Origin of the sequence: Methylobacterium sp. J-070 (assembly GCF_022829385.1) — a bacterium.
GTDB lineage: Bacteria > Pseudomonadota > Alphaproteobacteria > Rhizobiales > Beijerinckiaceae > Methylobacterium.
The window spans coordinates 1-44,840 of sequence record NZ_JAKSXX010000114.1; the positions used below are offsets into that span (position 1 = coordinate 1).

At 65.3% G+C, this 44,840-nt stretch carries 43 protein-coding genes and 4 pseudogenes; 23 read left to right on the forward strand and 24 right to left on the reverse strand.

The window, feature by feature from the left end:
- The 3 genes and pseudogenes from MKL01_RS08880 to MKL01_RS36155 form a co-directional block, all read left to right on the forward strand.
- Positions 1-132 (forward strand): annotated as a pseudogene (locus MKL01_RS08880) (catalase); the annotation flags it as partial.
- A 490-nt stretch (positions 133-622) separates the two neighbouring features.
- Positions 623-805, forward strand: a complete 183-nt coding sequence (locus tag MKL01_RS08890) for a hypothetical protein (protein WP_243904854.1) — start codon at positions 623-625, stop codon at positions 803-805.
- A 5-nt stretch (positions 806-810) separates the two neighbouring features.
- A complete protein-coding gene (locus MKL01_RS36155) occupies positions 811-1,062 on the forward strand; it encodes a PsiF family protein (RefSeq protein WP_409566227.1) in 252 nt (83 codons plus the stop codon).
- 275 nt (positions 1,063-1,337) lie between these two features.
- Here the strand turns inward: MKL01_RS36155 and MKL01_RS08895 are convergent, their stop codons facing one another.
- The 4 genes and pseudogenes from MKL01_RS08895 to MKL01_RS08910 form a co-directional block, all read right to left on the reverse strand.
- Positions 1,338-1,589 (reverse strand): hypothetical protein, encoded by a 252-nt coding sequence (locus MKL01_RS08895; protein WP_243904855.1) that lies wholly within the window; start codon positions 1,587-1,589, stop codon positions 1,338-1,340.
- Between the two features lie 38 nt (positions 1,590-1,627).
- On the reverse strand, positions 1,628-2,524 hold the full coding sequence (locus MKL01_RS08900; RefSeq protein WP_243904856.1) for a tyrosine-type recombinase/integrase: 897 nt from the start codon (positions 2,522-2,524) through the stop codon (positions 1,628-1,630).
- 44 nt (positions 2,525-2,568) lie between these two features.
- Entirely contained in the window at positions 2,569-2,733 is a 165-nt protein-coding gene (locus tag MKL01_RS08905; RefSeq protein WP_243904857.1) for a hypothetical protein, read from the reverse strand.
- A gap of 295 nt (positions 2,734-3,028) precedes the next feature.
- Positions 3,029-3,932, reverse strand: a pseudogene (locus MKL01_RS08910) (IS3 family transposase); the annotation flags it as partial.
- A 75-nt stretch (positions 3,933-4,007) separates the two neighbouring features.
- Here MKL01_RS08910 and MKL01_RS08915 point away from each other — a divergent pair.
- The 4 genes from MKL01_RS08915 (at position 4,008) to MKL01_RS08930 (ending at position 7,450) form a co-directional block, all read left to right on the forward strand.
- Positions 4,008-5,051 carry an IS110 family transposase gene (locus tag MKL01_RS08915; RefSeq protein WP_243904858.1) on the forward strand — a complete coding sequence of 348 codons (1,044 nt, stop codon included), beginning with the start codon at positions 4,008-4,010 and terminating at the stop codon, positions 5,049-5,051.
- Positions 5,052-5,291: 240 nt separating this feature from the next.
- A complete protein-coding gene (locus tag MKL01_RS36160; protein WP_409566224.1) occupies positions 5,292-5,621 on the forward strand; it encodes a substrate-binding domain-containing protein in 330 nt (109 codons plus the stop codon).
- Entirely contained in the window at positions 5,525-6,169 is a 645-nt protein-coding gene (terL, locus tag MKL01_RS08925; protein WP_243904859.1) for a phage terminase large subunit, read from the forward strand. The genes MKL01_RS36160 and terL overlap by 97 nt, the downstream gene beginning before the upstream one ends.
- Positions 6,170-6,289: 120 nt before the next feature.
- Positions 6,290-7,450 carry a serine hydrolase domain-containing protein gene (locus tag MKL01_RS08930; protein WP_243904860.1) on the forward strand — a complete coding sequence of 387 codons (1,161 nt, stop codon included), beginning with the start codon at positions 6,290-6,292 and terminating at the stop codon, positions 7,448-7,450.
- Between the two features lie 253 nt (positions 7,451-7,703).
- On the opposite strand, the gene MKL01_RS08935 is transcribed toward MKL01_RS08930, so the two are convergent.
- Positions 7,704-10,622: a PAS domain-containing protein gene (locus tag MKL01_RS08935; RefSeq protein ID WP_243904861.1), complete on the reverse strand. Its 2,919-nt coding sequence runs from the start codon at positions 10,620-10,622 to the stop codon at positions 7,704-7,706.
- A gap of 1,605 nt (positions 10,623-12,227) precedes the next feature.
- On the opposite strand from MKL01_RS08935, the gene MKL01_RS08940 reads away from it, so the two are divergent.
- The 3 genes from MKL01_RS08940 (at position 12,228) to MKL01_RS36170 (ending at position 13,737) form a co-directional block, all read left to right on the forward strand.
- Positions 12,228-12,977, forward strand: coding sequence for a Crp/Fnr family transcriptional regulator (locus MKL01_RS08940; protein ID WP_243904862.1), 750 nt, complete (start codon positions 12,228-12,230; stop codon positions 12,975-12,977).
- A gap of 176 nt (positions 12,978-13,153) precedes the next feature.
- Positions 13,154-13,396 (forward strand): DUF6894 family protein, encoded by a 243-nt coding sequence (locus tag MKL01_RS36165; protein WP_409566225.1) that lies wholly within the window; start codon positions 13,154-13,156, stop codon positions 13,394-13,396.
- Between the two features lie 119 nt (positions 13,397-13,515).
- Complete coding sequence (locus MKL01_RS36170; protein ID WP_409566228.1) at positions 13,516-13,737, forward strand: DUF6894 family protein; 222 nt, start codon at positions 13,516-13,518, stop codon at positions 13,735-13,737.
- A gap of 65 nt (positions 13,738-13,802) precedes the next feature.
- Here the strand turns inward: MKL01_RS36170 and MKL01_RS08950 are convergent, their stop codons facing one another.
- Positions 13,803-14,276, reverse strand: coding sequence for a DUF6894 family protein (locus MKL01_RS08950; protein WP_243904864.1), 474 nt, complete (start codon positions 14,274-14,276; stop codon positions 13,803-13,805).
- A 207-nt stretch (positions 14,277-14,483) separates the two neighbouring features.
- Positions 14,484-14,747, reverse strand: coding sequence for a nucleotidyltransferase domain-containing protein (locus MKL01_RS36175; protein ID WP_409566226.1), 264 nt, complete (start codon positions 14,745-14,747; stop codon positions 14,484-14,486).
- Positions 14,748-14,891: 144 nt separating this feature from the next.
- Here MKL01_RS36175 and MKL01_RS08955 point away from each other — a divergent pair, with 144 nt between their 5' ends.
- Complete coding sequence (locus MKL01_RS08955) at positions 14,892-15,167, forward strand: hypothetical protein (protein ID WP_243904865.1); 276 nt, start codon at positions 14,892-14,894, stop codon at positions 15,165-15,167.
- 136 nt (positions 15,168-15,303) lie between these two features.
- Here MKL01_RS08955 and MKL01_RS08960 read toward each other — a convergent pair whose 3' ends face one another.
- The gene (locus MKL01_RS08960; RefSeq protein WP_243904866.1) at positions 15,304-15,651 is read right to left on the reverse strand and encodes a hypothetical protein; all 348 of its coding nucleotides are present in this window, start codon (positions 15,649-15,651) and stop codon (positions 15,304-15,306) included.
- Between the two features lie 101 nt (positions 15,652-15,752).
- Between MKL01_RS08960 and MKL01_RS08965 the strand changes: the two genes are divergently transcribed.
- Positions 15,753-16,088 carry a hypothetical protein gene (locus MKL01_RS08965; protein WP_243904867.1) on the forward strand — a complete coding sequence of 112 codons (336 nt, stop codon included), beginning with the start codon at positions 15,753-15,755 and terminating at the stop codon, positions 16,086-16,088.
- A 513-nt stretch (positions 16,089-16,601) separates the two neighbouring features.
- Here the strand turns inward: MKL01_RS08965 and MKL01_RS08970 are convergent.
- The gene (locus tag MKL01_RS08970; protein ID WP_243904868.1) at positions 16,602-18,164 is read right to left on the reverse strand and encodes a sensor domain-containing diguanylate cyclase; all 1,563 of its coding nucleotides are present in this window, start codon (positions 18,162-18,164) and stop codon (positions 16,602-16,604) included.
- A 214-nt stretch (positions 18,165-18,378) separates the two neighbouring features.
- Between MKL01_RS08970 and MKL01_RS08975 the strand changes: the two genes are divergently transcribed.
- Together MKL01_RS08975 and MKL01_RS08980 are read left to right on the forward strand one after the other, a co-directional pair.
- Positions 18,379-18,630, forward strand: coding sequence for a helix-turn-helix domain-containing protein (locus MKL01_RS08975; protein ID WP_243904869.1), 252 nt, complete (start codon positions 18,379-18,381; stop codon positions 18,628-18,630).
- Between the two features lie 188 nt (positions 18,631-18,818).
- Positions 18,819-19,184 carry a hypothetical protein gene (locus MKL01_RS08980; protein WP_243904870.1) on the forward strand — a complete coding sequence of 122 codons (366 nt, stop codon included), beginning with the start codon at positions 18,819-18,821 and terminating at the stop codon, positions 19,182-19,184.
- 174 nt (positions 19,185-19,358) lie between these two features.
- Here the strand turns inward: MKL01_RS08980 and MKL01_RS08985 are convergent.
- Positions 19,359-20,626 (reverse strand): annotated as a pseudogene (locus MKL01_RS08985) (IS256 family transposase).
- 627 nt (positions 20,627-21,253) lie between these two features.
- On the opposite strand from MKL01_RS08985, the gene MKL01_RS08990 reads away from it, so the two are divergent.
- Positions 21,254-22,753, forward strand: coding sequence for a DUF2252 domain-containing protein (locus MKL01_RS08990; protein ID WP_243904871.1), 1,500 nt, complete (start codon positions 21,254-21,256; stop codon positions 22,751-22,753).
- A gap of 26 nt (positions 22,754-22,779) precedes the next feature.
- Here MKL01_RS08990 and MKL01_RS08995 read toward each other — a convergent pair whose 3' ends face one another.
- Positions 22,780-25,836, reverse strand: coding sequence for a response regulator (locus tag MKL01_RS08995; protein ID WP_243904872.1), 3,057 nt, complete (start codon positions 25,834-25,836; stop codon positions 22,780-22,782).
- Positions 25,837-26,275: 439 nt separating this feature from the next.
- Entirely contained in the window at positions 26,276-27,178 is a 903-nt protein-coding gene (locus MKL01_RS09000; protein WP_243904873.1) for a LysR family transcriptional regulator, read from the reverse strand.
- Between the two features lie 145 nt (positions 27,179-27,323).
- Between MKL01_RS09000 and MKL01_RS09005 the strand changes: the two genes are divergently transcribed.
- From MKL01_RS09005 to MKL01_RS09030, 6 genes are read left to right on the forward strand one after another with little or no spacing between them, the layout of a single operon-like run.
- A complete protein-coding gene (locus MKL01_RS09005) occupies positions 27,324-28,535 on the forward strand; it encodes an ABC transporter substrate-binding protein (protein WP_243904874.1) in 1,212 nt (403 codons plus the stop codon).
- A 10-nt stretch (positions 28,536-28,545) separates the two neighbouring features.
- Positions 28,546-29,475: a 3-hydroxyisobutyrate dehydrogenase gene (gene mmsB / locus MKL01_RS09010; RefSeq protein WP_313901446.1), complete on the forward strand. Its 930-nt coding sequence runs from the start codon at positions 28,546-28,548 to the stop codon at positions 29,473-29,475.
- Between the two features lie 24 nt (positions 29,476-29,499).
- Positions 29,500-30,999 (forward strand): aldehyde dehydrogenase family protein, encoded by a 1,500-nt coding sequence (locus MKL01_RS09015; RefSeq protein WP_243904876.1) that lies wholly within the window; start codon positions 29,500-29,502, stop codon positions 30,997-30,999.
- Between the two features lie 19 nt (positions 31,000-31,018).
- Complete coding sequence (locus tag MKL01_RS09020) at positions 31,019-32,374, forward strand: NAD(P)H-dependent oxidoreductase (RefSeq protein ID WP_243904877.1); 1,356 nt, start codon at positions 31,019-31,021, stop codon at positions 32,372-32,374.
- A 38-nt stretch (positions 32,375-32,412) separates the two neighbouring features.
- Positions 32,413-33,432: a TRAP transporter substrate-binding protein DctP gene (dctP, locus tag MKL01_RS09025; RefSeq protein ID WP_243904878.1), complete on the forward strand. Its 1,020-nt coding sequence runs from the start codon at positions 32,413-32,415 to the stop codon at positions 33,430-33,432.
- Between the two features lie 28 nt (positions 33,433-33,460).
- Positions 33,461-34,240 (forward strand): enoyl-CoA hydratase/isomerase family protein, encoded by a 780-nt coding sequence (locus MKL01_RS09030; protein WP_243904879.1) that lies wholly within the window; start codon positions 33,461-33,463, stop codon positions 34,238-34,240.
- 447 nt (positions 34,241-34,687) lie between these two features.
- Here the strand turns inward: MKL01_RS09030 and MKL01_RS09035 are convergent, their stop codons facing one another.
- The 12 genes from MKL01_RS09035 to MKL01_RS09090 all read right to left on the reverse strand — a co-directional run bounded on the left by MKL01_RS09035 (position 34,688) and on the right by MKL01_RS09090 (position 43,196).
- A complete protein-coding gene (locus tag MKL01_RS09035; protein ID WP_243904880.1) occupies positions 34,688-35,575 on the reverse strand; it encodes a hypothetical protein in 888 nt (295 codons plus the stop codon).
- A 244-nt stretch (positions 35,576-35,819) separates the two neighbouring features.
- The gene (locus MKL01_RS09040; protein WP_243904881.1) at positions 35,820-36,014 is read right to left on the reverse strand and encodes a hypothetical protein; all 195 of its coding nucleotides are present in this window, start codon (positions 36,012-36,014) and stop codon (positions 35,820-35,822) included.
- Positions 36,015-36,321: 307 nt separating this feature from the next.
- A complete protein-coding gene (locus MKL01_RS09045) occupies positions 36,322-36,810 on the reverse strand; it encodes a YidB family protein (protein WP_243904882.1) in 489 nt (162 codons plus the stop codon).
- Positions 36,811-36,894: 84 nt separating this feature from the next.
- Entirely contained in the window at positions 36,895-37,572 is a 678-nt protein-coding gene (locus MKL01_RS09050) for a hypothetical protein (RefSeq protein ID WP_243904883.1), read from the reverse strand.
- A gap of 46 nt (positions 37,573-37,618) precedes the next feature.
- Positions 37,619-38,005, reverse strand: coding sequence for a hypothetical protein (locus MKL01_RS09055; RefSeq protein ID WP_243904884.1), 387 nt, complete (start codon positions 38,003-38,005; stop codon positions 37,619-37,621).
- Between the two features lie 112 nt (positions 38,006-38,117).
- The gene (locus tag MKL01_RS09060; RefSeq protein WP_243904885.1) at positions 38,118-39,020 is read right to left on the reverse strand and encodes a YsnF/AvaK domain-containing protein; all 903 of its coding nucleotides are present in this window, start codon (positions 39,018-39,020) and stop codon (positions 38,118-38,120) included.
- A 20-nt stretch (positions 39,021-39,040) separates the two neighbouring features.
- Positions 39,041-39,523 (reverse strand): YsnF/AvaK domain-containing protein, encoded by a 483-nt coding sequence (locus tag MKL01_RS09065; RefSeq protein WP_243904886.1) that lies wholly within the window; start codon positions 39,521-39,523, stop codon positions 39,041-39,043.
- A complete protein-coding gene (locus tag MKL01_RS09070; protein WP_409566229.1) occupies positions 39,520-40,395 on the reverse strand; it encodes a PhnA-like protein in 876 nt (291 codons plus the stop codon). The genes MKL01_RS09065 and MKL01_RS09070 overlap by 4 nt, the downstream gene beginning before the upstream one ends.
- 169 nt (positions 40,396-40,564) lie before the next feature.
- Positions 40,565-40,825 carry a GlsB/YeaQ/YmgE family stress response membrane protein gene (locus MKL01_RS09075; protein ID WP_243904888.1) on the reverse strand — a complete coding sequence of 87 codons (261 nt, stop codon included), beginning with the start codon at positions 40,823-40,825 and terminating at the stop codon, positions 40,565-40,567.
- A gap of 111 nt (positions 40,826-40,936) precedes the next feature.
- Complete coding sequence (locus tag MKL01_RS09080; protein WP_243904889.1) at positions 40,937-41,125, reverse strand: hypothetical protein; 189 nt, start codon at positions 41,123-41,125, stop codon at positions 40,937-40,939.
- A gap of 158 nt (positions 41,126-41,283) precedes the next feature.
- Positions 41,284-42,741, reverse strand: a complete 1,458-nt coding sequence (locus tag MKL01_RS09085) for a PAS domain S-box protein (RefSeq protein ID WP_243904890.1) — start codon at positions 42,739-42,741, stop codon at positions 41,284-41,286.
- Between the two features lie 140 nt (positions 42,742-42,881).
- Positions 42,882-43,196: a hypothetical protein gene (locus MKL01_RS09090; protein ID WP_243904891.1), complete on the reverse strand. Its 315-nt coding sequence runs from the start codon at positions 43,194-43,196 to the stop codon at positions 42,882-42,884.
- A gap of 468 nt (positions 43,197-43,664) precedes the next feature.
- On the opposite strand from MKL01_RS09090, the gene MKL01_RS09095 reads away from it, so the two are divergent.
- Together MKL01_RS09095 and MKL01_RS09100 are read left to right on the forward strand one after the other, a co-directional pair.
- Positions 43,665-44,015, forward strand: coding sequence for a transposase (locus tag MKL01_RS09095; protein ID WP_243904892.1), 351 nt, complete (start codon positions 43,665-43,667; stop codon positions 44,013-44,015).
- A pseudogene (locus MKL01_RS09100) lies at positions 44,003-44,812 on the forward strand (IS3 family transposase); the annotation flags it as partial. The gene MKL01_RS09095 and the pseudogene MKL01_RS09100, both read left to right, overlap by 13 nt.
- Positions 44,813-44,840 lie beyond the last annotated feature (28 nt).

A 44,840-nucleotide genomic window follows, 5' to 3' on the forward strand; every position in this document is an offset into this window, starting at 1 on the left:
GTGGCGCACCGGCCGCTCGGTTCGGTGATGCGGGCACGGCTGCAGGTCTATCGGGCGCTTTCCGACTTCCGCCACCGCGAGAACGGCGTGTCCGCCGAGGACACCGCCAGCATCGACCGCATCCCAGCGTGAGGAACTTCGCGATCAGGCTTCCGAAGTATCGCGAACCATCCTCCTCACACACGCGTTACCGGCGTTCTTCGACACGGAGGCATTGATGCGTCAGCGCACCCTTGTCACGGCTATCCCGTTTATGCTGCTCTTGTCTGGCGTAGCCTATGCTCAGGCCCCGGCGGGAGCGCTGCCCTCCACGGCTCCGGGAGCGCCTGGCGTAGCCGCACCTCAGCCGGGCTCGACGGGTGCACCTGGCACCGTCACAGGAACCCCGACTGGCCAACCTGCCGACACGGTCACGAACAATTCCTCGGCGGGTGGCAACGCGGAACAACCTTCTCGGGCCGTGCCCCAGGGCGGTGGTGGTGGCGGCAGCAAATGAGTGGGTCGCGGTTCTGATGGCTGCCGCCCAGCCCTGATTGCCAATTGCGTAGGATCTGCGACCCTGGCCGATGACGCCGGTCGGATCGTCCAGTCCGTGCGACGGCTCAGTAGAGAGGGGAGCTGCATGGCCACGTCTGAGACAGACAAGCCACCAGGTGTCAGCGTCGTGCCGCCGACGGTGGGGATCCCGAACGTCAACGTGCCGGACCCAACGACCGGTAGTGAGCCCGAGAGCAAGGACCCAGTCAAAGAGGCCGAGAGCAAGCCAGACGATCCGGACCAGGCAGCCAAGGACGGATTGGTTTGATCGTCATGCGCTGCTCGATCGTGCTCCTCTCTGCTCTAGTCAGTGTTGCCTGCCTCCCTGCTGCTGGACTTGCCCAGAGCACGTCGGAGCCGCCTCGAAGGCCAAAGTCGGGTGCTTCGTCCGCCGGGGAGGAAGCTGCATCAGCCGTTGACCCGGCGGTGCTCGATCGCTGTCGGCAGCGGGCAGACGCTAAGAAGCTCAAGGATGGGCCGGAGCGGAAGGCCTTCATGGGAAGCTGCGTGACACCAGAGGATTGAAACGGGACTTCGCCCAGCTTCCTCTCACAAGAAGCCCCTCCTCAAGTGTCCCTTGAGCGCCCGCCCGCCGGGTGTACCCGACTACTGTCCGCGGGTCACGGTGCCCGGATTGGTCCATGATCCGTGCGAGATCCGCCCCGCGCTCGGCCGGTTTCAGCACTCGCCGCCCTCACTTCGCCCAAGACATGCGCTACATAGCTTCCGCCGCTGCGGCTGATGGCCGAACGGCACAGGGCCAAACCACGTAATCTTGGGATCCGGGCCGCCTTCGCAAATCAGTTCGTCGCGTTGATCGTCACCGCGCCATCGTTGATGTTGACGTCCAGCACCAGTGGCATGAGGTTTCCTCGATCTGGCTGGATCGCCAAAACACGGTTGCATGCCTGCGCCAGCACGCGTCCGGATGTGGTCGGCATGGTGGCGAGTAGCTCGTGCATCAGTTCCGCGATGGTGCGATCGCGTCGGTCTTCGGGTTCCAGTTTTCCGCCGTAGGCTCTCTCAAGAGCCGAAATGACGTTGTCGGCCACGATGAGGGCGAACCGCCCTTGATCTGCCTCTACCATGCCTACACCCCCAGGAACCGCGCTGAACTCTCTGACGGCCGCGCGTGTAGGTATCGCCCGCTCATCGCCACCGAGGCGTGCCCGAGCGTGGCCTGCACGAGGTGGATCGGCGCACCGCGGTCGAGGCTGTGCGAGGCGTGGGCGTGTCGGATCCAGCGCGTCGAGACCCCGACCGGGAGCCCTGCCCGAGATGCCGCGGCCTTCACCACCCAATGAACTGCGCTCGGGTCAAGCGCCCCGCCCTTCCGCGACAGGAACACGGGCACGTCGGTCGACCATGTGGCAGACTTCGCAACTTGATCCACGCGCAGCGCCACCAGCACCTTCCACGTCGAGGCCGAGAGCAGCACCGCCCGCGTCTTCCCTCCCTTACCGAACACCGTCGCCTGCCCGGCCTCGTCCCGGGCCATGCGGTCCCGCCAGCGCAGCCCGCAAACCTCCGAGATGCGCAGGCCGCCGCCATAGAGCACGGTCAGCAGCACCCGGTTTCGCAAAACAGGCTCCTGCCGGATCATCAGCAGGGCGTCGGCCTCGGACATGATCCGCTCGGCCAGCGTGTTTTTGATCGGAGGTACCTTCACGGCCGCGGCGATGTTGAAGCGCAGATAGCCGACCTCCTGTGCGAAGGCGAACAGACTCTTGAGCGCCGCGGCGGTGAGCGCCACCGTCGCCGAGGACCCGGGCCGGGCCGCGATGTAGTCCTGCAGCTCGCCCATCCGCACCGAGCCGAGCGGCCTGCCGAAATAGGCCATGAATTGGCGGACTTCGCGCTCATAGTTGCGGCGGGTGTGCGGGCTCGCGGACCGGGCGAGCCACAGCCGGATCATCTGCGCGTCGTCGTCGGCCTGCGTAGGCAGCGCTTCGATCGCGTCGGGTGCGGGGACGAGTGCGGTGCCCAAAGCGTCTACTCCGAGAATGACAGCAGCCGGCCGATCGGCGCGCCCTAGCCGTTGACCAGTGTGCCGATCACGATCACGAGCACCGCCCAGAGCCACTCGGCCACCACGTCCGGCAGGATCGCCTCGACCCTGATGCGATGGCCCTCCTGTATCTCGCGGATGATGATGCCCTCCGAGTCGAGTAACGGCGTGAGGAAGGGCTGCAGCACCTGCGCCTCCGCAATCCCTCGGATGCCCGCCCGAACATAGGGTCGCGCTGCCACCGCGATCCCAAACACGACGGTCCAAGCGCCGAACGCCGACACGGCCTCGCCTCGCCCGGCATCGTCGGTGAGCGTGCCTCACTGCACATGCGCGGCAAGAACGAGCCCCCACATCACGGTGAGCGCGACGTAGCTCAGCAGGAACCAGCGCACCGCCGGGTAGGCGCGCCACCACGCCGACCCGATGGCGCGCCGGATGCGATTGACCTGACCGGTCTTTTAGACCGAGCCGAGTGAGAGGCTACTGCACGGCCGCTGCCATGGGTAGCCGGAAGGCCAGATCTGGGTAGCTGACGGGCGCTGGGGGCCGATAGCCCAGGGACGAGTGCGGCCGGACGCGGTTGTAGTGTTCTGCCAGAGGGCGATCACGGCCTGGGCTTCCTTGAGTGAGTAGAAAATCCCCTGGCGCAGACACTCGTCGCGCAGCTTGCCGTTGAAGCTTTCACAGTACCCGTTCTCCCACGGAAGCCGGGTGCGATGTACTGGATCCGTGAGCCAGCTTTGGCGACCCATTTGCGCAGTGCCTTTGAGACCATCTCGCTGCGCGGTCCTTCGGTTCAAGGCCGTTGTCGCAGCGGATGTGCTCCGGGATGCCGTGCAGGCACATGGTATCGGCCAGCGCCTCGATCACGCCGACGCTGTTGATACGCCGCGACACCTTCAGCGCCAGGCAGGCCCGGCTGTGCTCGTCGATCAGCGTCAGGATGCGTAAGCTGCGCCCGTCGTGGGTCTGGGCCTGCACGAAGTCGAAGGTCCAGACGTGATTGCGGTGGAGCGGCCGTAGTCGCACACACGAGCCGTCGTTCAGCCAGAGGCGGCTGCGGGGCCTATGTCGATTGGGGACCGTCAGCCCCTCGCGACGCCAGATGCCCTCATCCTGAGGTTCTCGAAGGATGGACCCGGTCCTTGCCCGCCCGCCAGCCAGCTGCCTGCAGCAGCGCGGTGACGCGGCGGTAGCCATAGCGCCCGTACTCGGACGCCAGGGCGACGATGGCGCGGGTCGGCCCATCCGCGTCGGCCGGCACGGTGGGCACATAGCGCTGCGTGCCCTGGTGCTGGCCGACGATCCGGCAGGCGGGACGTTCCGAGAGACCGTACTTCTCCCGAATGCCATCGACCGCCTGCCGGCGTCGCTCGGGGGCTAGATGGGGTATTCGGGGTGCCTCGCGCGGCGGAAGCGGCGGCATGATGGCGCTTCGATCTAGTCCCGGAGCCCCACCATGAGCGAGCAGCACCACGTCGGCCTCGATGTCTCCGTGAAGGAGACCGCGATCTGCATCGTCGATCCCCATGGTAAGGTCGTGCACCGCGCGACCGTCGAGAGCCATCCCGAGGCGATCAGCCGGCACCTGATCGAGCTGGGCCACAGCTATGCGCGTGTCGGTCTGGAGGCAGGGCCGTTCTCGCCGTGGCTCTACGCCGGCTTGGTCGAAGCCGGGCTCCCGGCAATCTGCGTCGAGACCCGCCACATGCACGCGGCCCTGTCGGCACGGATCAACAAGACCGACCGCAACGACGCGATGGGCATAGCTCAGATGATGCGGGTCGGCCTGTTCAAGCCGGTCCACGTCAAAACGCCGGCCAGTCAGCAACGCCGCCTGCTCCTGACCTCGCGCAAGCTGCTTCAGCGCAAGGCTTACGATATCGAGAGCGACCTGCGCGGCCAGTTGCGCAACTTCGGCCTCAAGGTGGGTATCGTGGGTGCTGCCGGGTTCGAGCAGCGCGTGCGCGACCTCGTGCTCGATCTGCCCTTCGTCGCGGCCGTGGTCCTGCCGCTACTGGAGGCGCGCTCCGCGCTGCGGACCCAACTGGCCAAGCTGCACAAGATGCTGCTGGACCAGGTCCGCACCGACCCGGTCTGCCGGCGCTTGATGACCGCGCCCGGCGTCGGGCCGGTCGTGGCGTTGACCTACCGTACCTGCGTCGACAACCCAGCCCGCTTCGGACGATCGCAGTGTGTCGGGGCGCATTACGGTCTGACCCCGCGGCTCTACCAGTCCGGCGAGACGAAGCGGGTCGGCCGGGTCTCGAAGTGCGGCGACACGATGATGCGTGCCGCGCTCTACGAGGCTGCGCTCGTGCTGCTGACTGGCCCCCGGGTTCGATGGACCTCGCTGAAGGTCTGGGGGCTGGCTGTGGCCAAGCGCAGAGGCATGCAGAAGGCCCTCGTGGCCGTCGCCCGCAAGCTGGCGATCGTGCTGCATCGGATGTGGCGCGACGAGAAGGACTTCCGCTGGTCGGCCGATGCCGCGATGGCGGCCTGAAGCTTACGGATCAGCATCACGTAACACCGAGCTCCTCCGGCGTGGAAGAGGTCCCTGTGGGGACGACGGGAGCGGGTGAGACCGAGGAAACTCGAGCGTCGGTTCTGCCGAGCGCGCGGCTTAGATGGCTCCGCCCACTCCCTCTAATCCCATCATGAGGCGGCACCGGCCGACCTCGGAGAGAAGCAAGAGCTCCACAGGACCGATCACGCGTCGAACCAGGACGCGCACGAAAGGGCATTGACCGATGAACTCCGAATAGAGAACGCCAATGTCGCGTTCGAGAAACTCGGGCTCTGGGGCAGCATCCAACCTCGTCTCGCTCAGAGCGACAACGTGCGGGCCGCGTTGGTTTTGGTCTCGCGCGGAGAGGCACCGCTCGGCGTCGTCTACGAAAGCGACGCGAAGTCGGATCCCGGCGTGAAGGTCGTGGGCGTGTTTCCGGCGGACACCCGGAGCGCGAGCCGCTGGGCGTGCTCGAGGAGCTCCAGCGCAGCCTCGGCAGCTTCACCTTCGCGGCGCAGTACCAGCAGGAGCCGGTGCCGCCCGGGGGCAACATGTTCGACCTGACGTGGTTTCGTCGCTACGGCGAAGGCCTCTCGCCGGGTGCTTACGGCGGAGACGAGATCTATCAATCCTGGGACACGGCTTCGAAGGCCGGCGAGCTCAGCGACTGCTCGGTGTGCACGACGTGGCTGGTCCGGGATCGAGCTTACTACCTACTAGACGTCTTCCGGGACCGCCTCGGCTATCCAAACCTGCGCCGCAAGGTCGTCGAGATGAACGCGCGCTGGCGACCCAACGGCGTGCTCATCGAGGACAAGGCATCCGGTGAGCATCTCATCCAGGACCTTCGCCATACCGGAGAGGTGTCCGCCATCGCGGTGCAGCCGCAGGGCGACAAGGTCGTGCGGGCATCCTCGATCGCGGCGGTCATCGAGGGCGGGCGCGTGCTGCTGCCCGAGCATGCGGCGTGGCTCGGCGAGTTCGAGAAGGAGATCCTGGCCTTCCCGCACGGCCGGCACGACGATCAGGTCGACTCGATGAGCCAGTTCCTGATCTGGGCGCGGGACGACCTCGACGCCGGCCCGCGCATCCGCTCCTTCGACGACGATTGAGGGGTCTGCCAGCGACGCTCTGAGAGCATCCAGGGTCTGTCCGGCGGGCGGGGCGTCGACGAGATCGGCGGCCCCGCCCTTTTCATTCTGCCTCGCCGCCGGGCGCCCTATACCGGATCCATGCAGAACCCTCCGGCCTTCTCGCTCCCGCTCTTCGATCGCCTCGGCGACCGGCTGGAGGCCGACGTCGCCGCGGGAGCGATCGCAGGCGCCGACTTGCTCATCGGCGGCACCGGCGGCGAGATCTGGCGGCGCACCGTCGGCTTCCGCGACATCGTCGCGGGCGATCGCCTCAAGCCTGACGCGGTGTGGCGCATCTACTCGATGACCAAGGTCATCGTCTCATTCGCCGCCCTCGTCCTCGCCGAGCGCGGCGCCCTGCGCCTCGATCAGCCGGTCGCCGACGTCATCCCGGCTTTCACGAGCCTGTCCCTGTTGAACTCCGACGGCACGCGTGTCCCCGCCGCCGCCGCGCCCACGGTCCAGGATCTGCTGCGGCACACGGCCGGGATCGCCTACGGTTATCTCGGCGACGGGCCGACGCGCCGGGCCTACGAGGCCGACGGGCTGCTCACCGAGGATCTCGACAACGCAGCCTTCGCCGAGCGGATCGCGCACCTACCGCTGGTGCACGAGCCCGGCACGGTCTGGCACTACTCGCACGCCACCGACGTGCTCGGCCGGGTGTTAGAGGTGGCCGGCGGGGCGGATCTGCAGGGCGTGCTCGACGAGACGCTCCTCGGGCCACTTAACATGGCCGACACCCGCTTCCGGATCTCGGCAGAGGCAGCAGGCCGCGTGGCACAGCCGCTGCCGCAGGCGCCCGGTCAGCGGCCGGCCTTCCACGATCCGAGCCTGTCCCGGCGTGGCCAGCGGGGCAACGGTGGCCTCGTCTCGACCGTGGCGGACTATGCGGCCTTCCTGCGCGTGATACTCGCCGGCGGCAGCCTCGACGGCGTGCGCGTCCTCGCGCCGGCGAGTGTGCAGCTCATGACCGCCGACCACCTCGGGACGACGATCGCGAAAGGCGCCTACTACCCGCCAGGGCCCGGCTACGGCTTCGGGCTTGGGGTCGCGGTGCGGCTCGCGGCGGGCGAGGCGCCGTTTCCTGGCAGCGTCGGCGACTGGTTCTGGAGCGGTGTCGGGGGCACGTACTTTTGGGTCGATCCGGCGGCGGGCTTCTTCGCGCTGCTGATGATGCAGACCTCCTCGGCCGGGCAGCGCCAGCACTATCGCACGCTGACCCGCGCCATGATCTACGCGGCGCTCGACGCTCCTTGAGCCGAGATGGTCCCGCTACGACAACTCCGTATGTCGCTTCCTGGCCGGAAGCCGGTGGTCCGCTTCGGAGATGGTCGGCCGGAAAAGCGGACGGCCTCCTATCGACCCAACCCGGCCACATAAATCGCCACAAGCGCTCCTTGTAAGCAGCCATTCGTCGGCCCTCCGGCAACTACCGCTCGGGGTAGGTAGCAGGAGTGCCCCCGCCATACGAAGGATCTCTAAAGCACGACCACTGCGGACGATCCTCCAGCTACCGCCCGTCCTCTTTGTCGGCCTCGATCAGCGACCGGATGCGTGTCGCCATCGCGTCCATCGCGAACGGTTTGGTCAGCACTACCATCCCCGGCGGAAGCGTCCCGTTGCCGAGGATCGCATTCTCCGCGTAGCCGGTGATGAACAACACTTTCAGACCGGGTCGGTGCGAGCGCGCCGCGTCGGCCATCTGCCGCCCGTTCATACCTCCGGGCAGGCCCACGTCCGTCACCAGCAGGTCGATGCGCACATCCGACTGAAGCACCTTCAGCCCCGCGGCGCTGTCGCCCGCCTCGATGGCTAGGTAACCGAGGTCTTCCAGGATGTCGGTGATGAGCATCCGTACGGACGGTTCGTCGTCCACCACCAGCACCGTCTCGCCCTGATCGGACCGATCCAGCGCAGCGAGCTTGGCGTCACCTTCCTCGTCCTCGACCTTGCCGTAGTGGCGCGGCAGGTAGATGCACACGGTGCTGCCCTCACCGACCTCGGAGTAGATGCGCACCTGCCCGCCCGACTGCTGGGCAAAGCCGTAGATCATCGACAGGCCAAGGCCGGTGCCCTCACCAATGGGCTTCGTCGTGAAGAACGGTTCGAACACCCTGGCGATAACGTCCGGTCTCATGCCGGTGCCGGTGTCAGTCACACACAGGGACAAGTACTGCCCCTCCGGCATGTCGAGCTTGCGTGAGGCCCGCTCATCGAGCCACTTGTTGTGTGTCTCGACTGTGATCCGTCCGCCATCCGGCATCGCGTCCCTGGCATTGATGCACAGATTGAGCAGCGCGTTCTCAAGCTGCGACGGGTCGACCAGAGCGGGCCATAGGCCGGAAGCCCCGACCACCTCGACCGGGATGCCTGGGCCGACCGTGCGCTGGACCATCTCCTGCATGCCGGTGACGAGCCGGTTCACGTCGGTGGGCTTGGGATCGAGCGTCTGGCGGCGGGAGAACGCCAGCAGGCGGTGGGTAAGGGCGGCGGCGCGCTTCGATGCCCCTTGCGCGACCGTCGTGTAGCGCTCGACGTCGTTGAAGCGTCCCTGCTGCAGGCGTTTCTGCATCATCTCCAGGGAGCCCGAGATCCCTGCGAGCAGGTTGTTGAAGTCGTGGGCGAGGCCACCGGTGAGCTGGCCGACCGCCTCCATCTTCTGAGACTGGCGTAGCGCCTCCTCGGCCTTTCGAAGCTCGGTGATGTCGGTCGCTTCCGGCATGATCTCGATCACACGACCGTCCTTGTCGCGCACAGGATGCATCCCGAAGTCGTAGATGCGCGTCTCACCGTTTGGCAGAACGAGAGGTAATTCGGTCCGGACGCTTTGACCGTTGCTGGCCGCCCCTACCGCTCCCTTCACGAGATCGCTCATGCCGGACGAGCCGGTGAACCAAGGGGTCAACCAGAAGGGGCGGCCAACTACATCTGTTAATTCCGCGCCGATCGCTTCCAGCGAGGCTGGGTTGGCTTCCAGAAGGGTGCCATCGAGTTCCATGATACCCATCAATTGACGGGTCAGATCGAACACGACCCGCTGACGTGCCTGGGATGTGTCTAGGAACTTCCCTTGTGCGGCAATCTCATTGACCCGTGCAGCCACTTGTTGTTCGAGGGACGCATTCAGCTCCCGCAGGGCCAAGTCGGACGCGCGCCGCTCGGTCTCGTCGCGGGCGATCTTGAGGAAGCCGAGTTCCCGCCCGGCCGCGTCAAGCAGCACCCGCAGCGAGCCGTTGAGAAAGACGAGGGTCCCATCTTTGCGCAGATGCCAACGGACGTCCGGTGCCTGCCCCTCCGCGCGCGCGTCAGCCAACTCTTCGACTGGCTGCCCCGCCTTACGATCCTCCGGCGTGAAGAGCACATCGACGCTCCGGCCGACGATCTCTTCGGCGGCGTAGCCGAAAATCGCCGACGCACCGGCAGACCAGCCCGTCACGATCCGCTCGCCGTCAGTGGTCATGATGGCGTAGTCGGTGGCTGCCTCGACGATGAGATGTAGGCGCTGCTCGCGCTCGCGCAGTTCCGCGGTCGCCGCATACATGTCGGTGACGTCGGTGCCCTCGACGAAGATGCCGACCACGGCCCCCGCATGGTCACGGATCGGCTGGTAGATGAAGTCGAGTACGCGCCGTACGCTCGGTGCACCCGGCGTGCGTTCCAGCCAGATTTCCATGCCGCGGCCGATGAACGGTTCACCCGTCGTGTAGACACCATCAAGCAAGTCGAAGAACGGCTGTCCCGCAAACTCATGAAGTGCTTCCCGGACAGGAAGGCCGATCACGTCGCGGCCGCCGATTAGCCGCTGGTAGGCGTCGTTGGTTAGCTCGAAGCGGTGGTGCGGTTCGCGCAGGACCGCCATGAAGCTCGGGGCTTGCTTGAACATGTCGCGTAGGCGGTCGCTCTCGGCTTTCAGCGACAGGTTGAGCCCACGTAGGCTGTCTTCCAGCGCCTTGCGCTTGGTGGTCTCCGTCAGGATGGAGATCACGCCGCCGATGCCGTTGGGCGCGGTATCGTCATCGATCGGGCTAAGACCGTAGGTCCAATACGCATCCTCAACGCGCCCTCGGCGCAAGATCGGGACTCGCTGGTCCTCGTACCACGTATGGCCACCGCCGTTGCGGACCTTGGCGACCTCGGAACCGATGACCGGCCAAATCTCGCCCCAACTTTCAGAAGCCGGACGGCCGAGCGCGGAGGGATGGCGCTCGGGTCCCGCCGAGGGCACGAAGCCATCGTTGTAGAAGAACGTCGCCTCCGGCCCCCAGAAGATGTGCATGGGGTGGTGGCAATTGAGCAGCAGCCGCACCGCCGTACGCAGGCCGGACGGCCAGCTCTCGGGCTCGCCGAGTGGGGTTCTGGCCCAATCGTAGGCGCGCATCAGAGTGGCCATCTCGCCCACCCCGGCGAGGAAGTCGCGGCTACCGAACATCGGGTCAGGCGCGGTTAAGAGGGATAGGAGGCTGACGCGCCATCGCTTGCTGGGAGATCGGGGTCTTACCCATCTCGCCGCACTCAAACTCGCACAGGGCAGCCCGCACGACCTCCCTGACGCTGCTATGGCGGCCGGTGGCAACGCACCCTTGTAGGAACGCTCCCCGTTCCGGAGGCACAAATATTGTGATGGGTTCGCGGACGGCCATGTTGGGCACTAGTGCAACCTTACACTGTCATGCATCTACATATCGGATTTGATCGAGTGCAGGGCAAAATTCGCGTCACCCCCGATTGCGGGTATTGCAGCATGCCAGTATTGTTCGCGCAGCAACTTAGCTTTCGTTGGGGTCGAGCTAAAATAATCAGATCCATCTTGACGGACATACAAAGTAGACTCTTTAGAGCAGCGACTGTGGGAATAGAACAAGAAAAAAAGCCACTCCTGAAGGATCAGCCCAAAGTTTAGGGAGTAAACGCTCAGTACGGGCGGCGGGATTGCGACGCCATCGATGCCCCACGCCAGTAGTCAGTATAGACTCGAAGAGCACAAAATAAAATCCCACGAAATGCGTCTTACGCACAATAAATATTATAATTTCCAAATTATAAAGACAACAAATCGCCTTTTGACTGTACGAATTTATAGACATAGCAGCAGGCTCAGCAAGACGACCTGAACACTGAGCATAAATCCAACAATGTAGCATGCGTCACGATCGAGCAGGGCCAACTTGTCCTGCTCATCCGAAGTCACCTACGTGCTGCCTTTGCAGCTGCCCCATAGGTAAACAGCATGCGCCCTCGGGCATCAGTCACGGTGGCTATCCGGGGCCGTCCAACGTTGCCGCCGTCAACCTCATAGGATGCAATCGCGAGCGCATCTGCCTCATCCCTGGCTTTATAAATGCGCGGCTGCCCAGAAGCTGTGCCATCACTTCCTATGCGGTCGATTCTAACATTGTAATCCATGACCTGCCTCTCTGTTTGAGGCGATCAGCCGAGCGATCCGAACTTTGAGCCACGGCCAATTGCAACGTAGCGACGCCTACATCCTTCGATCAGATTTATCGAAGTGCTGCAGACGGCGTCAGGGCGGTTTATTAGCGCGCCATATTGCAAGTTCTGCATGAAATTTTGGCCAAAAAACTTACAAATGTTAAAAAATATAAAGTTTCAATATAACAATTGTTGTAATTCTGCTGAGCCCGCGAAACGCTTCATGTCATCGTCACTTGACGAGGATGCGCGAATTGCAGTCCTGGTCCGAGCAGCCGACAGTGCACGCTTACTCACTTCCATAAGCGACCGGAACATGGCTTTGTTGGCCGAGTCCGCGCTGAAAGGGGTCACGCCGTCAGCCCTGCCGGTACCGGTGTGGGTCTACTGTGCCCACAAGACAACACACCGTCGCCTGACGGGCTATCTCATCGGCATTCAGAATAATCTGATGATTGGCCATCAGTCTTAAACCGTAGGTTGTGCATCGGGCCGACCGACGTCGCACTTTTCGTTCACAATTGTTATGTTTTTGACAGGGATCGGCGAGTGTTGCCTGCGCGGTATTGCAGGCGCAAAAATCTGCTCGATCTAAGTCGACGCCGTGGCTTCGTTTTTCCCTATGTTCAATGCGCTGATCCGCAAGCTCGACTGCAGCGGCTTCCTCACTGAGGTGGACCGCGTGACGTTGCAGAAGGTGACGTCGCGCCGCCGTGAGGTTGCGCCAAAGCGAGATCTGATCCTTGAAGGCGACCGGCCCGAGTATGTCCAGGTCGTGCTTTCAGGTTTCGCCTGCCGTTATAAGCTCCTGCGGGGTGGCCAGCGCCACATCATGGCACTGCTCGTTCCGGGCGACTTTTGCGACCTGCACGTGGCCATCCTCGGGCAAATGGATCACGCAATAGCCACGCTCACCACGTGCACCACCGTTGAAGTCTCGCGGTCGACAATCGAGGATCTTACCGACAATCACCCCCGCATCACTCGGGCGTTGTGGTGGGCGACGCTGATCGATGAGGGCATCCTGCGCGAATGGCTGGCCAACATGGGCCAGCGGCCTGCCGACCGGCAGATAGCGCACCTATTCTGCGAGTTGCACGTGCGATTGCTCTCGGTTGGCCTGGCCGGACCGTCCGGGTTCAGCATGCCCCTTCGGCAGGTCGACCTCGCCGACATGCTTGGGCTCACGCCCGTGCACGTGAACCGATCATTGCAGGAGCTGCGAGCAGCTGGGCTGCTGACGTTGCAACGTCGATGGTTAGAAGTCCTAGACGTCGATCGGCTCCGAACCTTCTGCGACTTCAAGACGAACTATCTGCACCTGACGCCTCGCGTGGATGGCTTGAAGACGTAGGCATGATCCCGGCAGGGCTCGCTCGGTCGGTCGGTGATTTTCATGCCGACTTGCAACAGAGGTTGTATTCTGGCATCAATTGATGTGGTAGATCGCCACCATCGTCGGCAAAGCTTCTGTGCGCTCTGACGCCTGAGAGACATTGTTGTGCTCTCGCATCAGGCAGGGAAGTCGTCGTGGCACACTACTTCTTCGACATCCACGACACACGCTTTTCCTCAGTCGATGAGGACGGGCAGGAGTGTCGTGACCGCGACGCTGTCAGTGAGCACGCATTGAGCATCCTGTGCGCCGTCGCGCGGGACAAGCCCCTCGATCACTTGCACAGTCAGCTCGGCGCAACGGTACGCGATGTAGAGAATCACGTGGTTCTCACCGCGACGGTCAGTCTATCCATCACATGGGTCGGCGAGACTTGATGAACCAATCTGCTGCGCCGAAATCTGATGCTGGACTTCGGCGGTATCTGGTCACAGGCTGATGGAGCTCGGTCATTCAGAGCTGATTACAGTTGCCGGGAAACCCGGCGCAGTTCATTGTGTTCACAGAGGCTGGTGACCTTCCGGGATTGGATGAGGGTCGCACAGAGACAGCGCGGCGCGTTGGAGCATTGCTAACCCAGCACGCGAAGCAAATCTGGGTCGACGAAGACTGGCAGATGAACGTGACTGATGGCCGTGGGCGGATCCTGTTTATTATCCATATTGCCGCGTTCACAGCTTCGGCAGTGTCGAGCAGCAAGCGACGCGACGAGCCGTAACCCTCAGTCCGCGACCTTCTGCCTTCAATTCTCGATGTCCTTGAGGAAGAAGGCGTCGATCTGCTTCAGGGCCAAGGCCAAGGATAATGGTGCTTATGCCAATCGAAGCACATCCCAAACCCAAACCCGCCAAGCTCTGCGCCGAGAAGCTGATGCCTGAGGAACCGCGCCTCCGGTTTATCTAAACTGCCCGCGCGGCTGAGTTTGGCAAAGATGAGGCCGTTTTCGATGCTGCGTTGATACGGATCGCGAAACCAAAGGCATCGAAAGATTGAGCTTGGCTGTTTTGGTTTCTCCATCGAGCTAACAGCGGATGACAGTGTAACAAAGAAATCCAACCTGAACAGTATCGGGCTCGTTCCGTCCATAACTTTCATACGCCATTCCTTGTCAAGGCTTTCCAACCTCGCGCCCTCCTCAAGAAGTACACCAGCATACCGGATAGCTTCTCGCCCCGCGAACATGGCGTCCGGCAATTCGACACCCTTTTTGTCGAGCAGAATCACGCCGCTATAGACGTTGAAATGGTAGCGCGGCACACGCATCTCCGCCGTTGAAGGCGGGAGCCATGGCTCTCGATCGCGGACATGCTTGAGTTCAGAGACCACGATTCCGCCAACTATGACACAGAGCAGCCGGCGGTTCTCACATATGGATCATGTTTTTCGACGCGCGAAGGATATGCCGCACTGTATGTGCGAACGGCATAGTCGCCTTTAGGTGCACATCGTGTTGGGTCGCGGCTGTTAGATCGGTTCCCCACCGGTCGCCGAGCGCCTGATAGTTGCCCTCCGGCAAGTCGGCCCCCGGATTGCCGTGGGGTTCCCGGCGTCAGCACCAAGTCCAAGGTCGACGTCGCTCTCCGGCACTGTCCCCTTCGCCCGGCTCCCGAATAGCCAGACCTCGGCGACGTTCTTATTGCCGGCAGCCCAGGCGCGAATGGCATCGACCCACTCGATGGGCATGTCCATTGGAGCCTTCTCCCCTTCGTCATATTGGTCTGGGCGCATGATGCTGCGGCATAGCTCAGTCAGCACGCCTACTTAGTGGAGCCAAAAGCCCGGAGTCGCCGCTGCCCGCCCCTGTGACACCGGGTTGGGGACACATCACTTGCGACGGACCGTTCCTAGTACCCAACCCTATGAAAGGCCTTCATGACCAAGCTCATCCTCGCCGTGGTTTTTGCCGCGGTGCTTACTACCCCTGTCTCTGCACAGGTCTTCGAGACCCCGACCACCACCACCGTAATCGTTCCGCCCGGTTCGCCTGGGGTCGTGACGCGTCAGCCCGGCTCGACCGGTGAGGAAGGTGTCGCAACCTACTCGCCGACGGGTCGTGCTGCCGATAGCATCTCGAACGACTCGGCTGCTTCCGGCGACGAGGGGCAGCCGTCGCGGATGGGTTCGACTGGCAGTGGTGGCGGAAAATAGGTCTTATCAACAATCTTTAGATAGGTGGTGTAATCGCCATCACTAAACCAAAGGCCGTTCTTTTTGAAAGAGAGAACGGCCCTTTGTTGGTGCTGCAGGCCGACAACGGGCTGTCTGGTTGGACAGAATACTTGACCTATTTCGATGGTGCTGCTGGGTTATTGCCCGATGGGGCTGCTGCCTGTTGCTCAGCTGGCGCCTGAGGATCTTCGCCTGGCTTGTAGGTGGTCGGGGCGGCTGGCACGGGCCGATCCTTGTTCTGCGTCACTGACTTCCCACCAGGGTTGGGTGCATCTTTGGCTGCGGACTCTTCCCGCGGCACTGGTGCCTGGCTCCAGCCATCCTGGGCGCTTCGGTCCTTGTCGCCCATCGCGTCAATACCCTTGATCTCGCCAGGCTTGGTTTGGGCGTGCACGAACGCGGTGGGTGCGAGTGTTGCGAACGCGGCAAAAGCCACGCTCAGCGGAAGGGAAGCGCGGGCCATCGGATCGTCTCGGCTGTCGTGAAAATGTTCAGGGTCAACCGGTCGAGCCATATGCCTGTTCCAGCTTGACGGACCTCTCCGATAACCGGACCGCGCCACTGATGGCCTATCAAACCTTGGACGGTGAAGACATCGCGGCTACGCCGATCCTACCTGCGGACATTGAGGACACCGTCCGCGCTATTGCGGATCTCCATTGGAAGCATCACCGCAAGGCCACGCCGGTCCAGCGCACTGTCGCTCGCATGACCAGCGCTATCGGGCGCCCGCGCGTCGTCGGCTTGCTCACTCTGGCGATCTTCAGTTGGGTCAGCCTGAACATCATCCTCCCCGCACTCGGCCACGCCGGCCTCGACCCGCCGCCATTTGCGTGTATGCAGGACGCAGCCGGTATCCTAAGCTTGTACATCACCAGCCTGATCCTGATCACACCATGACACGATGAACAGCTAGCCGAGCACCGGGCTCAGCTCACCCTGGAACTCGCGATCGTCTTTGAGCAGAAAAATGCCAAGATCATCGCCCTGCTGGAGGAGATGAGGCGCGACCATCCCCACATCAGCGATCGGCTCAACGATGAAGCGGAGGCGATGGCGCGATCGATCGACCCCAGGCCGTGCTCGACGCCATCAAGGACACGCATGGTGATCTGCTCTCAACAGACGAGCAGATCGCGCCGGCGTGATCCGGGACCACGACGCTTCATCCCAGACTTATCGTCGACAAAAATTCTGCTTCAGCATTCTGCGGCACGTCGTCACCCACTCTGCGCTCGACGTCTGCCCGAATTGAACGCGCAGGGCAAGGCACAAGCTTCGATCTTTCGGCGCCGAATTGCCGGCTGGCCATGCGCTCTTGTCAGCCGCTGAATAGGAGTAACGGGGGAGTGGCCAGAGCAGTGGTCAGCCACTGATTGAGAGCGGCGTTACCTCACCGGTTAAGTGGCTTGATCAGCTAACGAGGCGCAGAGCTGCCTTACTCGGCTCAGCGGCACGAACCCGGTTCCGACCCGCATTCTTGGCCGCATACAGTGCCGCGTCCGCCTCAGCGACGAGCGCGGCCGCCTTGTGCGCCGAGACTTCGGGCACGCTCGCCACGCCACAGCTCACCGTGAGCACCGCGTGCGGCCCTGCCGTATGAGGCATGGCCCACCCCATCACCGCTGCCCGGATCCGCTCGGCCACCAACTCGGACCCCGCCATATCAATCTCAGGCAGGATGACCGCGAACTCCTCGCCGCCGATGCGGCAGACCATATCACTCGCGCGGTTGGCAGCCGCCCGGATCGAACCTGCAATCAGTCGGAGCGCCTCGTCGCCGCGCGGATGGCCATAGGTATCGTTGAAGCCCTTGAAGCAGTCCGCGTCGACCAGGATTAACGACAGCGGTCGACGGCACCGCGCAGCGCGGTCCCATTCCTGCCTCAGCACTTCGTCGAAGTGCCACCGGTTGCCGAGACCGGTCAGAGCGTCGGTCGTCGCCTGCGTCGCGAGCCGCGCGTTGGCGGCGAGCAACTCTGCCTCGGCCTGCTCACGTCGGCCTAGCTCGCGGCGCAACAGCCAAGTCAGCCCTGCCGTGACGCCGCACAGGCCGAGCAGCACCATGCCGAGGCCGAGGGCTCGATGCCACCACTCAGCGTAAATGACAGATGGCGCCACGGCGATGCTAAGGGTGAGCGGTTCCAGCCCAAGGCGCGCGAAGGTGAACCGGCGTTCGTCCTCACCCAACATCGCCGGACCGGTGAAGCTGCCATCGCGCATCGCGGTCATGCGTCGATAGCTCGGGGTATCAGCCACGCTCGTGCCGATCGCGCTCTGATTATACGGCTCACGCATCAGGACGAGGCCTTCGGGGCCGTAGAGCGTCACGGTCCCGGCACGCTCGGCATCGACCGACGCGAACAGGCTGCGCAGGTAGTCGATCTTGATGCCGCCGACCACGACACCGGCAAACGAGCCGTCCGAGTTCGACAGGCGGCGGGAGAGCATGATCATCCGCTGGCCACTGACCTGCGAGACGGCAGGGGGGCTGATGTGCAGGTCGGCGTCGTCTGGATGAGCGATGAAATGACGGAAGTACTCGGTCTCGGATCGATCGAGACCCATCGGCACGGAAGCGTTCGAGCCCGAGACGATGGCGCCATGGGAGTCGACGAGCAGCAGGAAGGCGAAGCCAGGGGCAGATGCGGCGCGATCGAACAGGATCATCTGGCGCAGCTCGGGGGACGCTTGTGCGACGTCGGTTCGGCCAAAGCCCTCGATGACCGCCTGCAAGGACAGGTCATAGAGTTCGACGTTACGAGCGATATCGCGACCCAGCACCTGCACGAGGCTGTTCGCGTTTGCTTCGCTGCGACGCTCTGCGTCCGTGCGCATCTGCCAGAGCAGAAGTGCAGCCACGCCGATCAGGCCGGCCACAGCTAGAAAATTGCCGAGAACGAACCATCGGGTCAGCGACGACCCGAGCCACGAGCGATCACGGTGCCCGGGCGGGCTGGTCTCGTTGTGCGCCACCTCGAACCTGCGCGGCATAAAACTCTGAGACAACAAGACACGGACTGATTGCCAATACCTTAGCGAGACTGGGGAATTTTGCGGTATCGTGGACAACAAAAACTTCCGTCCAAAGTGAGATCAACATCAATGCAGCTCCGCGTATTGGCAGGATTTAGGGGAAATGTAACAATCGCGTGATTGCACGAGGATTGGACGAGGTTGAGCGGATTTCATGGCCGAGGTTGGAGCGCAACGGCAGATCATGCTGCACAACCTCGCCACGCATGCTGCACGAGCACGGGACCGGCTGCGTCTCTCACTGCCCGACGCGGCCCGGTTGGCTGAACTCACGCCAGAAGTCCTCGCGGACATAGAGAACGGCCGCAACAGCACGTTATCGCTCGCCGCGCTCACGCATTTGGCACTGTTCCTCGGTCTGACCGAGTCGGGCGTACCACGGCCTCTGCCGCCTGGGAGAGAGTAGCTACCTGCCTCGATGCGAGGGCGCCTTCGAGGAAAATCCGGAGCGCAAGATCAGAAACGCCTATGTGCGATCGGTACAGGCGTCATACAGCTACGCTTTCTTCACGCTGGGTGGCACAGTGCCGTGCCATGCCGATCCGGCCCGAGCAACGCAACCTCTACCCCATCGACTAGCCGCAGCTCTCGGCCTTGATACGCTTTAGACGGGCGAAAGGCTGCTGTGAGGGCTGCGGGCGCCCGCACGGTCAGATGGTCTATCACCTCGGCGACGGGCGCTGGTGGGACGCCGCGGCTGGGCACTGGCGAGATGGGTGGGGGCGCCGGATCCGGATCGGGTCGGCCACTGACATCCTCGGTCGCACTCGCCGGACTTGGGTCGTCTTAGCCACCGCCCATCGGGATCACGACGCGGCCAACAACGCGGGCGCCAAACTCGCGGCCTTCTGCCAACGGTGCCACATGATCCACGACCGGCCGGAGCATCAGAGGCGTCAGTGGCGCACGCTGTTCCGGCGGAACGCAATCGGTGACTTGTTCGGCGGTCCCTACGGATAGGTTCGCGTAGGCAGTAGAGAATTCGGTTGTCAGCTGTTCTGATCGAGGTACAAGTTGCGGATCAAAATCGCCAATAGGATCGCCCTCTGCAGCGTTCCCTTGCGAGGCTGGTGGCACCAACCTGCCCGATGATGTCGGCAACGAGCTATGCAGGATTTTAGGTGACGGAGGCGGTCAGGCGGCGCGGTGATCTGGGCTCGCGGTGACCTCGGTCCCGTCGCGGAAGATGACGCCGGCCACGACCTTCGGCAACTGGTTTTCACCCTTCAGCCGGCGCCAGGTTTTCGAGGCCGCCATCACCAGCTGAACACCATCAGCTTGGCGGTCGTGGACGAGAGTGCGCCCTTGGTCCGGACCGTGCGGTGCCGGACGGTGGCGAAAACGCTCTCGATCGGGTTCGAGCTGCGCAGGTGGTCCCAGTGCTCGGCCGGGAAGTCGAAGAACGCCAGCAGCGCCTCCCGGTCCTTGGTCAGGCAGTCGGCAGCGCGCGCGTACTTGGCCCCGTACTTCTCAATAAAGACGGCCAGCGCCGCCTCGGCCGCCGTCCGGGTCGGGGCGCCATAAATCTCACGCAGATCCGCCTTCATCGCCGTCTGAGCCGACCTCGGCACCTTGTCGATGACGTTGGCCGCTTTGTGGACCCAACACCGTTGGTGGGCCGTTCCGGGGAAGATCTCATCCAGGGCCCGCCAGTAGCCAAGAGCACCGTCGCCGACCGCGACCTCGGGGGCGATCGACTGCCCACGCCGCTTCACGTCCACGAGCAACTCCCGCCAGCTCTGGGCGCTCTCGCGGACCCCGACCTGGAAGCCGACGAGCTCCTTCCGGCCCTCGGGCGTCGCGCCGATCAGCACGAGCATGCACTCGGCCTGCTCCTCCACCCGCGCCTGCAGGTAGACGCCGTCGGCCCAGAGGTAGGCGTAGCGGCGGCCCGAGAGGTCGCGACCCTGCCAGCGGGCATACTCGTCTGCCCAGGTCGCGGTCAGCCCGGCGATGACGGCCAGCGACAGGTTCGGGGCGTCACGCCCCAGAAGGGCGGCCAGCGCTTCCTGGAAGTCGCCGGTCGAGATGCCGCGCAGATACACCACCGGCAGCAACGCATCCAGGCTGTGGGTGCGCCGCGCCCACTTCGGCAGGAGCGTCGAGGTGAACCGAACCCGGTCCTCAAACCCGCTCGCGCCGCGATCTCGGACGCGAGCGCGTGCGAATGGCACCGGGCCGATGCCAGTCTGGATTGCCCGCTCTGGCCCGTGGCCTTGCCGCACGAGCCAAGCGCGTCCGTCCGGCAGTCGCAAATCCTGCATCGCGCTCAGGAAGGCCTCCGCCTCCAACTCCACGGCCTGGGCGAGCAGGCGGCGGGCGCCGCTGTGCAGAACTTCGGTCAGGGGATCGTCGGTGTCCTCGGGATGACGAAGTCGGACGACGTTGGTAGGTGTCTCCATGGCGTATCGCTCTCGCTGAGAGGTTCTGGCAGGCTCGACACCCGCCTCGATACGCCGCCTTCAGACCACCGTCGTCACCCAATCTCCGGCATAGCTCAGCGGCATGCTCCGAAAGATCTAAAATCCTACTCGATCACTTGAAGTCAGGCGTGGCCTCTCGCGGTCACGGGACACACTCAGTTCCGGAACGTCGAGATAATGCGAATGGGTCAATTTGCCCGGCCGTGAGAGCGTGAGCCATGGGCTGGCACTCGCAGTGTCCAGCGGCCGGTCGGTGATGACAGCGGTTTGATTTGGGATCTGGCAATCCTGTTCAGGTCGCATAGCTGAGTTCCAGCGGCGCCGTTTCGCTGGGCTCGCTGAATGGAACTGCCGAGCTGGAACGGCGCAGCCGTTTCGCGCTTCGTTGTTCCACACGGGCAAGCCCTACTAGGTCGCTGCCCCTTTCGACTGCATTTGGGGCATTGCGTATTGGCAGCACTGGCAAGGCTCGGCGAGAAGCACCCTGCTAGACCTAGACGGACGTTGGCCGTCGGCCTGGGGGTGTGCGTTTAAGTCCACGTTGAGCAGAGGGGCTTATTCCGCGGCCGGACCGTTGGCTTGGTCTGGAGCAGTCGGACGAAATCGATGGAACGGTCAGTGCAGCCTACGGATACCCCAGCAGCGCTGGCCAATGAGCACGATGCGGTGATCGAAGCTGCCGAGGAGGCAGTCCTCGAACCCCTCGCAGACTTCCCGCATATCGACCTTCGATCGGGTGTGGAGCCGTGGGAGAAGCGTCGCGCCGCCGGCAAGATCCTGCGCTTGGAACTGCCCCACGCTGCTCATGCCAACCTCAATATCGCCCGCGATCGTCCCGACGCTGTCGCCCTCATTGAGGCGGCGCAGGAGGGGCGGCAATTACACCTAATCCCGCTGCGGGTCGCCCGCATGGCATCTTCGCCGTTCGCGTTCCTGCGCGGCGCTGCTCAAGTCATGGCCTGGGATCTGGCACAGGGACCGCGCGGCGCCATCGATGTGGTGATGAATGGCGATGCGCATATCTCGAACTTCGGGCTGTTTGGATCGCCCCAGGGCGATATGGTGCTCGACCTCAACGACTTCGACGAGGTCACGGTCGGGCCGTGGGAGTGGGACCTGAAGCGGCTTTGCGCGAGCATCGAGGTCGCCGCGCGGGATGCAGACGTCGCCTCATCGGAACGGCGGCAAGCGGTACTGAGCGCAGTGGCGGGTTACCAGCACACGATGGATGATCTCGCCCCGCGCGGCTCGCTCGACGTATGGCGGCGCGCGGCACGAGCCGAGGATCTCGCCTTCGCCGGCATCGAGATCGACGCGCGCTCACAGGCTGTGGTTCAGAGGGCTGTCGAGAAGGCGCGGCGGAAGAACAATACGAGCTTGCTCGACCAGGTAGGCGAGCGTCGCACGGACGGCGGCTGGCGCTTCCGCGAGGAGCCACCGATCCTCGTCCGCGTCGATCAGGCCACGCGCGAGGCCGTGACGACTGGCCTGGAGCGCTACGCCGAGACGCTGCCGCGCGAACGGCGGTTCATGCTCAGCCGCTACCACGTGGTCGATGTGGCTCACCGCGTCGTCGGCGTCGGCAGCGTCGGCACCCGGGCCTACGTCGCGTTGCTGTGCGGCAACTCGGATCAGGATGCACTCTTCCTCCAGGTCAAGGAAGCCGTGCGACCGGCCCACGCGCCGTATCTACGCGGCATGCCTAAGCCCTACGCCTGCCACGAGGGCGAGCGCGTGATCTACGGCCAGCGCCTTTTGCAGGCCGTGGGCGATCCTCTGCTGGGGTGGACGAAGATCGACGGGCGGCCGTTCTACGTCCGGCAGATGAAGAACATGAAAGGCGAGATCCCGGTCTCGCGGATGACGGGCCGGTCGCTCCTGTACTTCTCGCACGCTTACGGAGCCCTGCTTGCCAAGGCTCACGCACGCACCGGGGATGCTGCGGCGATCGCGGGTTACTGCGGCCATGACGGCCGCGCTGACCTGCGGGAGGCTCTGGCCGATTGGTCGATGGCCTACGGCGACCGGAACGAAGAGGACTACAGGATTTTTCGTGAGGCCATCGCAGCGGGCAGGCTGCAAGCGGCCGAGGATCCGCATCTTTGACGTTACAGGTGTGACCGGCAGCCTGCTCACTCAGCCATCGTCGTGATCCCCAACACGGCAGCATGGTCCGATCCCGGCTCACCGTCACGGTGCTCAGCGGGATCAGGTCCATAGAGCGTTCTCAGGAGCGCAGATAGATCCGAGAAGGACAAGCCGACCTTCTGTACGACGCGGTCGGCCTGCCCGGCCAACTGACGAAAGTCTTCCGCCGTGACATCCTTAGCGGTCAGCACCACGACGGGGATGTCGTACCACTCCGGGCGCGTGCGCAGCAGGCGCAGGAACCCGAACCCATCCAGCTCCGGCATCATCAGGTCGAGCAGGATGAGACGGGGTTTATGATCGGCCACCGCCGTCAAGCCTACCCGGCCATCTGCTGCCGTCACCACCGTCCATCCGTCCCGGGTCAGCTGCGTAGTAATCAATGTGCGTAGGTCCGGATCGTCATCCACAATCAGAACGGGTCCGTCGTGCGGCTTGGGGCGGAACCGTTCCATCGCCTCCTTCAGCTGCACCCAGTCGATCGGCTTCTGCAGGTAGTCGGTCGCACCGAGCGAGAAGGCGAGGTTCTGCTCGTCGAGCACGGTGACCATGATCACTGGTAGATCACCCAGATCCGGGTCGGCGCGCAACGCGCGCAGCACCGCCCATCCGTCCATGCGTGGCATGGTCACGTCGAGAAGGATCGCCCTTGGGCGTCGAGTGCGGGCCTGCTCCAGCCCCGCCTTCCCGTCGGGCGCTGTCGCGACGTGGAAGCCTTCCTTAGTCAGGAAGCGCGCGAGCAGGTCGCGGGTCGCCTGGTCGTCGTCGATGACCAGAACCTCGCTGCCCTGCACGGCTTCGTCATTGGTTCGGGGAACCCCGGGCGACGATCCAGGCAAGGCTAGTATTATATCCTCGCCTCCCGATGCGCTCGCCAGCACGGTCAGGGTGAAGGTCGTGCCCTGGCCCTCACGGCTTGCGACCGCGATGTCACCGCCGAGCATGTGCGCGAAGGCGCGCGTGATCGCCAGGCCGAGGCCCGTGCCTCCGAACCGGCGCGTCGTCGAGGCGTCTGCCTGACTGAACCGCTGGAACAGTCGCGCCACTTGCTCCTCGCTCATGCCGATGCCGGTATCGGACACGGCAAAGACTAGTCGGTCGCCCTCGGTATCCGTCTGCCGACGTGCCGACAGGGTAATACGCCCGCCGTCCGTGAACTTGGCCGCGTTACTGAGCAGGTTGATTAGGCACTGACGCAGCTTGGTCGCATCAGTGTAGGCGCCACCGAGACCGTCCGCGAGATCGAGAACGAGGGCGTTGCCCTTCTTCTCGACCAGCGCCTCAACGGTGGCGGCGACATCGCGCACGGTCGCGGCGACATCGAGGTTCTCGGGATACACTTCCATGCGCTCGGCCTCGATCTTCGAGAGGTCGAGGACGTCGTTGATCAGCCCGAGGAGGTGACGCGCGTTCGCCTCGATCTTCTTCATATCCGGGAGCAGGTCCGCCTGACCGGCGTCCTCCATCTCCTCCTGCAACATCTCCGAGTAACCGATCACCGCCGAGAGCGGCGTGCGCAGTTCGTGGCTCATGTTGGCCAGGAACTCGGATTTGGCGCGGTTGGCCTCCTCGGCGGCCTCCTTGGCCGCTGCGAGCACGTGCTCGGAACGCTTGCGCGCGTCGATGTCGGAGACGACGACTACACCGCCGACGAGCGCGCCATTCGGATCACGCATCGGCGCACCCGCGAAGCCAATCCAGGCGTGCGAGCCGTCGCCGCGCTGATAGTCGACCTCCAGCTCCGCCTGAGGCTCGCCTTCGCGTACCACCTGGATCAGCGGCCACTCCCTCGACTCAACCGGCCGGCCGTCTTCGTGGAAGCCGACCCAACGCGCCGGTCCCTCTCCGGGTTGTGTGGGCAGTACCCCGTGCCCCAGTATCGCCTCGGCCCGGGCGTTGTGGCCGGTGATCCGGCCGGACGGCGCCTCGGCGATGAGCACGCCCACCGGCAGGGTATCGAGCACGGTCCGCAGCAGCGCCTCGCCCGCGCGTACCTGTGCCTCCGACAAGGCCGCCGTGGTCACATCGGCGACCACGACCCCAACACCGATCGCCGCCGGCCCTTCGTCTTGGCGCAGGGGATAGAAGCTCATGCGGAAGTGGCGCGTCCCGCCCGGTGCGCTCTCGCTCGGTACGGTCACAGGCACGTCGGCGCTGACCAGGCCATGATCGCGTGCCGCTTCCAGCAGCGGGGTGAGCTGCTCCTCCAACCTCGGCAGCAGGGTCCAGATCGGTGCGCCGAGATCCGCCCCGAAGCCGCGCTCGCTCATCGTCGCCAGCGCACGGTTCATGTGGCGGATCTTCAGGTCACCGTCGAGGAAACCCAGCCCGACCGGCGCATTGGCGAGCACGCCCTCGAACAGTCCGCTGCTGCGCTGGCTCTCGCGGCGGCGGACCAGGGCGAGGCGCGCCAAGAGCGCCACGGCGAGGCTGGCGCAGAGCAAGCTGATCGCGGTCAGGATGGTGTAGCGCAACCTGTCCCGGTGGTCGCTCTCGGCCAACGCTTCATCGGCGCCCTGGTCCGCAGCTGCAGTCGCAGCGCGGATCGCGTCCATCAAACGCTTGCCCTCGCCGGTCGCGACCAGGGCTGCAGCGGCGTCGGAGCCTTGGTCGCGACGGATGGTCACGACCCGATCAGAGAAAGCCTTCTCCCCTTCGATCAGCGTGCGCACGGGGGCGAGCGCCGCGACGGCAGGGTCAACGGCCGTATGGTCGAGAGCATCGAGGTAGGCGGTTTCTTCCCCGATGCGGTTAAGTGCGTCGGCGTAGGGTTCGAGGTACTGGGGCATACCGGTCAGGGCGTAGCCGCGCATGCCGGTCTCCAGATCCTTCATGGTCGAGAGCAGGCGATCACTGCGGCTGATCAACTCGCGCTGGCGCGACTGCTCCCGACGAGCGGCTTCGCCGGCAGTGAAGTTCCAACCGGCTAGGGTGATGGCTAACGCGAGCAGTGCGTAGGCCAGGGGCGAACTCGGCAGACCGGCGAAAGGTCGCGAGCCGCGCCAACCGGGGCGTCGTATGAGCGAGGCCGTATTGGGCATCTGATATACCTATGCCCCTGTCATCCAGGCACAGGTTACTCGTAGCCCCCAAGCCCTATGGACGCGAGCCTCACCTCCATTGGCCGCACTTATGTGAATGGCCGATCATAGCCGGCAGCGTCCGCTCTTGGGATCTTGTCGAAGCCAACTGAATGACTGGGATGGGCGCGAAGCCGAACGGCCGGTTCTGCAAGTGATGGCGATCCGGTGTGGCTTAGTGCAGCCAATAAAGGCATGGCTGCTTCAGGGAAGACCTAACGGAAAGTGGACGCGCCAAAAATATTCGATCCCGTTAGCCGGCAGGATAAAGTACCGCACAATTATTATAAGTATGTTACGGGACCTTCACGCGATGCATGATCAACAGAGTTTCGTCTATTTCAAGAGTTTCAGCGCAATTGAACATATAATCGAGGAAATTTGCCGCACGCATCTGTAATTATCTCGGGAGAAAGGCTGGGCGTGCGGCGCGGGCTGCTGAGACGATGAACTCTGCGGTAGTCTTGATTCGGTTGAGATGCGCCATGTCCGCATGCGTCAGCAACCAATACGTGCGGGTGATGCGAACGCTTTCCGGGAGAAGGCGAACAAGGTCCGAGTGCCGGTCGGCCATGAAGCAAGGCAGGATGCAGAGGCCAGCCCCGCTCTTGGCGGCCGTCATCTGCGTGATGACGTTCGAGATGCGGATGGACGGCTGCAGGCCGGGCAGGGCCTCGGTAAAGTAATCGAGTTCCGGCGAGAAGACGAGCTCGTCGATGTAGCCAATGAACCGGTGCTGGTGCAGGTCGGACTTCCCCTCAGGCCGGCCGCAGCGGTCGACGTAAGCGGGCGCGCCGTAGAGGCCGAGTTCGTAATCGGCGAGCTTGCGGGCATGGAGACGTCCGGTGGCCGGCCGAGTGAGACCGATGGCAAGATCGGCCTCGCGCTTCGAGAGGCTGAAGGCCCGCGGGGTCGCGACGAGCTCGATCGATAGACCGGGGTTCAGTGCCGAGAAGTCACCGATCCGCTCCGAGAGGCAGAAGGTCCCGAACGCTTCCGGCGCGCCGATTCGCACGGATCCCGTCAGGCCGATAACCGGGTCGATTTGATCGAGCCAGATGCCCAGAGCCGCCCGCTCGATCGCCTCGGCCCGCGGCAGCAGGCGCTCGCCCTCCGGCGAAAGCCCGTAACCGGTCGGCCGCCGATCAAACAGCTTGCTGCCGAGGGCCGTCTCCAGCCGCGTGATCCGTCGGCTCAGTGTGGTGTGCTCGACGCCCATATGGCGAGCCGCTTCCGTCAGCCGCCCGGCGCGGGCCACAGCCAGGAAGGCCTGCAGATCGTCCCACCGGTGTGTCGAGCGCATCTGTCAATCCGTGAGCGTGCGTTGTGCAAAAATTGGCATAGACGTGCCGAAGCGTGTGCGCTTTTTTCGCTTCATCCCGCGCTAGCCCCTGAGATTGGCGCAGGAATGAGAGCGGCATCAGACCGCGACCAGGGAGGATGGTGCGATGGCGCGGGCCCTTTGCCATGCGGCTGCCGCGTTCCTGCTCGGCTTCGGCACCGCCTCGGCGGCGGAGAAGACCGTCAGAATCGGCGTCCTCAACGATCAATCCTCGATCTACGCCGATATGGGCGGGCCAGGATCGGTCGTGGCGGCCAACCTCGCCGTCGAGGACTCTGGGCTGCGCCGGAAGGGCTGGACGATTGAGATCCTCGTGGCCGACCACGGCAACAAGGCGGACGTAGCGTCAACGATCGCCCGGCAGTGGTTCGACACGCAGGGCGTCGATGCCGTGGCCGACGTCACCAACTCGGCGGCGGCGCTCGCGGTGAGCCAGATCGTCCGGGACAAGAACAAGGTCATGCTCGCCTCGGGACCCGCCGTGTCGGACCTCACCGGCAAGGCCTGTACGCCGAACACGGTGCACTGGACCCACGACACCTGGGCCTTCGCCAACGGCATCGGCAAGGCTGTGGTGGAAACCGGCGGCAAGACATTGTTCTTCCTGACCGCGGACTTCGCCTTCGGCCACGCCCTGGAGCGCGACACGGAGCGCATGGTGCAGGCGAGCGGCGGCACGGTTGTCGGCCGCGTCCGGGCGCCCAACAACACCTCGGATTTCTCCTCCTATCTCCTCCAGGCGCAGGCCTCGGGCGCGGAGGTAATCGGGCTCGCCAATTCCGGGGGCGACACCGTCAACAGCATCAAGCAGGCGGCCGAGTTCGGCATCGTCGGCTCGAAGCAGCGGCTCGCCGGCCTCCTGATCTACGTCACCGACGTCCACGCGATCGGGTTGCAAGTGGCGCAGGGGCTGTCGCTGGTCTCGCCGTTCTACTGGGACACGAACGACGGCACCCGGGCCTTCTCGGACCGGTTCGCGGCGCAGCGCGCGGGAGCGAAGCCCTCGATGGTGCAGGCCGGCGTCTACGCCTCGATCCTTCACTATCTCAAGGCCGTGGAAGCCCTGGGCGCGGCTGGCGACGGCGCGAAGGTCGTCGCAGCGATGAAGGCGATGCCGACCGACGATCCCCTCTTCGGCAAGGGCACGATCCGCGCGGATGGGCGCAAGATGCACCCGATGCACCTCTACACGGTCAAGGCGCCGTCCGAGTCGCGCTATCCGTGGGACTACTACGCCTACAAGGCGACGATCCCCGCTGAGGTCGCGTTCCGGCCCATGAGCGAGGGCGGTTGCCCGCTCGTCGCCAAGTCCCAGTAGTCGATTCTTAGTGACGTCACGGGAGCAGAGAATGACCCGGATCGGCTTCATCGGTCTCGGACGTATGGGCATGCCCATGCTCCGCAACCTCGTGGCGGCGGGACACAAGGTCCGCGCCTACGACGTCGCAGAGGCGGCGCGGGTGGAAGCGCGGGAAGCTGGAGCGGAGATCGCCTCGAGCGCCGCCGAGACCGCGTCCGAGGTGAACGTCCTGATCTCGATGGTCCCGACCGGGCGTCACGTTCTGGAGATCCATACCGGGCCGGGCGGGACCCTCGCCCGGCTGCCCGATGGCGCCGTGCTCATCGATTGCTCCACCATCGCCGTGGCGGAGGCCCGGGCGCTGCACGCGGCGGGGGCGGAACGCGGGACCCCGGTCCTCGATGCCCCCGTCTCGGGCGGGGTCATGGGGGCACAGGCCGGCACGCTCACCTTCATGGTCGGCGGGGAGGCGCGCGATCTCGACCGGGCACGGCCGATCTTCCAGGCGATGGGCCGCAACATCTTCCACGCCGGGTCAGCCGGCAACGGCCAGGCCGCGAAGGTCTGCAACAACCTTCTGGCCGGCATCTCGATGATCGCCGTCTCGGAGGCTTACACGCTGGGCCAGCGCCTCGGGCTCGAGCCCGCGACGATGCGGGAGATCGTCTCGACCTCGACGGGGAGCTGCCACGCGCTGGTGAATTACCCCCCGGTACCTGGCCTTCTGCCGAACGTCCCGTCGAGCCGCGAGTATCGGAACGGCTTTGCCGCCGAGCTGATGCTCAAGGACCTGCGACTCGCCGAGCAGGCGGCGATGGATACGAGGTCGAGCCTTCCGCTCGGCACCCTTGCGGCCTCCCTCTACGGCCTGTTCTGCGGCAGCGGCTCGGGGGATCTCGATTACTCCGCCGTCATCCGCATGATCGAGGGCGCGCCGGCAGTCACCGCGCGCCCCTGAACCCGGCCGACGGAAGGAAACACTATGGCAGATCCGCACCCCCTACCGGCGATCCTCTCGAAGCAGATGCTGATCGGCGGTCAATGGCGGCCCGCCGTCTCCGGCCGGACCATCGTGGTCGAGAATCCCGGACGGCGCGAACCGCTCGGCGACGTCCCGAGGGGCGAGAAGGCGGATGTCGATCTGGCCGTCGATGCCGCCGCAGCGGCCTTCCCCGGCTGGTCCAGGGTCGCGGCCCGTGACCGCGGGCGGCTGCTGCTCGCCATCGGCGAGGCGCTTGAAGCCCGCCAAGAGGAGCTGGCGCGCCTCATCGCTAGCGAGACCGGCAACGCCCTGCGGACCCAGGCGCGGGGCGAGGCGCGCATGGTCGCCGATGCCTTCCGCTATTTCGGCGGGCTCGCGGGCGAGTTGAAGGGGCTCACCATCCCCCTCGGCGAGGGCATGCTCAGCTATTCGCGGCGCGAGCCGCTCGGGGTTGTCGGCGCCATCGTGCCGTGGAACGCCCCGGCCCAGCTCGCGGCGCTCAAGATCGCGCCGGCGGTATGCGCGGGCAACACCATCGTGCTGAAGGCCGCCGAGGACGCGCCGCTGGCGGTGCTGATGATCGCCGAGATCTGCCAGGACCACCTGGCGCCGGGCGTCGTCAACGTGGTCACCGGCTACGGCCAGGAATGCGGCGAGCCCCTGGCCTCCCACCCCCTCGTGCGGAAGGTGAGCTTCACCGGCTCGACCGCGGTCGGCAAGGCGATCATGCGGGCGGCCGCCGACCGGGTCGCCCCGGTGTCCCTCGAACTCGGCGGCAAGAGTCCGTCCATCGTCTATCCCGATGCCGACGAGGACTGGGTGCTCGACGGGATCGTCGCCTCCATGCGCTTCACCCGGCAGAGCCAGTCCTGCACGGCGGGCTCGCGCCTGTTCCTGCATACGGACATCTACGATTCGTTCCTCGACCGGCTGGTTGCCCGTACCTCCGCCCTGAGCATCGGCGACCCCCTCGACGAGGCGACCGATGTCGGCGCGATCATCAACGAGCGCCAGTTCACCAAGGTCTGCGGCTACGTCGCGGACGGGTTGAGCCGGCCGGAGGCGCGGCTCGTCACCGGCGGCCTGCCGCCGAAGGAAGGCCCGCTGACCCGGGGCTACTTCGCGGTACCGACGATCTTCGCCGATACCTCGAACGACTGGCGCCTCGCCCGGGAGGAGATCTTCGGGCCAGTCCTCGTGGCAATCCCCTGGCGGGACGAGGACGAGGCGATCCGTATGGCCAATGACAGCCACTACGGGCTCGCGGCCTACATCTGGTCCCGGGACATCGGCCGGGCGCTGCGGGCGGCCCACGCCGTCGAGGCCGGCTGGGTGCAGGTCAACCAAGGCGGCGGGCAGGCGCTCGGCCAGTCCTATGGCGGCATCAAGGAGAGCGGCATCGGACGCGAGATGTCGCTCGAAGGCATGCTCGACAGCTTCACCGAGACGAAGAGCGTGAACGTCAACCTGGCGATATCGCCGCTCCAGACCGGCCGGTGACGACGGAGAGAGACTTGCGATGAACCTCTACCGATTGCTGCGGGAGCGCCAGGAGGCAGGCCGGCCGGTGACGGTCGCCCTGATCGGCGCCGGAAAGTACGGGACGATGTTCCTGGCCCAGGCCCGCACGACGCCGGGGATGCAGATCGTCGCCGTCGTCGACCTCGACGTGACGCGGGCGGCGCGTCAGCTCGCCTCCTGCCACTGGCCGGCGGAGCAGGTCGCCGCCCGCTCCTGCGAGGACGCGCTCCGCACCGGCCGGACCTACCTCACGGATGACGCCGACGCGGTGATCCGGGCCGGAGGCATTGAGGTGATCATCGAGGCCACGGGCGATCCGCGCACGGGCATCCACCTCGCCCTCGCGGCCATCGCGGCGGGCAAGCACGTCGTCATGGTCAACGTCGAGGCCGAAGTGGTGGCGGGGCCGCTGCTCGCCCGGAAGGCCGCGCAGGCGGGCGTCGTCTACTCGCTGGCCTACGGCGACCAGCCGGCGATCGTCTGCGAGCATGTCGACTGGGCCCGCGCCTGCGGGTTCCAAGTCGTGGCGGCGGGCAAGGGCACCCGCTATCTGCCGCGCTTCCACCAGTCGACGCCCGACACGGTGTTCGACAACCTGCCGGGGCTGATCGAGATCGAGGACCGGTCCTCGATCAATCCGAAGATGTTTAACAGCTTCGTCGACGGGACCAAGTCGGCGATCGAGATGACCGCCATCGCCAACGCGACCGGCCTAAAGGCGCAAACGCAAGGCCTCGTCTTCCCGCCCGCGAGCCGCTTCGAACTCGCCGATGTGCTGCGCCCGAAGGACGAGGGCGGCAGCCTGGAATTTTCCGGGGTGACGGAATGCGTCTCCTCCCTCACCCGGGACGGGTCGAGCGTTCCGCACAACCTCGCCCACGGCACCTTCGTGGTGGTCGAGGCGGCGAAGGACAGCGCCTACACCCGGGAATGTTTTCGCGAATACCATATGTTGCCCGACGCGAGCGGGCGCTACGCGGCGCTCTACCGGCCGATCCACTTCAGCGGCCTGGAACTCGGCATCTCGGCGGCCTGGGCGGCGTTACTTAAGCAGCCGACCGGCGCCCCGTCTTGCTTCAGCGCTGACGTGGCGGCCATCGCCAAGCGCGACCTCAAGGTGGGCGAGATCCTCGACGGCGAGGGCGGCTACTGCGTCTGGGGCCGGCAGGTTCCGGCGGAGATCTCTCTCGACGAGGCCTACCTGCCCCTTGGGCTGGCGCATCAGGTGAGGCTGGTCCGCGACGTCCCGATGGGCGCGGGCGTCCGCTGGGACGACGTCGCCTTCGCGCCGGACGATCCCGTCGTGGCGCTCCGCCGCGAGATGGAAGCTGTCTTCGACCCGCGCCGGGCCTGAGGCGGCGTCTCCCCACCGACCCGAGGAAGTACCCCGTCATGCCGACGCGCCGCGCCCTGCTTTCCGCCGCCATCGCGGCGCCGACCCTCATCCGGTTCGGGGAGCGGGCGGCGGCCGGGCGCGACCTGAAAATCTCACACCAGTTCCCAGGAGGCTCGGAAGATGAGGGCGATTTCCGCGACAGGCTCTGCCGGAAGTTCGCCGCGGCGCTGCAGCGACGCTCGAAGGGCGCGCTCACAGGAACCGTCTATCCGAACTCGTCCTTGATGAAGACGAACTCCCAGTTTGCCGCGCTCCGCAAGGGCGCTCTCGACCTGAGCCTCTTCCCTCTCGCCTATGCCGGCGGCCAGATCCCGGAACTCAACATCGGGCTGATGCCCTGCGTTGTCGGCTCCTACGCCCAGGGTGCAGCCTGGAAGGGGGCAGCGGTCGGGCGCAAGCTAACCGGGTTCCTGGCCGAGAAGGGCATCGTCATCGTGTCCTGGGTCTGGCAGGCGAACGGCGTCGTCTCCCGCGCCAACCCGATCATTGTGCCCGAGGACGTGAAGGGCATGAAGACGCGGGGCGGCTCCCGGGAGATGGATGTGCTGCTTCTCGCGGCCGGGGCCGCGACGCTGCCGCTGCCCTCGAACGAGATCTACGCGGCGATGCAGACGGGGGCGGTGGATGCCGTCGTCACCTCGTCCACCAGCATGATCTCCATCCGTTTAGAGGAGATCGGCAAGCACCTGACCACGGCACGCGACCGCACCTTCCTTTTCACCTTCGAACCCCTGCTGATGTCGAAGGCGATCTTCGATTCCCTCGCGTCAGGCGAGCGCGACCTGATCATGGCTGCTGGCGCCGAGCTGGAGCCGTTTGGGACGGCGGGCTCAAAGGCCGACGACGACAGGGTCGTTGAGATCTTTCGCAAGGCAGGGGGGCAGGCGCGGGAAATCGATGCGGGCTCGTTTGAGAAGTGGCAGGCCCTCGCCCGCAATTCGACCTGGAAGGATTATGCCGGGCGGAGTTCCGAGGCGGCCGAGCTGCTAAAGCTGTCCCAAGATGTTCCAGTATGACCCGGCCAGCGTGACTGATGGGATCGACATGACCGGACGGATCATCTCAGAGGTTACGGCCTCCCGCGCGACACTCACGATCAGCCAGCCGAAGCGGCGCAACGCGCTGACGGTCGCGATGTGGCAGGATCTCGCGGAGCATGTCCGAGCGCTCTCGCGGAACGACGCCATGCGCTGCATAGTTATCCGCGGCGCCACCGCGGAGGCATTCTCCGCGGGCGCCGATATCTCCGAGTTCCACGCCGAACGCGCGACCTACGAGCAGGTTGTCCGCTTTCACGAGGAGTATGTCGGCGGATGCCTCGGGGCGATTGCCGATTGCCCCGTGCCCGTCGTCGCCGCGATCCAGGGCGCGTGCTTCGGGGGCGGCCTGGAGATCGCGGTCGCCTGCGATCTCCGCATCGCCGCGCAGGATGCCAGCTTCGGAGCGCCGGTCGGCCGCATGGGCTTCCCGCTGGCTCTGGGCGAAACCGAAGCTCTGTCCCGCCTCGTCGGGCCATCCGTTTCCGCGGAGCTGTTGATCGAGGGCCGCCTCTTCGATGCCCGGACGGCCTATGAGAAGGGCTTGGTGTCCAGAGTCGTCGAAGCCGAGGGTTTCGAGGGCGCCCTCGCTGAAGCGGTCGAGAACATCTGCGCCAGCGGCATCCTAGCGGCCCGGTCGCACAAGCGTCAGATCCGGCGGCTGATGCGGGATGCCGCTTCCGTGACGCACGCGGAGAGGATGGAGGTGTACGGCTTCGCGGAGAACGAGGAGTACAGGCGTGGCGTCGAGGCGTTCCTGGCCAAGACGGCCTGCCGGGTCCGCTGAGCCGCCGAAAGGTCATCAATACGCGCGCGAGTGTCAGCGGGCGTTCCAGTCGATTATGCGCACCCCATCTCCCTCGCCGTGTTTCGCACGAGAAACAGCAGCAGTGTGCGCTGAGCGGTGACGATTTCACCGAACAAGTGGTGCGCGGAAGGGCAGTTGGAAATACAGTTTCTTTGGTCCGCTTCCGGGAGCGTCGTAAGTCACGGTTAGCGGCGGCAACGGGCGCAAAGCAGCCGGTCGGAACTTCTCGGAAGCGGCTTCGGAAAGCGAACACACCTTATTGCTGCGTTCCGCACGGATCACAGACGTCGAGCATTTCGCGTTCCAACTTCTGAATCGACCTTTTGGAACGGCCGAGCTGGAATCGTGGAACGTTCCGATAGGGCAGGCCCTATCGGGACGCTATGACCGCATCACTGCTCTCAGAAATTTATAAACCTCAACGGCCTAGCCAGGCTCATGCCTGGAGTTCGAGCACGCTGTGAAGCCGAGCGCGACTTCCGAGAATTCAGGCGTGCGGAGATAACCGTATGACTTATGGCGGTTTGCTGAGCCGTCCGGGCGCAGATACGCGTTCACGACCGCCATGTCGTCGACGCCGACGCCACGGTCATTGGGTGCGAAGACCTCCACAAGTTCTCCGGCCACCGCGGCGAGGTCGCGGTTGTCGGCCATGTTCGTCCAGCGGTTGACGTTGTTCGGGACGCGCGCCGCCCCGTTCTCCTCGGCGATCTTCGCCCTCACCTCCGCCAAGCCGAGCGGAGAGCCCAGCGTCACGAGGTGCTCGACCTGCACGGACGGGGCCTCCCGTTCGAGCATGCGCAGGGCGTCATAGGCGATGATCGAGCCCATCGAGTGCGCGGCCAGCAGCACGCGCCGCCCGGCGAGCCGCTCCAGGACCTCGATGAGCCTGCGCCGGACCTGCCGGGCAAACGGCGTCTCGGAATGGTAGTGCCACAGGTCGTCGAAGCGGTGTTCGAGTATCGCGTCGTCGACCGGTGTGGCCCCCGTCGCCATCTGCAGCGCGGCCAAACCGCGGTAGACTTTGCTGACGACGCCGTCATTCAAAGTCGCGTCAGCGTCCGGCCGATGGCGTGTGAACGGCCCCGAGCCGCCGTCGGGTTGGTAGGGCTCATCGTTGGCGTCGCCGAGAAGCGGCTGATCGTAGCGCAGGTCCGCCCAGTACACGAACTCGAACGGGAAAGCGCCGGCATCATGTCCGCAGTTCCGCTGCAGGCCCTCGACGATAGCGGCTCTCCACCAACGCCGTTTCTCGTCGAGCGGCGGCTTGTTCTCCAGGCCGTGGATGCCGACGAGGATGCCTTCAGCGCTCATTCCCTCAAGTCCGTCGAGAGGTCGGGCGAGGTGTTCATCCGACATACCGATCGTGGGAGCGCCTCACTTCGGTGTGCTGGCCGCCCCAGCCGAACGTCGCCTCGGCACGTCCAAGGAAGCCTGAACGGACGCCTGCAGCGGCATCCGGACGTCCGGATTGCGATCGGCACGATAGACACTGGCGGATGGTCTGGTCAGCCGGGCCCACACGCGTCGCGGGCCCGGCCGCTTCTACGAGACTCGATCAGTGCTTGCCGGTGCTCTTGCCGTGGGCCTTGGTCGAGCTCTCGTGCGCTTTCGCGGAATGGCCGCGGGCCTCCTCGGAGTGCTTGCCGGCCGCCTTGGCGTCGCCCTTCTCGTGGTGCTCGGCTGCCGTCTTGTGCGACTTGGCGGCGGCCTCATGGTGCTTGGCCGCCTCGTGGTGTGCGTTCTGGGCCATGGCTGTGTTCCTCGTTCGGCACCGTAACGGTGCTCGTTGCGGTCGTATCGACCGGCGCGTCCGGGTGAGGTCGTTCTCGACCGGCGTGCGGAGTGTCCTCAGGCTCACCGCGTCAGTGCGCGGGTAACCTGCCATCAGGGGCTTAGCGGTTCACCACTGAGGGAAGCTCCCATGAGAGCCGGAAAATTAAGTCGCCATGCGACAGGTCAGTCTGCCTGGACAGGCTGTCGAGCACCGCGGAACATATGCCCTGCTGCCACCGACGAAGGTTGCCCATAATCGGCGGCGTGATCGGCCGCAAAGAACGTTACCAATGCGCGTGCTCCTGCTCGGTCGGCATCCGACCCTGCGGAGTGAGCTGGTCAATGACCCCCGGCAGCAATTGCGAGAGCTGCGACAGCAGGTCGGAACTGCCCATGCCGGTCTGCTGCGAGAGCTGCCCCACCGTCTCCGGACCGAGCGCGGCGCCGAGATCGTGCGGCGCGATCGGCTGGTTCTGGCCGTTTCCGATCCACGAATTGATCGCCCCGCCGTGACCGGCCTGGGTGAACTGCTCGATCAGAGCACCAAGGCCGCCGGCCGCGCCCCCACCACCGAGCAGACCGCCGAGACCGCCCTGACCGGCGCCCCCCGTGCCGCCACCCGCGTTACCGAGCATGCCGCCGAGGCCGCCGCTCCCGGTCCGAGCCGCCAGAAGGCTCATCAGGACGCCGACGAGGGGGTTGGCGCCCCCCTTTTGTTGCTGACCGCCGTTGCCGCCGACCACGCTGCCGATGATGCTATCGAGTAGGCCCATGGGTGGTGCTCCGGAAGCGGCCCTCAGGCCGGGTTGATCGTAAGGGTCGACGATGAGGCCGAACCCAAGGTTGGATGCCGAGGATCAGACCGGGTGGTTGTAGACGCGCACCCGGCGGGCACCCGACATCGGCGTATCCGTGCTGACCGCATCGTTCTCGCGCATGGTCGAGCCTGCCGCGGCATCCGAGCCGATCAAGGTCAAGGTGTCGCCTCGCGCCTCGCCGGCGGGCTTGCCGCTCCAGCCCTCGCTCTCCCATCCCTGCGCGCGGGCATCGAGATCGACGGCACCGTGCTCCTCCAGGATGCGTGCAGCTGCGGCGGCGTGGGCCTCGTCCGCTCTCACGGTCAACAACGAGCCGCCCCGGCGTACGCCCTCGGCGTAGGCATGCGCGTCGGTCTCGCTCACGCCGGCGCTGGTCAACGAGCCGGTCAAACCGCCCGCCGCGGCACCGATTCCTGCGCCGGTCAGCGTCGCCACGAGCCAGCCCGCAGCCACGACCGGGCCGACGCCCGGGATGGCCATCAGCCCGAGGCCCGCAAGGAGGCCCGCGCCGCCCCCCAGGATCGTGCCGAGCGTCGCGCCGGTGCCAGCGCCGGTGGCGACATGGTCCGCCGTATCGCCCGTCCCGGTGGTCGTCTCGGTCTTATTGCCGACGAGGCTGATATCGGAGTGCGGCACGCCGGCCGCCTCCAGCTTGGTCACAGCCGCCGCAGCGTCGACGTAGCGGTCGTACAGGGCCGAGAATGTTTGCGTGGGCATGGAAGCACTCCGAGAGGGTCGAACGAGCGGACGGGAGAGATGATGGCTACTGGGCCGCGATGTTGCCCTTGAAGTCGAGGCCGACGCTGGTGGGCTTCCCGTCCATCATCGCGCTGGCGTGCCAGATGCCGTCACCCTCTTTTTTGAGGTCCGTGACCTCGTGGAAGCCGGCCTTCTCGAGGCGCCGACGAGCCTCACCCTCGGTGAAGCTGTTGGCGCCCTTCTCCAATTTCGCGTTCGCCACCGTGCCAGTGCCTGCTGACCCTCCGTCGTGGGCATGATCGGTGTTCGGCCGTGTCACGGCGTTCTGCCCGCCGGAGGTCGCGCTGGAGGCACCACCGGTCGCCGGCTGGCCGGTGACGGTCGTCTGCGCCAAGGCGGGCGCCGCCGCGAGCAGCGGCAACAGCAGGAGGATCAAGCGCTTCAGCGACATGGCGGGGCCTACGTGTTCTGATTGCAGCGGAGGAGGTTGCCGATCCGAGTTCGGCTCTCGGTGCGCGATGCCGCCCGGGGCGTCGAGGCTCCGGGCAGCGGCGCTCATGTGATCAGACCGGCTTGCGGGTGCCGGGCGTGGTGCTAGTCGTCGTGGCGCCGGTCGTGCCGGTGCGGCTGACGTTGCCGCGCTCGTCCTCAACCTCGACCTCGGTCCGGCGGACCTTGTCGGTCACGGTCTCGGTGCGCTGACCTGCATCCTTGCGGATGCCGACCTCCTCGACCACGCGGGCGTCCTTCGACACCACCGCCTGCTCACGCATCTCGGTCGCCTCGATTGTCTTGCTCTCGAACAAGGCCTCGTCGGCCGCCGTCACCGGCCGGTCGACCGTGCGCCGGTCGACGTGTACGGTCTCGTCGCGCAGCGTGACCTGCTCCTCGACCGGCTTCTCGACGACGTAGGAACGCACCCGCACCCGGCCGCTCTCCGCCACGCGCTTGCCGACGTTGAGCCGCTCCTCCACGACCGGAATGTAGTCCGTCTCGCCCGTCGTCGTGCCGGCACCCTTGAGGGCTGCGGCGCCCGTGGCCGCCGTTCCGGTAGCTATCGTGCCGGCGGTCGAGCCAGCCGCGGTCGTCGCGCCGGCTGAGTAGCCGCCCCAGCCTTCCTTGCGCCACGTCGCCTCGCGTTCGTCGAGATCGACCGAGCCGTGCTGCTCAAGGATGTCGTAGGCGGTCTCGATATGCGCCTGCTCGACGGTGACGGTCAGCAGCGTGCCGCCGCGGCTCAGCCCCTCCTGGTAGGTATGCTGATCCTCCTCCGGGATGAACATGTCCTTGAGCGAGCCCCAGAAGCCCTCCTCGCGCCCGAGGGCCGTCGTGGTGGTGGTGGTGCCCGTCTGGGTGCCCGGCACGAGCCGGATCTCGGATTGCGGGATGCCGGCGGCGATCAGCTTGGCCTGCGCGGCTTCGGCGTCGCTCAGCTTATCGTACAGAGCGGTGATAGTTTGGGTCATGATGTGATCTCCGGTGATGGTTACGTGACCGTCTCATCCGTAGCGTGCCCCTCGGGGGTCACACGTTCGATCACGGCGTGCTGTCTGCGCAGCGTCACCGGGACTTCGACTTCCTCGCCCGCCGTGGTCCGTCGGATGTGGACCTCCTCCTTCAGGACGAGGCGCTTCTCGACGACGAGGATCTCTTCCAGGATCGGGATGATCGTCACCCCGCCCTTTTCCCGGGCCACCGGAGGGGTCTCACCCTCGGCGAGTGTCCGGTCGATCGGCACCCGGGTCACCGCGACGTTGTCACTGCGCAGGGTCTCGCGCAGGACTTGGTCGACGGTCTCGGATCGCGTGCTGACCCGAACCCGTCCGGTCTCCACCGCGCGCTTCTCGATGCGCGCGGTCTCCTCGATCAGCGAGAGGACGATCTCCTCGCCAGGCGCGACCTCCGCCACGGCGACATTGGGCGTCCCGAGCCGGCGGGAATCGATCGCGGCAGGGTCGCGCGTGCTCATGCCCGGCGCGGGGACAGCACGGTCGGGGCGGTGCGGGTGACGGTCGGATCGACCGCAGAGCCGCGGCCGGCGAAGAAGGCGGCCAGCGCCCCGAAGATCAGGGCGAGCGCCCCGAACAGGGCTCCCTGCGAGACCGTCCGTGCGGTGGCGTCGGCCGCCTGGATGGCTTGTGCCTTGGCCTTGGCCGCCGTGTCCTTGAACTGCTGCGTGTACTGCTGGACCTGGGTCCGAGCCTGTTCGACCGGGATGTTCTGCGCCTTAGCCAAGGCCACCGCGGCCTTCTCCTGAGCATCGGCCTGCTGAGCCGCATCGCCCGTCACCGCAGACCGCATCGCGGTCACCGCGGCGTCCTTCAGCGCGGCTGGATCGGATCCGGTGTTGCCGCGGACTTGGCTTTCGATCCCCGAAAACGGATCCGACAGCTTGGTCACCGAGGGGGCCGCCGCTTGTGCCGCGGTCTGGATCGAACCGCCCATGGCATTGCCGACGCCGCCGATGGCCGATGAGGCCGTCCCGAGCGCACCACCGACGATGCCGATCGCCGCCGACGACAGCAGGTAGAGCACGACCAGCGTCGAGACCGCCCAGGCGATCAGCCCGTGATAGCCCGCGGTCGAGGTCGAGGGTTTGCCTGAGAGACGCCCGGCGAGATATCCACCCGCACCCGCGGCGAGCACACCGGAGATCACGAACCACAGCCCGGCTCCGATCCCGAGCGAGCTGGCCGCGGGTGTGCCGTTGCCGGCGGGATCGACGGCCGAGAGGCCGATGCCGATCCCCAGCATGTTCAGAATGACCTGAGCGATCAGCGCCACCGTCGCGCCGGCGAACACCGCCCCCCAGGAGACGGAGTGCAGCATCATCGTTCGCATGTCCTCGGCCGGCGTGACCGTGCTGGTGTGCGGCAGGTCGTGGTCGTTGAGGGCGTGGTCCGAGATCGGACGGCCCGGCGCGACGGGTGTGCTTTCAGTGGCGATGGTCATGATCGGGTTCCTTATTAGGAGAGATGCATCACCGGCCGAGCGGCCGAGGACGGGCCGATCACACGGTGCGACCGCGAGTGACGACGGCGTGGTAGAGCCACAGCACGAGGATCGCGCCGACGATGGCGACGAGCAGGCTGTAGAGGTTGAGCCCTGAGACGCCGGGCTCGCCGAACTGGTTGAACAGGAAGCCGCCGACCACCGCCCCGACCACGCCGAGCAGGATGTCGACGAGCAGGCCCTGTCCGGTGTTGTTGACGACCTTGCTGCCGATGAAGCCGGCCACGAGGCCGAGCACGATCCAAGCGAGGAGTGACATGATCCGGGTCCGCCTTTGTCGGTGTGGGTCGAGGCATGGTCGTCGTCGGGGTGTCCGGAGACGTGCGTCGGCCGCGAGCCGTCCAGCCCGCGCGATGGTCGCGGCCCACAGCTACTTGCGCGTGGACCGGCGTGGCTTGGGCTTCGGGGTTGGCGACGTATGTGCGGCTTCGATGGCGTCGACCTCGGCGGATCCTTCCGCCTCGATCTCCCGATCGCCCTCGATGATGCCGATCGCTTCCTTGATCAGCGCCCGGGCGTGGTCGGACGACAGGATCTTCCGGCGCTCGGGCACAGACATCCCCTCAGATCAACCGCATCGGTCGAACGTCCGAGATGCCCCGTATTGAGCAGAGCTACGACGATGTAATGAACGGCTTCAAACGAAGTTCCGAAGATTTACATAAAGTATATTTGCACTAACTTGCGCTAGTAGTTCTGTAACGGTTTCTACCAGTTTTAGCGTCGCCCGGTCGGATTTTGGCCGATCCCGCGCTCATGCGCCCACACCACCACCGCGCTGCGGCGGTTGACCCCGAGCTTGCGGTAGAGGCCGGCGACGTGGTTGCGCACCGTGTTCGGCGACAGCTTCAGCTCGGCCCCGATCTCCTGGTCGGTGGCGCCCTGGCAGATCCGCGTGAGCATGTCTCGCTCGCGGATCGTCAGGTTCTCGACCCGGCCCGCAGGATGGCCGGAGCGCGGCGGGTGACGCAGGGCCGCCAGCTTATCGATCACCCCATGGCTGAACCACGATGCGTCCGCCATCACAGCCTCGATAGCGGTGATCAACTCGCGCTCCGAGCGCTTCCTCGCGGTGATGTCCTGCAGAACGCAGAGCACGCAGGTCTCGCCGTTGATGCTCACGCGCTCGGCCGAGACCAGGCAATCGATCTCGGCCCCGTTCCTATCCTGCAGGCCGGCCTCGAACGCGCGGATGCTGCCGACCCGCTTGAGGTCGCGCGAGAACCGGCGCTGCTCGGTGAGGTCGACCCAGAGCGAGAGGTCGGCGAGCGATCGGCCGGCCACGGTCTCGGGGGCATGGCCGAACGACGTGACGAAGGCTTGGTTGACGCTCGTGATTTCCAAGCTGTCCGCGCTCATCAGCGCGCTCGACACCGGCGAGAGCTCGAACGCCTTGGCGAAGCGCTCCTCGCTGTGGCGCAACGCCTTCTCGGCCTTCCGGCGATCCTCCAAGTCGGCGAAGGTGAATAGCATGCATCGCTCGACTCCACCCGGGCCGGGCATCTCGATGGCGTGGCCAGCCACGATCACGTAGCGGCCGCGGCCGCACGGCGTGGCGAGCTGAGCCTCCATCTGCGGGATGGTGTGGCCGGCGTGAAGGTGCCGGATCGCCAACTCGCGCCGCTCGGCGTCGCGCAGCAGGTCGATCTCGCAGAACGATCGGCCGAGCACTTCGTCGCGATGGTACCCGGTCAGGTCGAGGAAGCCGTGGTTGACTCGCACGAAGCGCAGGTCGGCAATCCGGCAGATGATCGCCGGGGCCGGGTTGGCGTTGAACATCCGCTCGAACCGCGCCTCGGCCTGGTATCGCTCGCTCACGTCCTGCATCACCAGGGCGAGGCCGCTCGGTGTGCCATCCGCATCGGTGGTCACCAGGCTGCGGATGCGGTGCATCCACCTGTGCGTGGGATCCCGGGTCGGGGCCAACTCGACCACGACGTCGCGGAACTCCTCGCCGGCGAGTACCCGGTCGAGCGGATGCTGCAGCGGCCCGATCTCCCGATGATTACGGTAGTGCAGCGTGAAGTTCGCGCGGTACTCGGACACGGTGGCGCCGAGATCGCCGACGTCCGCGACCCCATGCATCATCACGGCGGCTGCGTTCGCGTAGGCGATGGTCTGATCCGGCTCGATCAGGATCACGCCTTCGGATAGGCCGGCCACGATCTGCCGCATCTGTATGTCATGAGCCGCATCGGCCATCGGCGTATCTCCATCCGAAGCGCCAACGCTCGAATGTGGGGAAAAGCCCGGACTGCCTCGTTTGGTCGTTCCTGATCTCGCCGATCGTCACGGATGAACCGGCCGAGCAGAGCTCAGGCCGAAGAATTACGCTTATGAGCGTAAGAGGGATTATTGCACACGAGTTGCAGTTTGGGCCGGCGGCTTCCAGTGAGGAACATGACCTCGACCGCGCCGTCATCCATGGTCGTGACGTGGAGGCGGTAGCCCATGTTCGTCGCCAACATACGCGCTTGGTCCAGCGTACTGGCGGCCAATGTCATCGTGAATTCGGCTATACCCGATGCGAGTTGAGCCGCGATGAGACCGATTTCGACACCTTCATTGAAGGTCTCGTCCCGGCCAGCGAACCGCAGGCGTAGACCGGGTACGACGTGGATATGGCGCATGGGTAGTCCCTCTGGACACCTGCCAGTCCACAGCCGATGTAGTTGACGGCGCGTTAGCAGCGGTATGCTCCGAAAGATCTTAAATCTTACTCGGCCCCTTGGAGGCCGGCGCAGCCTGTCGCGGCCACGGGACACACTCAGTTTCGGAACGTCGCAATTATGCGAATGGGTCAGTTTGCCCGGCCGTGAGAACGTGAGCCATGGGCTGGCACTCGCAGTGTCCAGCGGCCGGCCGATGATGACCGCAGTCTGACTTCGGATATGGCGATCCCCTCCTGTTGAGGTCGTATAGCTAAGTTCCAGCGGCGCCGTTTCAGTGCGCCTTGCCCTATTGGAACGGCCACGCTCTGGCCTGACGATTCGATCCTTTTTACCCTATTGGACCGTAGCCTGGAGTGGGCCCCTGGAGGCGGGCGGATTGGACAAGGCTGATTGACCGGATGGCCGGGTCTTCGAAGGATGAAGACCATGGCACGACACCGTTCCTATAGCGTCGCGTTCAAGCGGCAGGTCGCTCAGGAGTACCTGTCCGGCGAGACGCTGCAAGGCTTGGCCAAGCGCCACGATCTCTCGCGCAATCTCGTGCGCGTCTGGGTGCAGAAGTACGAGACGGGCGCGTTCGACGACGACGCGGCCGCCACCGACACGATCCAGGCCTATGAGGCTCGCATCGCCGCACTCGAACGGCTCGTCGGGCGGCAGGCGCTTGAGCTTGAGTTTTTAAAGGGGGCTCTGCGCAACGGACAGCCGCCGAGAAGCGGGCCTACGTCCGTGATCACCGGCCCGGCAGCCTCTCCGTCGCCGCGGGATGCCGGCTGATGGGTCTGGCGCGCTCCACTGTCTCAGATGCTCCGAGGCAGGCTGCAGACGACACCGCTCTCGTCGAGGCCATGGCTGCGATCTGCGACACGTTCGAAGCGTACGGCTGGCGACGCGTCCAGGCGGCGCTGCGCCAGCAGGGACTGGTGGTGAACCACAAGAAGGTCCGCCGCCTCATGCGGGAGCACGACCTGCAACCGCGCATCCGACGCCGCTACGTCACCACCACCGACAGCGATCACGGTGGCCCGATCTTCCCGAACCTTGCCAAGGACATCGTGCCGGCCGGCCCCGATCAGCTCTGGGTCGCGGACCTGACCTACGTCGCGGTGACGGGCGGCTTCGTCTACGTCGCGATCATCCTGGATGCCTGGTCGCGGCGGGTGGTCGGCTACGCGCTCGGCCGCTCGATCGACGCCCGCCTGACCATCGCGGCTCTGCGCGCGGCGATCGAGCGGCGTCGGCCGGCGCCAGGACTGACCCACCACACGGACCGCGGCAGTCAATACGCTGCCGAGGCGTATCGAAAGGTGCTGGCCGAGCATGGTCTCGTCGGCTCGATGGGCCGGCGCGGCAATCCCTACGACAACGCCAAGGCCGAAAGCTTCATGAAGACGCTCAAGGTCGAGGGGGTATACCCGATGGCGTTCGAGACCTTCGCCGATGTGGCAGCTGAGCTGCCGCACTTCATCGAAGAGGTCTATAACACCCGCCGCCTGCACTCCGCGCTCGGTTATCTGAGCCCCGTGCAGTTCGAGGAGCAGCACGCCCGGCAGACGGTCAAAACCGCCGCCTGATCGTGCCCACCATCAGGGGCCCACTCCA

Bases quoted from the DNA above. Each gene is read 5' to 3' on its own strand.
- MKL01_RS08960 (WP_243904866.1), bottom strand. From the start codon at position 15,651: ATGGCCCGCGCTTCCCTTCCGCTGAGCGTGGCTTTTGCCGCGTTCGCA.
- MKL01_RS09035 (WP_243904880.1), bottom strand. From the start codon at position 35,575: ATGAGCGCTGAAGGCATCCTCGTCGGCATCCACGGCCTGGAGAACAAG.
- MKL01_RS09055 (WP_243904884.1), bottom strand. From the start codon at position 38,005: ATGTCGCTGAAGCGCTTGATCCTCCTGCTGTTGCCGCTGCTCGCGGCG.
- MKL01_RS09050 (WP_243904883.1), bottom strand. From the start codon at position 37,572: ATGCCCACGCAAACATTCTCGGCCCTGTACGACCGCTACGTCGACGCT.
- MKL01_RS08930 (WP_243904860.1), top strand. From the start codon at position 6,290: ATGCAGAACCCTCCGGCCTTCTCGCTCCCGCTCTTCGATCGCCTCGGC.
- MKL01_RS09015 (WP_243904876.1), top strand. From the start codon at position 29,500: ATGGCAGATCCGCACCCCCTACCGGCGATCCTCTCGAAGCAGATGCTG.
- MKL01_RS09090 (WP_243904891.1), bottom strand. From the start codon at position 43,196: ATGCGCCATATCCACGTCGTACCCGGTCTACGCCTGCGGTTCGCTGGC.
- MKL01_RS09030 (WP_243904879.1), top strand. From the start codon at position 33,461: ATGACCGGACGGATCATCTCAGAGGTTACGGCCTCCCGCGCGACACTC.
- MKL01_RS08990 (WP_243904871.1), top strand. From the start codon at position 21,254: ATGGAACGGTCAGTGCAGCCTACGGATACCCCAGCAGCGCTGGCCAAT.
- MKL01_RS08935 (WP_243904861.1), bottom strand. From the start codon at position 10,622: ATGTTCGGTAGCCGCGACTTCCTCGCCGGGGTGGGCGAGATGGCCACT.
- MKL01_RS09085 (WP_243904890.1), bottom strand. From the start codon at position 42,741: ATGCGGCAGATCGTGGCCGGCCTATCCGAAGGCGTGATCCTGATCGAG.
- MKL01_RS09095 (WP_243904892.1), top strand. From the start codon at position 43,665: ATGGCACGACACCGTTCCTATAGCGTCGCGTTCAAGCGGCAGGTCGCT.
- MKL01_RS09045 (WP_243904882.1), bottom strand. From the start codon at position 36,810: ATGGGCCTACTCGATAGCATCATCGGCAGCGTGGTCGGCGGCAACGGC.
- MKL01_RS09080 (WP_243904889.1), bottom strand. From the start codon at position 41,125: ATGTCTGTGCCCGAGCGCCGGAAGATCCTGTCGTCCGACCACGCCCGG.
- MKL01_RS08890 (WP_243904854.1), top strand. From the start codon at position 623: ATGGCCACGTCTGAGACAGACAAGCCACCAGGTGTCAGCGTCGTGCCG.
- MKL01_RS36175 (WP_409566226.1), bottom strand. From the start codon at position 14,747: ATGCGCCCAGACCAATATGACGAAGGGGAGAAGGCTCCAATGGACATG.
- MKL01_RS08915 (WP_243904858.1), top strand. From the start codon at position 4,008: ATGAGCGAGCAGCACCACGTCGGCCTCGATGTCTCCGTGAAGGAGACC.
- MKL01_RS08995 (WP_243904872.1), bottom strand. From the start codon at position 25,836: ATGCCCAATACGGCCTCGCTCATACGACGCCCCGGTTGGCGCGGCTCG.
- MKL01_RS08955 (WP_243904865.1), top strand. From the start codon at position 14,892: ATGACCAAGCTCATCCTCGCCGTGGTTTTTGCCGCGGTGCTTACTACC.
- MKL01_RS09065 (WP_243904886.1), bottom strand. From the start codon at position 39,523: ATGAGCACGCGCGACCCTGCCGCGATCGATTCCCGCCGGCTCGGGACG.
- MKL01_RS09040 (WP_243904881.1), bottom strand. From the start codon at position 36,014: ATGGCCCAGAACGCACACCACGAGGCGGCCAAGCACCATGAGGCCGCC.
- MKL01_RS09005 (WP_243904874.1), top strand. From the start codon at position 27,324: ATGGCGCGGGCCCTTTGCCATGCGGCTGCCGCGTTCCTGCTCGGCTTC.
- MKL01_RS09000 (WP_243904873.1), bottom strand. From the start codon at position 27,178: ATGCGCTCGACACACCGGTGGGACGATCTGCAGGCCTTCCTGGCTGTG.
- dctP (WP_243904878.1), top strand. From the start codon at position 32,413: ATGCCGACGCGCCGCGCCCTGCTTTCCGCCGCCATCGCGGCGCCGACC.
- MKL01_RS09075 (WP_243904888.1), bottom strand. From the start codon at position 40,825: ATGTCACTCCTCGCTTGGATCGTGCTCGGCCTCGTGGCCGGCTTCATC.
- MKL01_RS36155 (WP_409566227.1), top strand. From the start codon at position 811: ATGCGCTGCTCGATCGTGCTCCTCTCTGCTCTAGTCAGTGTTGCCTGC.
- MKL01_RS09020 (WP_243904877.1), top strand. From the start codon at position 31,019: ATGAACCTCTACCGATTGCTGCGGGAGCGCCAGGAGGCAGGCCGGCCG.
- MKL01_RS08975 (WP_243904869.1), top strand. From the start codon at position 18,379: ATGGCCGAGGTTGGAGCGCAACGGCAGATCATGCTGCACAACCTCGCC.
- MKL01_RS09060 (WP_243904885.1), bottom strand. From the start codon at position 39,020: ATGACCCAAACTATCACCGCTCTGTACGATAAGCTGAGCGACGCCGAA.
- MKL01_RS09070 (WP_409566229.1), bottom strand. From the start codon at position 40,395: ATGCGAACGATGATGCTGCACTCCGTCTCCTGGGGGGCGGTGTTCGCC.
- MKL01_RS08965 (WP_243904867.1), top strand. From the start codon at position 15,753: ATGGCCTATCAAACCTTGGACGGTGAAGACATCGCGGCTACGCCGATC.